General features: G+C 38.1%; 35 protein-coding genes and 1 tRNA gene (2 of these 36 running past the window's edge). 11 read left to right on the top strand and 25 right to left on the bottom strand.

Annotated elements, in window-relative coordinates:
• The 4 genes from G466_RS0105175 to G466_RS0105160 all read left to right on the top strand — a co-directional run.
• A protein-coding gene (locus tag G466_RS0105175; RefSeq protein ID WP_026812697.1) for a PKD domain-containing protein crosses the window boundary here: on the top strand, positions 1-7,046 show its 3' portion. It extends 175 nt beyond the left edge of the window; 7,046 of the gene's 7,221 nt are visible here — the last part of the coding sequence; the start codon falls outside the window, past its left edge; it ends in the stop codon at positions 7,044-7,046.
• 1,048 nt (positions 7,047-8,094) lie between these two features.
• Entirely contained in the window at positions 8,095-14,079 is a 5,985-nt protein-coding gene (locus G466_RS21490) for a malectin domain-containing carbohydrate-binding protein (RefSeq protein WP_229797172.1), read from the top strand.
• A 672-nt stretch (positions 14,080-14,751) separates the two neighbouring features.
• Positions 14,752-16,062 carry a phosphoribosylamine--glycine ligase gene (locus G466_RS0105165; protein ID WP_051315531.1) on the top strand — a complete coding sequence of 437 codons (1,311 nt, stop codon included), beginning with the start codon at positions 14,752-14,754 and terminating at the stop codon, positions 16,060-16,062.
• A gap of 95 nt (positions 16,063-16,157) precedes the next feature.
• Positions 16,158-16,640 (top strand): GNAT family N-acetyltransferase, encoded by a 483-nt coding sequence (locus tag G466_RS0105160; protein ID WP_169720735.1) that lies wholly within the window; start codon positions 16,158-16,160, stop codon positions 16,638-16,640.
• 45 nt (positions 16,641-16,685) lie between these two features.
• Here G466_RS0105160 and G466_RS0105155 read toward each other — a convergent pair whose 3' ends face one another.
• Together G466_RS0105155 and G466_RS0105150 are read right to left on the bottom strand one after the other, a co-directional pair.
• Positions 16,686-17,957: an MFS transporter gene (locus G466_RS0105155; RefSeq protein ID WP_026812694.1), complete on the bottom strand. Its 1,272-nt coding sequence runs from the start codon at positions 17,955-17,957 to the stop codon at positions 16,686-16,688.
• Positions 17,958-18,425: 468 nt separating this feature from the next.
• Positions 18,426-19,004, bottom strand: coding sequence for a PhnA domain-containing protein (locus G466_RS0105150; protein WP_026812693.1), 579 nt, complete (start codon positions 19,002-19,004; stop codon positions 18,426-18,428).
• A 289-nt stretch (positions 19,005-19,293) separates the two neighbouring features.
• Here G466_RS0105150 and G466_RS21485 point away from each other — a divergent pair, with 289 nt between their 5' ends.
• Positions 19,294-19,692: a pyruvate kinase gene (locus G466_RS21485; RefSeq protein WP_189356653.1), complete on the top strand. Its 399-nt coding sequence runs from the start codon at positions 19,294-19,296 to the stop codon at positions 19,690-19,692.
• A 159-nt stretch (positions 19,693-19,851) separates the two neighbouring features.
• Here G466_RS21485 and G466_RS0105140 read toward each other — a convergent pair whose 3' ends face one another.
• The 9 genes from G466_RS0105140 to G466_RS21470 form a co-directional block, all read right to left on the bottom strand.
• A complete protein-coding gene (locus G466_RS0105140) occupies positions 19,852-20,331 on the bottom strand; it encodes a GAF domain-containing protein (RefSeq protein WP_051315530.1) in 480 nt (159 codons plus the stop codon).
• 276 nt (positions 20,332-20,607) lie between these two features.
• Positions 20,608-21,018 carry a GNAT family N-acetyltransferase gene (locus tag G466_RS0105135; RefSeq protein WP_026812691.1) on the bottom strand — a complete coding sequence of 137 codons (411 nt, stop codon included), beginning with the start codon at positions 21,016-21,018 and terminating at the stop codon, positions 20,608-20,610.
• Positions 20,975-21,682: a lysoplasmalogenase gene (locus G466_RS21480; RefSeq protein WP_084418739.1), complete on the bottom strand. Its 708-nt coding sequence runs from the start codon at positions 21,680-21,682 to the stop codon at positions 20,975-20,977. The genes G466_RS0105135 and G466_RS21480 overlap by 44 nt, the downstream gene beginning before the upstream one ends.
• Before the next feature lie 18 nt (positions 21,683-21,700).
• Entirely contained in the window at positions 21,701-22,000 is a 300-nt protein-coding gene (locus tag G466_RS21475; RefSeq protein ID WP_034234705.1) for a hypothetical protein, read from the bottom strand.
• A gap of 303 nt (positions 22,001-22,303) precedes the next feature.
• Positions 22,304-22,963, bottom strand: a complete 660-nt coding sequence (locus G466_RS0105120) for a beta/alpha barrel domain-containing protein (RefSeq protein ID WP_026812690.1) — start codon at positions 22,961-22,963, stop codon at positions 22,304-22,306.
• Positions 22,964-23,159: 196 nt separating this feature from the next.
• Entirely contained in the window at positions 23,160-23,669 is a 510-nt protein-coding gene (locus G466_RS0105115) for a DUF3124 domain-containing protein (protein WP_026812689.1), read from the bottom strand.
• Positions 23,670-24,108: 439 nt separating this feature from the next.
• The gene (locus G466_RS0105110; protein WP_026812688.1) at positions 24,109-25,419 is read right to left on the bottom strand and encodes a cryptochrome/photolyase family protein; all 1,311 of its coding nucleotides are present in this window, start codon (positions 25,417-25,419) and stop codon (positions 24,109-24,111) included.
• A 1-nt stretch (position 25,420) separates the two neighbouring features.
• Positions 25,421-26,113 (bottom strand): SDR family NAD(P)-dependent oxidoreductase, encoded by a 693-nt coding sequence (locus G466_RS0105105; RefSeq protein WP_026812687.1) that lies wholly within the window; start codon positions 26,111-26,113, stop codon positions 25,421-25,423.
• Positions 26,114-26,172: 59 nt separating this feature from the next.
• The gene (locus G466_RS21470; protein WP_034234703.1) at positions 26,173-26,670 is read right to left on the bottom strand and encodes an SRPBCC family protein; all 498 of its coding nucleotides are present in this window, start codon (positions 26,668-26,670) and stop codon (positions 26,173-26,175) included.
• A 210-nt stretch (positions 26,671-26,880) separates the two neighbouring features.
• Here G466_RS21470 and G466_RS0105095 point away from each other — a divergent pair, with 210 nt between their 5' ends.
• Entirely contained in the window at positions 26,881-27,726 is an 846-nt protein-coding gene (locus G466_RS0105095; protein WP_026812686.1) for a DUF2911 domain-containing protein, read from the top strand.
• Between the two features lie 109 nt (positions 27,727-27,835).
• Here G466_RS0105095 and G466_RS21465 read toward each other — a convergent pair whose 3' ends face one another.
• The 11 genes from G466_RS21465 to G466_RS0105040 all read right to left on the bottom strand — a co-directional run bounded on the left by G466_RS21465 (position 27,836) and on the right by G466_RS0105040 (position 45,254).
• Positions 27,836-31,156 (bottom strand): VCBS repeat-containing protein, encoded by a 3,321-nt coding sequence (locus tag G466_RS21465; RefSeq protein ID WP_205622025.1) that lies wholly within the window; start codon positions 31,154-31,156, stop codon positions 27,836-27,838.
• A 231-nt stretch (positions 31,157-31,387) separates the two neighbouring features.
• Complete coding sequence (locus G466_RS0105085; protein ID WP_026812685.1) at positions 31,388-32,974, bottom strand: SusD/RagB family nutrient-binding outer membrane lipoprotein; 1,587 nt, start codon at positions 32,972-32,974, stop codon at positions 31,388-31,390.
• 10 nt (positions 32,975-32,984) lie between these two features.
• Entirely contained in the window at positions 32,985-36,002 is a 3,018-nt protein-coding gene (locus G466_RS0105080) for a SusC/RagA family TonB-linked outer membrane protein (protein WP_026812684.1), read from the bottom strand.
• 173 nt (positions 36,003-36,175) lie between these two features.
• On the bottom strand, positions 36,176-37,216 hold the full coding sequence (locus tag G466_RS0105075; RefSeq protein ID WP_026812683.1) for a LacI family DNA-binding transcriptional regulator: 1,041 nt from the start codon (positions 37,214-37,216) through the stop codon (positions 36,176-36,178).
• A gap of 206 nt (positions 37,217-37,422) precedes the next feature.
• On the bottom strand, positions 37,423-39,129 hold the full coding sequence (locus tag G466_RS0105070; RefSeq protein WP_026812682.1) for a sodium:solute symporter: 1,707 nt from the start codon (positions 39,127-39,129) through the stop codon (positions 37,423-37,425).
• Between the two features lie 113 nt (positions 39,130-39,242).
• Complete coding sequence (locus tag G466_RS0105065) at positions 39,243-41,759, bottom strand: PIG-L family deacetylase (protein ID WP_026812681.1); 2,517 nt, start codon at positions 41,757-41,759, stop codon at positions 39,243-39,245.
• 77 nt (positions 41,760-41,836) lie between these two features.
• Positions 41,837-42,385 carry a mechanosensitive ion channel domain-containing protein gene (locus G466_RS0105060; protein WP_026812680.1) on the bottom strand — a complete coding sequence of 183 codons (549 nt, stop codon included), beginning with the start codon at positions 42,383-42,385 and terminating at the stop codon, positions 41,837-41,839.
• Between the two features lie 8 nt (positions 42,386-42,393).
• Positions 42,394-43,350, bottom strand: a complete 957-nt coding sequence (locus tag G466_RS0105055) for a hypothetical protein (protein ID WP_026812679.1) — start codon at positions 43,348-43,350, stop codon at positions 42,394-42,396.
• A gap of 36 nt (positions 43,351-43,386) precedes the next feature.
• Positions 43,387-43,974 (bottom strand): Maf-like protein, encoded by a 588-nt coding sequence (locus G466_RS0105050; RefSeq protein ID WP_026812678.1) that lies wholly within the window; start codon positions 43,972-43,974, stop codon positions 43,387-43,389.
• A gap of 4 nt (positions 43,975-43,978) precedes the next feature.
• Positions 43,979-44,506, bottom strand: coding sequence for a KdsC family phosphatase (locus G466_RS0105045; protein WP_026812677.1), 528 nt, complete (start codon positions 44,504-44,506; stop codon positions 43,979-43,981).
• Positions 44,490-45,254, bottom strand: coding sequence for a Rossmann-like and DUF2520 domain-containing protein (locus tag G466_RS0105040; protein WP_026812676.1), 765 nt, complete (start codon positions 45,252-45,254; stop codon positions 44,490-44,492). Before G466_RS0105040 ends, G466_RS0105045 begins: the two co-directional genes overlap by 17 nt.
• Positions 45,255-45,677: 423 nt before the next feature.
• Here G466_RS0105040 and ccsA point away from each other — a divergent pair, with 423 nt between their 5' ends.
• The 3 genes from ccsA to bshB1 all read left to right on the top strand — a co-directional run bounded on the left by ccsA (position 45,678) and on the right by bshB1 (position 51,037).
• Positions 45,678-48,854 carry a cytochrome c biogenesis protein CcsA gene (ccsA, locus tag G466_RS0105035; RefSeq protein WP_026812675.1) on the top strand — a complete coding sequence of 1,059 codons (3,177 nt, stop codon included), beginning with the start codon at positions 45,678-45,680 and terminating at the stop codon, positions 48,852-48,854.
• Positions 48,855-49,052: 198 nt separating this feature from the next.
• On the top strand, positions 49,053-50,225 hold the full coding sequence (locus tag G466_RS0105030) for a trans-sulfuration enzyme family protein (protein WP_026812674.1): 1,173 nt from the start codon (positions 49,053-49,055) through the stop codon (positions 50,223-50,225).
• 89 nt (positions 50,226-50,314) lie between these two features.
• Complete coding sequence (gene bshB1, locus G466_RS0105025; RefSeq protein WP_026812673.1) at positions 50,315-51,037, top strand: bacillithiol biosynthesis deacetylase BshB1; 723 nt, start codon at positions 50,315-50,317, stop codon at positions 51,035-51,037.
• On the opposite strand, the gene G466_RS24685 is transcribed toward bshB1, so the two are convergent.
• Both G466_RS24685 and G466_RS21460 read right to left on the bottom strand, forming a co-directional pair.
• Positions 51,034-51,144, bottom strand: coding sequence for a hypothetical protein (locus tag G466_RS24685; RefSeq protein WP_169720734.1), 111 nt, complete (start codon positions 51,142-51,144; stop codon positions 51,034-51,036). The genes bshB1 and G466_RS24685 overlap by 4 nt on opposite strands.
• Positions 51,107-53,119 (bottom strand): ATP-binding protein, encoded by a 2,013-nt coding sequence (locus G466_RS21460; RefSeq protein ID WP_051315528.1) that lies wholly within the window; start codon positions 53,117-53,119, stop codon positions 51,107-51,109. The genes G466_RS24685 and G466_RS21460 overlap by 38 nt, the downstream gene beginning before the upstream one ends.
• A gap of 242 nt (positions 53,120-53,361) precedes the next feature.
• On the opposite strand from G466_RS21460, the gene G466_RS0105015 reads away from it, so the two are divergent.
• Positions 53,362-53,437, top strand: a tRNA-His gene (locus G466_RS0105015).
• Positions 53,438-54,131: 694 nt separating this feature from the next.
• Here the strand turns inward: G466_RS0105015 and recG are convergent.
• Positions 54,132-56,231, bottom strand: a complete 2,100-nt coding sequence (recG, locus tag G466_RS0105010) for an ATP-dependent DNA helicase RecG (RefSeq protein WP_026812672.1) — start codon at positions 56,229-56,231, stop codon at positions 54,132-54,134.
• A gap of 120 nt (positions 56,232-56,351) precedes the next feature.
• Between recG and G466_RS0105000 the strand changes: the two genes are divergently transcribed.
• Positions 56,352-57,671: the 5' portion of a M1 family metallopeptidase gene (locus tag G466_RS0105000; RefSeq protein WP_229797173.1), read on the top strand. Its footprint extends 789 nt past the window's final position; only the first 1,320 of its 2,109 coding nucleotides appear in the window; the start codon lies at positions 56,352-56,354; its stop codon lies beyond the right edge, outside the window.

Below are 57,671 nucleotides of genomic sequence, written 5' to 3'. Positions count from 1 at the left end.
TCTATAAACCTTTAACACAGTCAACCGTTTCGGCAGGTACTTTACCTGTGTTTCACGGTTTTGAGGATGGTTTTCTAGGTCTTGCATTTGACCCAAATTTTGCTTCCAATCAGAAGATATATATCTATTATTCCCTAATCTCCACTCCTGCTAACAGAATCTCTCAGTTTAGTATGAATGGGGATATTTTGGATTTGTCCTCTGAAGTCCCCATGATGGAATGGCCAGTTCAGCGAGTTAATTCGTATCATGCTGCGGGTGATATGGCATTCGATTCACAAGGGAACCTATATATTGCAATTGGCGATAATGCTAATCATGGTCTTTATGGGGCCATTGATGAGGGCAACTCAAATAATAGTGCAGAGAGGACCTCTGCAAATACGAATGATCTTCGTGGAAAGATAATACGAATTAAACCAAATGCTGGGAATGGTAGTTATACTATTCCTAATGGTAACCTATTCCCAGGAGGTGTTGGTGGATTGCCAGAGATTTATGTAATGGGAACACGTAATCCCTATCGGATATTTGTTGACAAAGATAATACAGATTGGCTATTTTGGGGAGAAGTGGGGCCAGATGCTAATGTAGCTAGTGCAATGGGTCCAGAAGGGCGGGATGAAATTAATTTAACCAAAGAGGCGGGGAATTATGGGTGGCCTTATTTTTCTGGGGCATTTAATGATCCGTACCAAGTTAATTATAGAACGCCTTCTCCTTACTACAATGATCCATCAGCACCAGAAAATACTTCTAAATGGAATACAGGTGCCACTTTATTGCCTGAAGCTAAACCAGCATGGATAGAATTTTTTCACAAAAGTTACTTTGCGGGCCCTAGATATTATTATGATGGGAACGCTACCGATCAGCAAAGGTTACCTATAGAATTTGACGGTCTATTTTTCTATTATGATTTTAATACGAGTCAAATATGGGCAGTAGAAATAGACGTTACAGGGAATGTTTTGAGCAATCAAAAGTGGGCTCCTACAGTATTCCCAAGTTCTGCCAAAGGCTTTATTGATATGAAGATAGGTCCGGATGGCCATCTGTATATTTTGGAGTATGGTACTGGATGCTGTCCCCAAAATTCAGGGACGGGTAAATTGGTTAGGGTCGATTATACGGGAATAAGCACCAATTCTCCACCTAGTGTGGTAATCAATGCAGACGTGACCAGTGGCTCCCTACCTTTGACAGTCAACTTTACTAGTACTGGAACCGTAGATCCAAATGGGGATTCGCCCTTATCCTATGCATGGGACTTTCAGACTAACGGAACCGTGGAAGCGACCACTGCGAACGCATCTTATACTTTTACCGTTGCCGGCACCTATAATGTTCAATTACGGGTAGACGATGGTAAGGGTGGTGTGGGTGTGCAAAACGTAACCATTCACGCCGGAAACAACGCGGCCACTTTTACATTTAACTCGCCATTGGATGGTGGATTTGTAGGTTGGGGCGATGATATTATATTAGATTTATTCGTCAGTGATTTGGAAGATGGTAGCACCGATTCGGGCATAGATTGTACCAATGTATCCGTGGTCCCCTCTTTGGGACATTTGAACCATTTTCATGACGGGGCTACTGTAAATGGGTGTCCCCAGACCTTGACACTACAATATGAAGGTCATGATATTGATGGGGGAGCGGATCTTTTTTATGTTATTGGAACACATTATACCGATCAAGGTGGCCTACAGGCTTTTGATCAGATCCAAATGCACCCAAGGCGAAAGGAGGCAGAATATTATGATACTCAAAGTGGGGTGGAAATCATTGCCAATACAGATCCGGATTTAGGTGGGGTAGAGGCTATCCGTGTAGACAACAATAGTTATATTTCATTTTTAGGACGTAATCTTTTTAATATAAATTCCGTTAAGTATCGAGTGGCTTCCACCATGGTTGGCGGCACTATTGAGTTAAGGACCGGTAGTACTAATGGTCCGCTGGTGTCTACTACTGTTGTTCCAACTACAGGAGGTCTAAACAATTGGACGTATATAGAATCTTCATTTACCGCCCCGGTGGGAAAGCATGATCTATTCTTCGTCTTTAAGAGTAATTCGAGCAGCCAAGATATTTTTGATGTAAATTTTGTGGAGTTTATCGGTGCCGGGGTGTCTATTGATAATTCTCCACCGCTGGTCAATAGTGTTAAATCCATCAACACTTCAAAAGTTAAGGTCGTTTTTTCTGAATATGTAACTCAAACTTCCGCCTCGCAAGTTTCCAATTATTTTATGGATAATGGAATTAGTATATCCTCCGCAGTTTTGCAACCAGATGATCGTTCCGTAGTACTAACCGTTTCCCCCTTAAACCCAGATACTACCTACAACCTTCAAATAAGTAATGTAGAAAATATCTCAGGTTTGGCAATTATAACAGGAAGCTACTCTTTTTCCACCATTGGTTCTATTAGGATTAATGTAGGTGGTCCTCAAGTGATCCTAGATTCCAATAATTTTGTTGCGGATCAATTTGTTACTGGAGGTAGTTTATATAGTTCATCGGCACCCATTGCAGGAACTAATGACGATGCCCTTTACCAAACCGAGCGTTACGGCGCTTTTACCTATGAGATACCGGTTCCCGAATCTGGGGATTATGATATAAGACTGCATTTTGCAGAGCTATATTACGGAGTAGGATCTCAATCTGGAGGTCCTGGATCTCGGGTATTCAATGTTAGCATAGAGGGGACTCAGGTCTTGGCGAATTTCGATATCCTGACAGAGGTGGCTCCAGCCACCGCCCTGCGAAAAGAATTCGATAACATTTCTGTTGTAGATGGATTTGTCACAATACAATTTTCGAAGGTTATTGAAAATGCAAAGCTATCGGGAATAGAAATCCTATCGCCCTCAACATTTGGTAATATTCCTAATATTAGTATTACATCCCCCTCTAACGGTGCGAATGTTAATGAAACGTTTGATGTGAATTTTTCGGTAGAGAATTGGACGATAGAGGAAGGTGGAACACATTTGCATTATTCCATAGACGGACAATTAGTGGGACCGCATTATAATAATGGTCCGATTACTATTGACGGTCTAAGTTTGGGAAGTCATACTATACTTTTGGAACTCTATGATGTTGGTCACGTTCCCACAGGGGTATTTGATGAAATATCAGTTAATGTTCAGGATCAGGTAGTATGTAATGCCACTTCCTTTCCTAATTCCTGGACCGTTCATCAATTGGGAACAAATCCTTATACAGCTGTATATACCATTCCAGACCATGATCTGGATGGTGATGGTCTAAAGGATATAGTTACTGGAGGATGGTGGTACAAAAACCCTGGATCCGCTTCGGGTAATTGGATTAAAAGCACCATCGGTGGGAACTTTGGAAATGTAGTGCATGTATACGACTTTGACGGAGACGGGCATATGGACTTACTAGGTACTGCCTTAGGATCTGGGGCAGGAAATGAATACAAAAGTAAGGTATTGTTATGGGCCAAAAATGACGGCTCAGGTAATTTTACGGTTTATAATAACATACCGGCAGGCAGCACTACGTATTACGAACCTTTTTTGGCAGGTATCGCTGGTGGCAATTTTGGTCTGGGAAGTCCGTACCAAATGGCAATCAATTGGAATGGAGCAGAATCTCCAAACTATGCCTCTCCAGTTCAATTGCTAACCCCATCAGCAGATCCAACCACGGGGATGTGGACTTTGGTAAATATCAGCAACGATTCCTCGGGTGAGGATATAAAGGCGGGAGATATAGATGGTGATGGAGACCTAGATCTTTTCCAAGGCATAAATTGGTTAAGAAATAATGGAAATGGAATATGGACAACTTTCTCTACAGGGATAACCTACGATACTACTCCAGATCGCATTCAATTGGCGGATTTTAATGGTGATGGGAGATTAGACGCGGTAGTAGGTCAACTAGGAGTTGGCGGTAGTGGTACTAACCGCTCTGAATTCGCTTGGTTCGAGGCCCCTGCAGACCCTACCCAGCCGTGGATAAGACATGTATTGAGCACCTCGGTGACTGGTAGTCTAAGTGTGTTTGCGATCGATATCGATTTTGATCAGGATATAGATATTGTGGTGGGGGAGTGGTTAGGTAGTAGACGTTTGATCGCTTTTGAAAATGATCTATGCAGTACCGGAGCCTGGATAACACATATTCTTGATGACGGAGCATTGAACTTGGAACATCATGATGGGGCTATGGTTACCGATATAGATAATGACGGGGATCTAGATGTGATCTCCAATGGATGGACTGTCCATAAGCAGCCACGTATTTATGAAAATACTACCATAACCAGCGGAAGTCAGAATCCGCTGGCAAATGCCGGTAACGACAAGATCATAACCTTGCCAGGTACTACTAGTGCAACCTTTAATGGAACGGGAACGGATCCCGATGGCGGGGTAATTGTCTCCTACGAATGGACACAACAGAGTGGTCCCAATATGGCAAGTTTAAGCGGGGAGAATACCACGAACCTTACCGTAACAGGATTGATTGCAGGGACCTATGTATTTAGACTCACAGTTACCGACGATGAGAACGAAACAGGTACAGATGACGTTAAGCTTATGGTGCAGACCAGTGGAAGTTCTGCACCTTTGGTTAGTGCTGGTACGGACCAGTCCATAACATTACCAACCAATAACATTATATTGAACGGAACCGGAAGTGATCCTGATGGAGGTGCCGTAAACTTTTTATGGACCAAGGTAAGCGGTCCCACTGCGGCGTTGAGCGGGACTACAACTGCTTCCTTGACCGCCAATAATCTGGTAGAGGGGAGCTATGTATTTAGGTTAACAGTTACAGATGATGAGAACGACACCTCCTTTGACGAGGTGGGGTTAACAGTGCTTCCACAACCTTCAAGCGGCTTTGCCCTAAGAATTAATGCCGGTGGACCACAGGTAACACTAGGGACGGATAATTTTGCTGCAGATCAATATGCTTCTGGGGGAAGTTTATATAGTGCTTCGGTTGCCATTGGTGGCACCCAGGATGATGAGCTTTACCAAACGGAACGCTATGGTGCCTTTACCTATGAAATACCAGTTCCCCAATCTGGAGAATATGATATTAAATTGCATTTTGCTGAACTTTATTTTGGTGTAGGTAGTAAGCCTGGAGGTCCTGGATCCCGAGTATTCAATGTAAGTATAGAAGGAAATCCAGTCCTTGTTGATTTCGACATCCTATCCGAGGTTTCACCTGCCACCATCCTACTAAAGACTTTTAATAAGGTGGTTATAACAGATGGATTTGCGACAATTCAATTTTCAAAAGTTATCGAAAATCCGAAGATATCCGGTATCGAGGTATTGGGTAGCGGTAGTTCCAGTAGTCCGCCCATTGCGAATGCGGGAGCCGACAAGACGATAACCTTGCCTACAAATAGTACGATTTTTAACGGAACGGGAACCGATCCCGATGGTGGTGCGATAAGTACGTACCAATGGACCCAGGTCAGTGGTCCTAATACGGCGAGTTTGAGCGGTGCGAATACGCCAGATCTTAGTGTGGGTGGATTGGTAGCAGGGAACTATGTTTTCAGGCTTACGGTCACGGACGATCAGAACGAAACAGGTACGGATGACTTTTCACTTGTGGTCCAGCCCGCTGGTGGCGCTGCGCCCATTGCGAATGCGGGAGCCAACAAGACGATAACCTTGCCTACAAATAGTACCACCTTTACTGGAACGGGAACCGATCCCGATGGTGGTGCGATAAGTACGTACCAATGGTCCCAGGTCAGTGGTCCCAATACGGCGAGTTTGAGCGGTGCGAATACGCCAGATCTTACTGTGGGTGGATTGGTAGCAGGGAACTATGTTTTCAGGCTTACGGTCACGGACGATCAGAACGAAACAGGTACGGATGACGTTTCACTTGTGGTCCAGCCCGCTGGTGGCGCTGCGCCCATTGCCAATGCTGGTGCCGACAAGACAATAACCTTGCCCACAAATAGTACCACCTTTATTGGAACGGGCAGTGACCCTGATGGAGGTACCGTAAGTTATTTTTGGACCAAGATTAGCGGTCCCACTGCTGTGTTGAGCGGGACTGCAACAGCTTCCTTGACCGCCGGTAGTCTGGTGGAGGGCAGCTATGTGTTTAGGTTGACGGTCACAGATGATGAGAACGATACGTCCTTTGACGAGGTTGGGCTAACAGTGCTTCCACCAACTACCAACAGCTTTGCCCTTAGGATCAATGCGGGTGGACCACAGACTACCTATAACGGGAATGTTTTTGAAGCGGACCAGTACTTTGATGTAGGTACTTCATTGGATCGTCCTCAAACGGGACTCTCCCAACCTTACCGTACCCTACGCTACAGTTCCAGTATGGTCATGGGATATAACCTTCCTGTACCCAATGGCCAGTACACGGTACTACTTCATTTTGCTGAGAATTGGTTCGGAGCCACTGGCGGAGGTGCAGGAGGGGTTGGCAGTCGTGTGTTCGATATTAGCATGGAAGGCCAATTGGTAGAGGATAACCTAGATGTGTACGCCGAAGCAGGGGCGCAGACCAAATTGGTGAAGTCCTACACGGTAACTGTAACGGGCGGGATCCTAGATCTTGATTTCTCCTCCCTTGCGGGGAATGGAGGTGTTAAACACCCTATCATCAATGCTATCGAGGTATTGGGTGATAGTGGTACTAATGGTCCACAGGGAGTCGCATCAAAAGGAGCTGACGCAATTTCCACGGTTTCCTCTAATATTCAAATTGAAAATAGTGAAGATGTCTCAAAATCGATGCATATTGTAAGCATTGCACCTAATCCTGCAAATTCAATCGTGGTTGTAACATTATGGGACAGTTCATTGGAAATAATAGCTTTCAGTCTCCACGATATAGGTGGTCGCCTGATAGGAAGGGTCAAAGCGTTGGAATCTAAATCGTTAGGCGGGGTAAGTAGTTATGACGTTTCGCATATTGAAAGCGGATTGTATATTATTAATATTACTACCAACAATGGTATTAGTTCTAGACATAAATTAATAATCAATAGGTAGGGAATACGTGTACTGTTAATTTTAAAAAAATATAAAGATACTTTTTGGTCACTTTCCTAAAACAATAGGAAAATCAAGAGCTGAAGGTTTTGTTCTGTACCCGTACTTGTATACATGTTTTTTCAATGATAGCCTATGATAAGACTGAAAACCAATTATTTTATTCCTGCTTTAGAGGGAATAATTGGTTTGTAACACAAATCCAGTTTTTTTGGTTTCTAATCCCATTCTAAATAAGCTGAAATAGCTGCTTCTAATTGCATTAAAATTTATAGATTATAGTAAGCGTATTGCACAATTAAGACATAGGCCTTTGGTCAATTGAGTTTTAGAACGGCGCTAGTGTTTGTTTTAAGAAATTAGGATGTACATATATTTGTTATCTTAATATGGTTTATTCTATTTATTCCTCCATTACCAACTGCAGTACCAATCACAAATAAACAATTCAACTGTTCTCTTTTAAAACGAATAAAAAAAGAATAGATCCAAAATTATAGCTGATTATTTTTATGAAATGTCTAAGGATGTAGTCTAAAATTACATCCGTGTAGATGATGTAGTATTAGGATAGATAACAACATTTATCACCTTATAAAAATGTAATATACTTCTAGATTTAAAGGGAATTTTACTACTTTAAAATAGGCCTAAGATGCTATAATCCATTTAAAATATGTAGTAAATAATTTTTGGTTTTTTATTATAAAAAAGGAAGTAGTTAAAATATTGTTTTTATCCACTTTCCGCCAAATTAGTTTTATAACCTACTTGGTTGTAATTGTACGCTTAGGTCAATTTGTGCAGGAATTTGAGTGTTGGTCGTATAGGTTTTAAAAAGAACAATTTCAGCATTTAATCGTCTAATTGAATCAACTTACCTGATTTACAATTCTATTTGAAAATTGATTTTTATTTCTTCTTAACTTTAATAGTATTCCTCCAGGATTACACTCTCCTCATTTTTTCATTAGGGTTAAATCGAACATAAGTTATGGTGAATCTCTACTTTTTTATTAGATTTCGATTATTTTTCATTCTTATATTTTTGGCAGCCTTTCATATACCAGAGATACGAGCTCAAGTCAATTTTCAACAAAGTACTTTAAATTTTAATGGGAAAGGATCTGTTCTTAACGGCACTTCGTTAATGTTCGGTCCTGATGGAAGACTTTATGTTGCCGAATATCAAGGACTAATCAAAATTTATACAATTCAAAGAAATGGACCTGGTAACTACGTAGTACTGAATACTGAGGTGCTGAATGGTATTCAGGATATAACGAACCATAATGATAATGGTACTATATTTTCCAGTAATTTACGTGAGACTGTTGGTCTAACGGTTGGGGGTACGGCGACCCATCCCGTAATTTATGTGTCTTCAAGCGACTACCGCATTGGTGGCGGCACCGGGGGAGGTAATGGCGATATTGGTTTGGACACAAACTCCGGGGTTATTACCCGTTTTAGCTGGAGCGGGACTTCTTGGACAGTAGTAGACTTAGTCCGTGGTCTACCGCGCTCGGAAGAGAACCATGCCACTAATGGCCTGGAATTGGTAACGGTTAACGGCAAGGAGTACTTATTAGTAGCGCAAGGAGGGCACACTAACGCAGGTGCTCCATCGGCCGGTTTTGCTTATACGGCGGAGTATGCCCTATCGGCCGCTATTCTATCTATAAACCTTAGTATGATAAATACCTTGCCAATATTGAGCGATAATGGCAGAAATTATATTTATGATATCCCTACACTTGACGACCCTACCCGGGCTAATGCCAATGGGATAACCGATCCTGGTATAGGAGGTTATAATGGGGTGGATGTGAACGACCCATGGGGAGGCAATGATGGACTTAATCAGGCAATGGTAATTCCCGGAGGGCCAGTGCAGATATTTTCCCCAGGTTACCGTAATGCCTATGACCTTGTTGTGACCAATGGGGGTGCGGTATATGTAACGGATAATGGTGCCAACGGTGGCTGGGGCGGTTTTCCTATGAATGAGGGAATGTCCGGCGCAGTAAATAATAATTATGATCCTTTGGAGCCAGGGAGCAGCACTGCGTCTGGTGGTGAAATGGTAAACAATGAGGACCATCTGAGCCTGGTGACTACCAATATACAAAATTATAGTTTTGGAGGCTTTTATGGTGGACATCCCAATCCTACAAGGGCTAATCCATTAGGGGCGGGACTTTATACCAACCCATCGTTGAACGGTACTGCAGGTGCTGTGTTTCGTACGCTAAAGTATGATCCTAGTAATCCAGGTCCAGGATACACCAGTAATCCAAATGTCGCATTACCTGCAAACTGGCCTCCGGTACCTGTGGGCAGTGCAAATATAGCGGAAGGTGATTGGAGGGGACCCGGTATTGCCAACCCGGACGGCCCGGTAGACGCATTGGTAACTATATGGGCAACCAATACTAACGGAATAGATGAGTACACTGCTTCCAATTTTAACAATGCCATGAAAGGCAATTTAATAGCGGGTAAAAATGGAGGCGTACTGAGAAGGGTACAATTGAAGCCTGACGGAAGTTTACAAACCTTAACTTCTTCTTTTGCCTCAGGATTAGGGGGAAATGTTTTAGGAGTTACCTGTAATAGTGATTTAGACAAGTTTCCGGGTACCATATGGCTTGCAACATTCAATTCTGCAATAGTGGTATTAGAGCCACAAGACTTTATAGCTTGCCTAAAGCCTGGAAATCCTGGTTATAATTCCAACGCAGATTACGATAGCGATGGCTATAGCAATCAAGATGAGGAAGATAATGGGACCGATGCCTGTAATGGGGGTTCCCAACCAAATGATTTTGACAAAGTGGCCGGAGGAATTCTGGTTTCCGATCTGAATGACACGGACGATGATAATGATGGAATCCTAGACGCCAATGACCCTTTCCAATTAGGAAATCCCTCCTTAGGGGGTAGCGACGCTTTCTTATTGCCAATCAACAACGAGCTTTTCTCGGATACATCCCTGGGGGGCTATCTAGGTCTAGGGTTAACCGGATTAATGAACAATGGGGAGGCAAACCCCAATTGGCTTAATTGGCTTGATGATAGGAATAACGGTCCAAACCCTAACGATATTCTTGGGGGCGCAATTGGTGCTATGACTATGCAGATGACCTCGGGCACTGCTTTAGGGAATACCAATAGCCAGAAAAAGGGATTTCAATATGGGGTTCAGGTAGATCAAGGGACGGGGACCTTTACGGTATCTGGGAGCTTGATGAATTTTAAAGCACCATTGCAGCTTTACGGAAACGCCTTATCACCCAACGGAGAGCTAGGAATTTTTATTGGCGACGGCACCCAAGCAAACTACATTAAATTTGTGATTACCAAGGCTGGGCTTACAGTACAACAAGAGATCAACAACCTTCCAAAGGCACCAATAAACCTCGCAGTGGCCCCTAATGCAAGGCCCAATAGCGGAGCGACCTTATATTTCGTAGTCAACCCTTCCAACGGACAGATCGCATTGGAATATTCCTTTGATGGTGGTGCTAGAAAACCTTTTGGGACCATTACTGCCCAAGGATCAGTATTGACGGCCATACAACAGGCGGGTAAAGATCTTGCTGTGGGCCTTATTGGCACTTCTAATGCCAATAATGTGGAGCTGGAAGGTACATGGGATTTTTTGAGAGTAGATGCCGGACAGGAAAATTTTGCTTTAAGAATCAATGGGGGAGGAGCGCAAATCAATTCAAACGGTAAGTTGTTTTTATCAGATCAATACTTTGTGGGAGGACAGTCTTATACGAATTCTGCTGCTCTAGTTCCAGTTATGTATCAAACAGAACGATCTTCCTCAACTAAAACATTTTCATATAATATCCCACTTGCTAATGGTAAGTATACTGTAGTTCTGCATTTTGCGGAGATTTATTGGAATGCTATTGGGAAAAGAATCTTTGATGTAAATATGGAAGGAGTATTGGTAATGGATAACTATGATATATATGCCAATGTAGGCGCTGAAACCGTGGTAACCAAGTCCTTCCCGGTAACACTGACAGATGGAATTTTAAATATAAACTTCTCTGCATTAAGTAATGTTGGGGGCGTAGACCAACCCAAAATAGCAGCTATTGAAATTTTAGGTTCTAATTCGCAATTTCTCCCTATTTATATAATTCCTATAGCAGATCAGACCACCGTAACCAATAATCAAATTAGCTTGGGAACTTCTGCTACAGGTGGAGATCCGAATGCTAATTTTTCTTTTAGTATTTCTGGTCAACCTTCTGGTCTTGAAATAGAACCTACTAATGGATTGATCTATGGAACTATTAATGCATCGGCAGTTAATGGTGGCCCAAATGGGAATGGAGTACATTCTGTAATTGTTACTGCTTCTAAGCCAGGTTCCAGCCCTGATAATAGAATGTTTAAATGGACCATTACGAACAGTGCGTTATCTTGGATAGACAAAAATGAGAACGAGAACTATACGGCCCGGCATGAGTGTTCTTTTGTACAGGCGGGAAATAAGTTCTATTTAATGGGGGGCAGGGAAAATGCTAAAACTTTGGATATTTACGACTATTCTAGTAATAGTTGGACGACACTTTTCAATTCTGCTCCAGTAGAGTTTAATCATTATCAAGCCACTGAGTACCAGGGTCTAATATGGGTGATAGGAGCCTTTAAGACCAATATTTTCCCGAATGAGGACCCGGCGGACTTCATTTGGGCCTTTGATCCCGCAGCAAAAAAGTGGATACAGGGCCCTGAAATCCCCATTGCTAGAAGGCGAGGGTCTTCTGGACTGGTGGTGTATAACGACAAGTTTTACATTGTGGGTGGGAACACAATAGGACATAATGGGGGCTATGTTCCCTGGTTTGATGTATATGACCCTGCTACGGGAATCTGGACCCCGTTAGCAAATGCGCCCCGTGCACGTGATCATTTTCATGCTGCGGTAATTGGGAACAAGCTATATGCGGTGGGAGGCCGATTATCTGGAGGAACTGGCGGCACCTTTAAGCCATTAATACCTCAGGTGGACGTGTATAATTTTGCCACTTCTAGTTGGAGTACGCTACCATCTGGCCAAAATATACCCACACCAAGGGCGGCGGCAGCCGTGGCAGTTTTCAACGGTAAACTGATGGTAGTAGGCGGAGAAGTACAGGACGAACAGGTCTATGGAGTGCTCACGACCGATGCAGTCAAGATTACGGAAGAATATAACCCCACCACAGGAAATTGGACGCGATTGGGAAACCTTAATTATGAACGTCATGGCACTCAGGCTATAGTCTCTGGTTCCGGTATATATGTTGTAGGTGGATCTAACAATCTTGGAGGAGGTAACCAAAAGAATATGGAAGTCTACGGTTCGGATACACCTATAGGAAATCCTAGTGTTGCAAGTATCTTATCGGCACCGAGCTCCGTTGTGGTCCAGCATGGTACCAATGCGAGCATATCACTGACAACTTCAGGGGGGAATGTAGGGATAATAGTAAAATCTATGCAGCTCTCTGGTCCCAATGCCAACGAATTTTCCATTGTATCCGGAGGCATCGTAAACGGATTGTTGAAACCAAATAACTCCCATAATATAGCCATAGCGTATACGGGGACATTGTCAAATAGAAATGCAACGCTTACTATAAACCATGGTTCGGCAAACCAACTTCAAGTAGTATTACAGGGTAATAAAGGAAGTTCAGCAACGGGCGTAGTGAGCCTTACCATGGTAAACGCGGATATGGACGTAGATATGTTTAATCTGACTAACGGACAGCAGATCAATGTGGCTACAACGCAAGGAAAAGGACTCAATATAAGGGCCAATACCAACCCAGCCACAGTAGGCAGTGTATTTTTATCTATTACCGGGCCAGTAAACTTTGCTCAGACCGAAGGAGTGGCACCTTATGCGCTATTCGGTGATAATGCAGGGGATTATTTTGGCAAATTATTTCCTTTAGGAAACTACACCATAAGCGCAACAGCCTATAGCGGTTCTGGTGGTAGTGGTAACAATTTAGGTACACTTTCCATTTCATTCTCAATTATTGGCCAGGGAGGGGGAAACCAACCTCCCGTAGCGGTAGCTAGTGCAACACCCTTAAGTGGAAACGCTCCGTTGACCGTAAACTTTACAGGTAGTAATTCTACGGATGACAATGGGGTCACTAGTTACTCATGGAATTTTGGTGATGGTACCGTTCTAGTGTCTACCGCCAACCCCTCCCATACCTATACCACGGGAGGGAGTTATAACGCGGTATTGACCGTGACGGATTCTGGGGGTCTTCAAAATACTAAAACGGTGGCCATAAACGTAGGTGCTGTTTCCCAAAATGGGGTTACAAGTCTCACCTTGGTAAACGCGGATTTGGACGTAGATATGTTTAATCTGACTAACGGACAGCAGATCAATGTGACCACAACGCAGGGAAAAGGACTCAATATAAGGGCCAATACCAACCCAGCCACAGTAGGCAGTGTATTTTTATCTATTACCGGGCCAGTAAACTTTACTCAGACCGAAGGAGTGGCACCTTATGCGCTATTCGGTGATAATGCAGGGGACTATTTTGGTAAATTATTTCCAGTTGGCAATTATACAGTGAACGCCACTCCTTATTCAGGTTCCAATAAAAGTGGTACTACTGGAACCACCATGTCCCTTCAGTTTTCTATCGTATCTCAAATTGCAGCAAAGGGAAGCTCTCCCAGTCGTACTTTTGAAGATTTCTCTTTACAGGAGCAAATGAAAATGGATGAGACTCAAAGAATAAGGTTTTTCCCTAATCCTTCCTCTACGGTATCCAATGTAGAGATATTAGATCCGTTGATAAGGTTAGAATCTATAGTAATTCATGACATAGGTGGACGGATAGTTCAAGAATTTATAGCATCTGACATTAAAATTGATGAATTCTTCTATCAGTTTAGTGTGCAAGATCTCGATAATGGGGTTTATTTGGTCAATTTAATTAACGGTACTACCACGGTTTTCAACTATAAATTGGTAGTGAAAAGATGATAATTTTCCATTTCCTGTGAAGTTGGCACCTTTTATTTTTCTATGACCAGAAGAATTGGTTTTGATTTGTTTACTACCCTTGTTTTTGATTAGCATTCTTACCAAATTTAAATATTACGGAATTGAAGACTTTTAATGTATCAGGGGATCTTCTAACTTCAAATTTAAGAGGCATAAAACGATGTCTTTTTTTAATGTACAAGGCTGTGAAAAAGCCCTTAAAAACTATTTCTTGATTTATTTGATTAACTTTCAGTTAGCATATAAAATGTTTTTATACCCGCAAATAACTGCAGCTTTATGCGTCTAAAAATCAAGAGAATTGTACATTCATGTTTAGTGAAAATCATATGATAAATTATAATGTGACCACCTGTTTATTTATAATAATCGCATTAAATTTTCATATATCTTTGTTTTAACTATACGCAAATAGGTATAGGGTTATGCTATTGAAACTATCATTAAATTTAAGGCTTAAAGTCTATGTGCATTGCACAATAAATACATGGGACTCCAATATTTTGAGTCTTTTACCTAATCGATTATTTTGTTTTAAAAAGGGTGAGGAGTATATCCCAAATACCTTACATAGGCAAAATATATAGTTCTCCTAGGTTAAATTCAGAGTATCAATCACTATCATTTTAATTTAAAAAAATAGCTCCTATCTTGAAAAAGGATAAACAAAAAAATAATACCGAAATAAAACGTAATTTCTTAATCGTCTCCCGATGGGGTGAAACTCTCGATATTGCAGTGGCCATATTAAATGAGGGGCATGATGTAAAGATGTATATTGAAGATAAGCCATCCAGAGAAATAGGGTATGGTTTTGTAAAAAAGGCCAAGGATTGGAAAAGTCATGTAGATTGGGCAGATGTACTGATCTTTGACTATACCGGTTATGGGAAAACATGCTCGGAATTAAGGGCCCAAGGAAAATTGGTAATAGGAGGTACGGAATATTCCGATATGTTGGAGTTGGATCGTAATTTTGGGCAGGATGAATTGAAGAAGCTGGGAATTAAAATTCTACCTTCCAAAGAGTTTTTTAATTTTCAGGATGCCATCGACTATGTAAAAAGCAATCCAAACTCATATGTTATTAAACCATCTGGTGAAACCCAAGAATACAAGCAACTATTGTTCGTTGGTAGCGATGATGAGGGGCTAGATGTAATCCGGGTGCTAAAAGCTTACGAAAAATCATGGGGTAACGACTTTGGTAATTTCCAATTGCAGCGCAAAGTGAAAGGGGTAGAGGTATCGGTCTCTGCCTATTTTAACGGAAAGGAATTTATTTATCCGATAAATGTCACGTTTGAGCATAAAAAATTGTTCCCTAAGGAATTGGGAGTCTCTACTGGGGAAATGGGTTCTAGTATGTTCTGGACCAAAGACTCACCAATTTTTGATGCTACTTTAAAAAAGTTTGAAAAATCACTAGCTAAAGGGGGGTTCGTGGGGCAGTTGGATATCAACTGTATTGTAAATGGGAATGGTATATTTCCGTTAGAATTTACTTCTAGGTTTGGCTACCCTCAAATATTTATACAACGTGCTGGTATCACTGAACCTATTGGTAATATGTTCTATAAATTGGCGGTAGGCGAGAGCTTTAAAATCAATGTTAGAAAGGGGTTTCAGGTAGGTGCTTATATGGTAGTCCCTCCCTTTCCTTTTGAGGACAAAAAGTCTTTTGAACTGTTTTCCAAAGATTCTGTAATTGTATTTAAAAAGGAATTAAAAGAGGGCATACACCCTATGCACCTTAAAAAAATAAATGACGAATGGTTAATTACAGGAAATACTGGAATTGCATTGATGGTGACCGGTACTGGACTAACTATGAAGGATGCCCAACGGATGATGAAGAACAGGATAAATAACATTATAATCAATAATGTGTATTATCGTACTGATATTGGAGACCGGTGGTCCGATGATTTTGACCGATTGTGGTCCTGGGGTTTGTTGTAACAATCATTCTTGCGTTTAACATTGCAAATGGGATGTCGTACAATTGATTTCAAAAAGGAGTATTTTATTTTTTATGTCAGTAAATGATTGGCGCTATGGAATTCCTAGATATAACGGATAATTACTTAAAGTTTTTTGATATTCTTCCTGAGGATTGGCAAGAGGTAATTGGCCCTATATGGCTAGAATATAGTAAAACTGCTAGCATTTATGCCTTAATGGATGGCGGAGTAATTGTTGCAGGAGGAATCTTATTTAGGAGTTCCCCCCCAAATAGAACGAATTTTGAAATTGAGAAAGGAGCGCTGTACGTCTCCAAAGGCTATCATTATATCGGTTTTTTATTTGTTCACCCCGAACATAGAAATAAAGCTTTAGGTTCTCGTTGGTTGAAGATTTTAAAGACCGAATTCCCTAATCAAGGATTTTGGCTGACCATTGAAGAGGATGCATTGAAAACCTTTTACCTAAAGAACGAATTTGTATGTGTATCGGAAAGTACAGATACGGAAAATCCTGAATGGATGTTTGTATATGAACCAGTTAAGCCCATATCTAAAGACTTTATAAATTTATAAGTAAAAGAAAATACTCAAACAGGTTTTCTGGAAGTTAAGATGTACTTACTGATCACTATTCTCATGGTCTTCCAGATCTTTACGCAAGTCTAATTTTCTAAATGTGGGGGATATGGCACCGGTAAATAATACCGTCGTTAATGTCATGCAACCTCCAAATACCACCGAAGTAACAGTTCCCATAAGTTTGGCGGTAAGTCCGCTTTCAAAAGCACCCAGTTCGTTAGAAGAGCCAACAAACATGGAGTTTACAGAGGCCACCCGCCCGCGCATATGATCTGGAGTTCTTAATTGAAGGATGGTTTGCCGTATTACCATGGAAATACCATCTGTTGCCCCACTTAAAAACAAGGCCACTACTGAGACCCAGAACCAGGTGGATATACCAAAAATCATAATACAGATTCCAAATCCAAAAATCGCTCCCAATAGTTTCATTCCGGCGTTTTTATTTAAGGGGAAATGTGCGGAGGTAAACATAATTAAAAGGGCACCTACGGCCGGGGCTGCTCTTAAAATACCGAAACCTTCGGGCCCTACTTTTAATATATCCTGCGCATAGATGGGTAGTAGGGCTACGGCACCGCCAAAGAGAACCGCTATCATATCTAAGCTTAAAGCACCAAGAATAATCTTTGTCCCAAATACAAACTTCAGTCCTTCTTTAAGACTTTGGAGCACTGGTTCTCCAATTTTGGGATTTAAAATGGGCTTTTTCTTTATTTGCGTAAGCGTAATTATTGCCATTAAGGAGAAAAAAAAGATGAGGCACATAGACCAATGTACCCCAATCCAGTGAATACTGAATCCAGCTAAAGCAGGTCCCAATACAGCACCCATTTGCCATACCGAACTACTCCATGTAGCAGCATTGGGATACACTTTTTTTGGAACGATTAAAGCAAAGAGAGAGAAAATTGTGGGACCTAAAAAAGCCCTTACAATTCCTCCAAGAAAAACTAAGAAATAGATGGAATATAAAATTTCATTCTGTGACCAGTTGCCAACAATTATTGGCCATGTTAATAAAAAAAGTCCCAAGCTAATTACAGAAAATCCTAAGATACATTTTAATAGTAAACCTTTTTTTTCCTTTTGATCGACAATATGTCCTGCAAAAAGTGCCATAGATACCGCTGGGATGACTTCCATTAGTCCTATTATCCCCAAGGATAATGGGTTTTTGGTCAAAGAATAGACTTCCCACTCAATAACAATAAATTGCATGGACCAAGCAAAAACCATAGCAAACCGTACCAACAGGAAAATATTGAATTCCCTATATCTCAATGCAGCATAAGCATCGTTTTTGACCATTGGTTTCTAATATCTTATTTTTTATCTTTCACCTATTGCCCATTTCTAGTAGTCTAGATAAGTGTCATAGGATAGTATTTTAAAACATTTACAGAATTATAAAATCCTAAATCCTAAATATTATTACCAGAATATTTAATAGGTGGATTGTGAGTGTGTTATGGTTGAATTATAGAATAATAGCCTCACCTGTAACTCATTAAAAACCTATAAAATTATTATAATTATCCCTTCCGGTTATCATTCTAGCATAAATTGCCTTTCACATTGATCTAGAAATCGCATCCTAAAGACCAGGAGTTTAACCATTTATGCGTGTTCTCCTTACTATTGTTCATCTGAACCAGCTTTAGGATGCAAATTCTTCAATTTATATTATATTCTAATGTATATAAGATAAAGACGGTGTCTTCAGGGTTTATCCGTAAAAAAAACAATCAACTAATATGATCTACATAGTATACACCGTTATATTTTCTTTACATACTTAGTTAGAATAACGATTTGCTGTCCGTCTACTCTTCCTTCTATAAATTCAGCATTTTCACGGTCTAAGGAGACACGTCTTACCGCGGTCCCTCTTTTGGCTATCATGCTAGATCCTTTTACAGGTAGATCTTTTATAAGGACCACACTATCTCCTGCTTCAATTATTACGCCGTTACTATCTCGATGTATAATTTGGTTTTCAGCTGGGGCACCTTCCCCTGTGGCTTTTGCCCATTCCAATTCCTCTTCCTCTAAGTACATCATATCCAAGAGATCTTGTGGCCATCCTTCTGCCCTCAACCTACTCAACATCCTCCATGCAATAACTTTTACGGGACTGTGCTCACTCCACATACTATCATTTAAACATCTCCAGTGATTTGGTTCTGTTTTATCAGGATTTTCAATTTGTTCTTTACAAACGGAACAAACTAAAAGACTACCATCTAAGCCATTTTCTTTTGAAGGCTGAACTTCCAGTACTTCCAATTTTTCTGTACTGGTGCAGAGCTCACATTTATGATTACTCCTTTTTTCCAATTCTCGCTCAATATTCATTGCAATAAGTTTTAGCAGACAAAATTACACGAATTGTATTAATGGTTGCCATATATGCCTAAAAAATAGAGTCTTGAAGCTATTTTAAATATTACTATTCCAAGTTTAATGTTAGTATTTGATTGTCAACAGCTTATTCGTAATCCTTTCCTAGGCTACCAAATTTGGAGCGGTTAAACCCCTTTTTCTGGATTTGACTTAATAGCCCCAATGTTTATAAGTTCTGATTTTAAAGGAAGCTAAAATAGTTTTGGAACGGTATTTTTGTTCGCGGATTAAAATAATGGAAATGTTAAAAGTAGGAGATAAGCTATACAATGTTAGCCAAAATGGATTTAGTGATTTTATGAGGTATACGTTTTCTGAGGTGGTAAGATTAACCAAAACTTTGGCCATTTTGGAAAATGGGGAGAGATTAAGAAATATAAAAACCACCTCGGCTTTAAATAAGGAGGTCTGCTATGCCCAAGCCAATAATAGGTGGGTTTACTGGTATATAACAACTGATGAAATTTTGCAGAAGGCAGAGGAGGAGGAGGAGAAAATAGTAGCAAATGATTGGTTTTCCCAGCGATCCTTCAATTTGGAGGAAAAAAGAATGATTTATGGGTTGTTCAAGGAAAAGGGGTTGTTGCAAAAGTCTGAAACAGATAGCGATAGCATTAAGGAAATAATATGGGATCACTAGGGGCATTACTAATGATCCCATGTCTCTTTAAGATTGATAATTCTATATCGAAAGGGTATTTATCCTTAAGGTCAATTTTAAATTGAAGAATTATTTTATTTTTATGCAGTTGCATTTTATAAGCTACTCATAATTGAGAAGCAAATCCTTATTTTATAATTACGAGTTTTTTATATAATCACAAATTTCTTCTCCAATTCTCATAAGGGAATTGATTTCTTTATCAGTAAAATCGTAGGGGACAGGCTTTGCAATGCCCAAGGTGCCATATAATAAATGATCCTTTAATAGCGGTAGGGCTATGGATCCCTCTACTTTTGTTTCTTTCGCGGCAGGCCGAGCTACCCCGGAATCATCGGTTTGAAGATTGCACATTTCTACTGGTTCACGACGCTCGGCCGCAATACCTGCCATTCCTTTTCCAATTGGGATCTTTGAAAGTTTTGGTATTAAAAAGGGTGGAATGCCTTGCTCTACTTTAAGATGGAGTAAGGACGAGCTTTCATCCAGGAAATGTATGGTTCCGGTGGTACAACCGTAATCGGCAATAATAGTGGATAATACTTTCTGCCAATCAATAGGATCTGCTGATAGAAGAGGCGTAATAATAGTATTGGGTACAGCGCTTTGTTGTTTCATATTTCAGTAAAAAAAAGGTCAATATCCAAATTTACTAATTTCAATTTAATACCAACCATTAGACTACTACTTGTTGGTTCATAAACAGGAGTATTTGTTATAAAATACCTCTATTCCCATTATGTCATGGTAATTTATGAGGTATACTAGGTGGAAAATGTTGGATTGACTATTGGACTGTAAACTAATTAGGGTAAAATAGAGAGTTATTTATATGATGTTAAGTTATCATTAAAAGATTGAATTGTCTATTGGCTTGAATCTTAGCAAAGGATCCTAGAATCTTCTTTTCATCACTATATAGTCAATTCCAGCCTTGCTAAACTGGTTACTGGTTGGTAAAATTCCAAACCGCATATAGAATTCTTGTTTATTGGCTCTGGCATTACACCATAATTCAGTTAATTTCTTTTGTTCTGTAAGTAGAATAAGGTGAGACACAAGGAGGGATCCATACCCCTTGCGCTGTTCTTTCTCTAGGGTGGCCAATTTTCGGAACTGTGCTTTGCTATCTTCAATAAATAGGGATACTACTGATACTAGCGCTTCATCAACAAATAACCCAAAATGAATTCCTTCGGCATCATTGGGAAGCATAATAAAAGAGATAGGTTTATTGGGCCACATTACCTTATGCCTTAATTCATAAGTTTCCGCTACCGTTATTTGCTTTATAATTTTTTTCATTGCTGGTCAATAAACCATTAATTATTAAGTATTGTGACGTTGCGTAGGTGCCCATTATCCAAAAATGTGCCATAGGAACAGGAAAGCTAAATTTATTGATAGCCAGAGTACTATCGGAAATAATAAAGAAAAATACCCCTAAAAACACCAAAGCATAACTCTTTCTGCTAACCGTGCCCATTCGGTTTAAAGCAGTAATTGCCATAATCAATATTACAATGATATAGACGATTACTGGAATCATAAATTCCCCCAAGTTTTTTCTTACTACAAGAAATAAGCCAATGCCGCAGCTAACTAGTGCTGTTATCATAACCCAATATTCGTTGGTGAATTTTATTTTCCTTTGTCTTATAAAAACGATACTATAACTTATATGTGCTAATAAGAATGAAAGTAAGCCTAATAGAAAAATTGAAGGCGTACGCCCCTCAAAAAGCAAAAGAAAATCTCCAATTAATGAGAAAAATAAAGCTAGGATGGTAAATAGAAATATTTTTTTTTGAAGCCTCTTTCCTTTTAATACGAAGTAGATCATTAAGGAAATAACGATCAATGGTTTAGTTAGCAGTCTGTATTCTTGGAAATTCAGATTGCCGAACAGAAGATCAAGGGAAACGATACAAATATAACCGAGTAAGAATATATAAGATTTAAAATTCATACGGTATCTAGTTTGGTTTTATGGATTGGACTGGTAAGCCTTTCGTTTTTTAATTACAATAAAACATAATGTTAACTGTAATAAAACGGCAATAGCATTGGTAAGCCATAGGGCTATTGCATTGAACCTAATCCCGTAAAAACACCAAAATAGATATATTAGCACCCAGCCAAAAATAAAACCGTCAGAAAGACTACTTGGGCCTTTGAACCTATATTCTTTATAAACCTGAATTGCAATTACCAAACAAGCACTTAGGCCTGCTACGATCCCAATACTTTCAAAAACATCTTCAGGGATACTATTAATAATATTCATACTACAATGTATTAAGATATAAACCGAAAAATCTTGTACTTAAACATTTTAATCCGTTATATGGAAAAGGGTCTTCTATAAATATAATTGTCGCTCCCAGATGTCCATTGAATAAAACGGATTTAGTGGGAAATAGCTTAACCTTTGGATCAGACTCTTGGTAATTCTAATAATTATGAAATTGCTCTAGCAGTGAAAAACACTTATCTAAATTAGAACCGTTCCTTTCTCTAAAGATTGTTTTAAAATAGGGTTAACCTACATTACTGCAGAATAACCATATAAATATAAATATTTAAATGGTTATTCTTCCCTGTATTTAATCATAATGTCTTTAAAAAGCTCACTTGTAGAGGGTGGGGTATAGGATATGGCATTGGCACCTGCTTCTATGGCCATTAAAATATCATCTTCATTTCTTCCACCGGTTGCCAAAATAGCAATATCCTGATCTAAATCACGGATTTTCTTTATGATATCTGTGGTTTTTTTAGCGCCTGAAACATTAAAAATATCCACTCCCGAGGTTATTCTTCCCTTAATATCGTCCTTTTCGGAAACCACTGTTATGGTGATTGGAATATCTATTTTTTCTTTAAGTAATTTTATCAAATCATTGGGGGTAGGTTTATTAAGGACCACCCCAAGAGCGCCTTGAAATTCTGCATGTAAAGCTAGTTCCACACATCTAACACCCGTGGTTATCCCCCCTCCAACGCCACAGAAAATCGGTTTATCCGAAGCCAGTATTAAGGAATGTGTGATCAAAGGCTGAGGGGTAAAAGGGTATACAGCGATGATGGCATTTGCATTGGTATTCCTAATAATAGCAACATCAGTACTGAATAAGAACGACTTTAATAACTGTCCAAAGACGCGAATCCCGGAACAGGTATCAATAACTTCAGGTACGATTACAATATTGTTCCTAAGTCTACTACCAAAAGATGGAATTTTTTTCATGATGTTATATTAAAAAATTGAGGAAAGATAGTAATAGTTCACTTTTCAAAATGGTTTTAAGTGTTATAGACCCAATCACTAAGTGAGACTAGAATGCTCTGACGCTACTGCCCGTTCCGTTTAGGCGGGCTTTCATTTGTATTCGGTGATCTACCTCCGATGCATCATGCGCTTACCGTGATGTCATTGCCTATTTCTATAATTTTACTCCCCGTGTAGTAAATGAAATTCCCTGTTGCCCTGTTGTTGAAATCATCACTGCTTCAAAAATTGGCTCGTGCAGATCTGAATTTACCGCCCATTCGAAAACGAAATTTGCCCCCGTCCCACCAAATTTATCGTCTTGATCAATTACAATTTCTATAGTTTCGAGTGGTTTTAGAAAAATAGGTTGGTCAAAATAGGTGCGAATAAGATTTCCTCCAGTATCATAATAAGATGCCTTCATAATATAAATAGAATCAGAAACACTTACATTGCGCATGCTTGCAGTGGCTGTTAAGTGGTGGAGCGTTTTCTCTGTACCGTCATAGATAGAGGAATAAATGGAAAGATAAGAGCTACCCTTTATCAAAGTGTCATTTTTCGGTAGCGTGGTATATCTTTTGCTCCAGTTGTTTGAGTCTATATGGCTTATTTTCTCTTGGTTGTTACAACCTAAACTTAGTATAAGTGCAATTAGTAGCAGGCATAATCTTCTCCCCATAGTATTTGTTTTAAACTTTGTTAGTTCACGTATTTAAACATGGCTCAAGAAGTTAATTTTTAGGTCCTTTAATACTTAAAGGTTAGCCTATTCCACTTTTATCCATGTCATATGTTGGAAGATAGATTAAAGGTAAAGTTTTAATTAATATCCCGAAATGGATAATGCTTTTAACATTGACAACTATACTAACCTATTCAAACTATATTTCGTTTTTAGTGTTTTATTTTGCTTTACCCTAGTAGAAAAAACTAAATATAATCAATTAATCGCTACCCTACCAAAACGCTAGCTTTCCAAATGTTAATGGGATAGTTTAAAGCGGATGTTTGTTCTTATATGAATTGATTTTAAGCGGATTAATAGTTCGGTTTATAGGAGTTGTAAAAGTAGTAAGTTAATTGGACTACTGAGGAATATTATTATATGAGAAATAGCGTTATCTTAACGCTTCCTTGTAGACTTTTAAACAACGTTCACGGGCTTCCTTATGGTTCACCATTTTATCTGGATAAGTGGATTCATCAATGTTGGGAATCCATTTATTAATATATTTTCTCTCTTTGTCAAATTTATCCGCTTGCGTATTGGGATTGAAAATTCTAAAATAAGGTGCTGCATCTACTCCACTTCCTGCCGCCCATTGCCAATTTCCAATATTGGAACTCATTTCATAGTCCAACAACTTTTCTGCAAAATAGGCTTCTCCCCAACGCCAATCAATAAGGAGGTGCTTACAAAGAAAACTCGCTACTAGCATTCGCACACGATTGTGCATAAACCCTGTGGCGTTTAGTTCGCGCATTCCAGCATCTACCAATTCGTAACCTGTCTCACCCTTCTTCCATTTGTCAAATTCTTTTTCATTATTGCGCCATACAATCCGGTCGTAATTGGGCTTAAACGTATCCGTAACAGTATGGGGAAAGTGATAGAGTATTTGCATAAAGAATTCGCGCCATATTAATTCGCTCCAAAAAACATGGTTTTCCTCCGCAATTGCTTTTTTCATAACAGTCCGTATAGATATGGTTCCAAAGCGTAAGTGCGGTCCTAGTTTAGACGTTCCTTCCTCTATGTAAGGGTAATCTCTAGTTTCCTCATAGTTCTGAATGAGATGTGGGTCTAGCGTGTAATCTGGTACTTCAATATTTGAAGCGGTAAAACCCATATCAGAAAGCGATATATGGGACAGATTATGGTCTCGCACTAGATTTTTCAAATACTTCTCTGAGCTACTTTCTAATAAGTTCTCTTTGTCTTTAAACTGTGCCTGCCATTTGTTTTTATATGGCGTATATACCAAATATGGATTTCCATCAGATTTTACAATCTCGTTCTCCTCAAAAATCACTTGGTCCTTATAAGTATTGAAGGCTACATTTTGACTTTTCAAATAACTGCCTATTTCTTTATCCCTATGTATGGCATAAGGTTCATAATCTCGATTGGTTATAACCTGATGTACTTTAAATTCGTGTATCAGCTGCTTAAATATTTCTTTGGGTTTACCATGATAAATAGCCAGAGTCGAACTATACTCTTCTGTTAATTGGGTACGCATTTGCTGTACTCTATTATAAATAAAGGTTACTCGAGGATCATTAGTGGGCAAGGTATCCAGAATCTCCTCATCAAAAATAAAGAGGGGTAAAACTGGATGGGCGTCTTCTAAAGCAGCATATAGACCAATGTTATCTTCGAATCTTAAATCCCTTCTGAACCAGAATATGGTTATTTTTTCACTCATTTTAGTTGGTCTTTAAGGTTGATATCCCACCGTCCACTGCAATTACCTGTCCTGTTATCCATGAACTTTTATCACTTAATAGAAAAAGCGCAGTGTTCCCAATATCCTGTGGATTTCCAATTCTTTTGAGCGGGTGTCTGTTAGACATATTTTCTTGCTTTTTATCATTGTTCAATAGTTTTGAAGCTAGGGGAGTATCCACTATGGAGGGGGCAATTACATTGACTCGAATTTTGGGTGCGTATTCTGCGGCCAGAGATCTAGTAAAACCTTCAATAGCACCTTTGGAGGCAGCAATGCTCGTGTGAAAAGGCATTCCGCTGCCTGCGGCCACGCTACTAAAGAATACCATACTAGAATTATCAGCCATTCTCGAGATAATATCTTTTACCACTTTTACCAAATTGAAAAAATTGATTTCCATATCTGCTTTAAAAGTTTCCAAGCCAATTCTTTTGAATGGTTTCAACTCAATACTCCCTGGCATGTAAACAAATCCGTGTATTTGTTCGGGCAGAAGGTTAAGGTTGAGGTTGTCAGTAGCTGCATCAAATAGAATATGAGTGACATTTAATCTATTCAGTTCTCCTTTTGTTCTGGAGGCGACATAAATATGAAAATCTTTTTCGAGACTTTGCACTATGAATAAACCGATCCCGTAAGAACCACCTATAATTAAGATATTTTTTTTCATTTTATTTGATTTTAGGTGTTAAACGGTAATCGGCATCGAGATCTCATGAATTCAATAGTTTAAAATGATTTAAATTCTAAGAAGGGTATATGGTTCTTGCACTCCCCAAATAGGGAATTTAATTTTTCTCTTCTATAATCAAATATCTTTTGTAATGGCCTCTTTACTAATATTGGATGAGCCATTTGGCCGAGAAATCGTAATGGAAGCTTGTAATCTATGATGTCCTCCATTTCTACACCTCCAGGTACTTCGGTTAGGAAATGTTTATGATGCCATAGGGCATAAGGTCCAAAACGTTGCTCATCCACAAAATATTCACCCTCCTTTATATGGGTAATTTCGGTTACCCACTTAGTAGTATAACCTGGAAATGGTGAAACCGTATACTGAATAATTTGACCAGGAAACAGGGGTACTTCCCCTCCAGATAAGATATTAAATCCCATGGCTTTTGGAGTTATAACTTTAAGGTTTTTAGGGTCAATTAAAAATTCCCATGCTCTTTCTTTAGAAATGGGGAGGGTTTGTTTTGAGTGTAATTGGTATAACCTCATTAGATTTATTTGTGTAAAGATAAAACAATAATGTTTAACTAAATTAAAATAACATTCAACAAAACAAAATATTTAAAATACGGATAGGTTCTAGATAGATCTTAGACTTATGTGAATAAGAATTGAAAACATTATTATATAGAGAGGATTGTATTGTGAATTATGGTTTAAAAGCGTTAAATTCGCATAAATTCAATAAAAATTTTTACGATGAAAAAGAATACACTTTTAGCAGCGATATTTGCCATTACCATGGGGGTACAGGCACAAATTGAGACACCGCAGCCAAGCCCTTCTGCCACTCTAATACAAAAAGTAGGACTTACCGATGTTTCAGTGGAATATTCTAGACCTTCTATGCGAGGTAGAACCATTTTTGGGGATTTGGTGCCCTATGATAAATTATGGAGAACTGGAGCCAATGCAAGGACTAAAATAAGTTTTAGTAATAATGTAATGGTTGGGGGCAAAGAGCTTAAAGCTGGTTCTTATGCTATTTTAACGAAACCAGGTGTTTCTAATTGGGATGTTATCTTCTATACGGAGGCTGATGGCAGTGGGGCGCCTGCAACCTTGGATGAAAGTAAAGTTGCCGCTACAGTAAAGGCTCAAGTACATCCAATGGCTATGCCTATAGAGACTTTCACTTTTAGTTTTGATGATCTTACCAATAATTCGGCTACTTTAGGTCTATTATGGGAAAATACCTATGTAGGGGTAAAATTTGAAGTGCCTACCGATAAAGCTGTGATGAAAAATATTGAAAGGGTAATGAACGGTCCTGGAGCAGAAGATTACTATGCAGCAGCAGTATATTACTTAGATTCGGGCAATGACATCAATAAAGCCAAGGAATGGATGGAAAAGGCAATGGCTATGAACGAAAAGCCTGCATTTTGGCAACTAAGGCAACAATCCCTTATCTACGCTAAAGCTGGTGATAAGAAACAAGCGATTGCAGCTGCAAAGAAATCTTTAGCAGGAGCAGAAGCGGCAGGTAACGCCGATTATGTTAAAATGAATAAAGATTCCCTAAAGGAATGGGGGGCTAAATAAAGTCTGCCCATTATTAAACTTGTAAATGCCCGCTACTAAGCGGGCTTTTACTTTATATGGGATTAAGAAAGGTACATGCAGTTTAGTGATGTAATTTTAATCCATATAATTAGGGCAAACTTGACTGTATTTTGAAAAGTTTTGTCGCATCATTATTTCTGGCGAATAATAGGATTTCGCTTCCATCATTACGTGTGATTTTTGAAACACTTCTTACTTCACCGCTTATATTTATCCCAGTCTTTAATACATTAACAGGATTAAAGTTTCCTAATCCGTCACCAACAAGAACATCTCCTTTATTAGCATCATATCTTCCGTATTTTACACGTGTTCCAAAAAAATTGCCTGCTAAAATTAAATCTAAATGACCATCGCCATTAAAATCATCTGCCAGCATTCCATGTATAGGTGCAAACTGGGTGGTTGCTGGTAGTGGAGATAATTTAAAATTTCCTTCCCCTAGATTCTCCATATAACTGCTTGCAAAATTATTAGCTTTATAAAGGGTAGCTTCTTCCAACTCTTTATTAGTGAAAATATCAGTGATCTTGGCGGAAGCATAATCGGAATAATTCACATACTTTGTCTTTAACATATTTAATTGACCAACGAGATCATCTTTTGAAAAAACAGGATAATTTTCCCCGTCTACATAGGAGCACAAAATTGGATCTATAGACCCATTGTTATCAAAATCTTTAGCATATAGAGTAACGGGCTCTGCAACAGATGCCTTCAATTGCGAATTAAGCCCGAAATTGCCTATTACATAATCCAAATCTCCGTCATTGTCAAAATCCCCTTCAATAATGGCGTTCCACCAACCCTTGGAATCTTTAAGTCCGTTAGTCTCAGTTGTTTCAATTAATTTCCCATTTTGGCTCTCAAAAACTTTTATAGCCATCCATTCTCCAACCACAATTAGGTCTGGTTTTCCGTCTCCATTAGTATCTGTCCATAACGCATCGGTAACCATGCCGGGAAATTCCAAGCTTGGGTTTATAGAGGCTGTAATATCTTTAAATATCCCCATTCCATCATTCTCTAGAATATAACTTCTAGGACTGCTAGGATATCTTCCTGGTACTAGCCTACCTCCAACAAATAAATCCAGATCTCCGTCCCCATCTATATCCACAGCTTTTGCGACGGAGCCACTAGTTATCATTATAGGTAAAGCCTGCTTATTTCTTTTAAAATTCCCCTTTCCGTCATTAAAGTATATCCTGTCTTGAAGTTCTTCGGAATCTGCTTCATATTCATTTCCCCCACTCACTACGTAAAGGTCTATATGACCATCATTGTTGGCATCAAAGAATAGCACTCCAATATCCTCAGCGTCTTTCTCCTTCTCAAATATATTTTGATTGGTTGGTACAAATCTCCCCGCATTGGTCTGTAAAAATAGTTGGCCAGCCCTTCCTTTAGCGCCCCCAATAAACATATCCTCCAAACCATCTTTATTTACATCGGCTACTCCAATTTTTGGCCCTTGTGTGGAAAGTTTATGGGGTAAGAGTTGTTCTCTCTTAAAATCGTTAAAATTGTTTTCTTTATGGGTGTGCTTTAAAAGACTATCGCTGGTAACTTCATTAAACAAAGGATTTAAATTATTCTGAACATTGGTATCATAATTTTTCGCATTCTTTTGAAATACGGTTATTGTTTTATCTGATACTATATTGTTAAGAATTTCGGTTTTCCCATCGGGCCACTTTACGATTATTTCTTTTATTGTTTTATCTTCTCCAAGTCCAAATATTAAATTGTAATCTACCGATGATTGAAAACCTCTAGTAGGCATCATTTCCTGCACCATCTCCAAGGTCTTGGTCTTTACGATAACTTTGGAGCCAATACCGAAGGTATTCATACCTTCTCCTTTTAAATTAATTTTTACCGTTGCGTTATTGGTATGGATATTACTATTGTTCCGATAAATAAATGGATGTTCGTCAATATTATTCACTACTAGATCTAAATCGCCATCATTGTCCAAATCTGCATAAGCTGCGCCGTTAGATAATGATTTTCTGTTTAATCCCCAATCCTTATTTACTTTTGAAAATGTAAGATTACCGTTATTTTTATAGGTATAATTTTCCTCTAAGGTAGCTGGCATATTTTCCAGTAGGTCTGTGATAGCTATTTCTACCCCAGTCTTATTTTTATCAATTTTTTTCTGAACGGCATAGTTTAAAAAATCCATATTGGTATAATCCCGTTTTACTCCATTAGTAATATATAAGTCCTTATACCCATCATTGTCTAGGTCTGCAAAAAGGGCAGCCCAACTCCAATCGGTATTAGAAACCCCGGCAAATTGACCTATTTCGGAGAATGATTTCCCTTTGTTGTTTAGATGTAGCATGTTACGCATACTTTGATGGTAAAATCCGGAATTTATTAAAAAGCTGTTTTTATCATAATTGTCGGGGCCAGAAACCATTTTTAATCGATGATTACCTTCTGGGAGCATATCTAGGGTGATAATATCAGTATACCCATCATTATTTATATCGGCAATGTCCGATCCCATTGAAAAATGAGAGGTGTGTCCAATATACTCCTCCAAACTCTCATTAAATGTGCCGTCCTGATTATTGACGTACAAATAGTCCTGTTCATTAAAATCGTTAGATATATAAATATCTGGCCAGTCGTCATTATTTATATCTGAGATTGCAATTCCTAATCCAAAACCCAATACATTAGAGGTTAATCCTGCTTCTTCGCTTACATCAACAAACTTTCCATTATCATTTCTATATAATCTATCTTCATAATCTGGGTTTCTCTTCTGTTTAAGTGTATTAGAGAGCTTACTAAAGCTAGCGTATTCCTGTACAGAATGGTTTACTAAATACAGATCCAGATCTCCGTCTCGGTCATAATCAAAGAAGGCCCCTTGTGTTGAGTAACCTGAATCGTCTATACCATAGGCTGATGCCTCTTCTGTAAATGTTAAATCGCCATTATTGATAAATAATAAATTTTTACGTTTATGAGCGTCTTTGGCGGCGGATCTGCAAACATAAATATCTAAAAATCCATCTCCATTAATGTCCACCATAGTAACCCCAGTATTCCATAGACCTTCTGCGAACACCCCAGCTTTTTCTGCGATTTCTTCAAATTCCCAATCCCCTTTATTAATATATAGTCTACTTCCTACCATACTCCCCGTGAAATAGATGTCTTGGAGCCCATCATTGTTAAGATCCCCTATTGCTACACCACCACCATTGTAGATATACCCGTAGGTTAGAATATTAAATTCTTCGGTCTCTTTTAGTATAGGCTTAAATGTAATTCCAGTTTTACTGCCGGGTAATAAGGAAAACATGTTACTTTTATCTACTTGTTGGCAAGAAATTATTAGCGCCATAAAAGAAAATAAGCTGATTCTAAATATTAAGTTTTTCATGGGATTTGGTTAAAAGGGAAAGTTTATTGGTTGATAGGCACTTTGTTGAAATGGTTTCTTAAGCCTAGGAATAAATCTACAACTGTAAGTTAAACTATAAACACAAAACTCTAAGAGAGTATACTAATTATCGGTAATAAAAATAACGGCTGTGGTTTTATTATTATGCAAAAGACCTGTGGATTAAAATCCACAGGTCTTTATAATTAAAATTAGTTAATATTGATCTTATTAAAAATTAGGTGCGCCTGTATCCCACCATAGTCTCGTATTTATTTCGTCAGGTCCACCAAGTTTTTGAGTAGCATCGGCAACACCAGTGGCATTTCCTTCTCTTTCCGTTTGCACAAAGGGCATTCTTTTAATTGATTCGCCTGCTGGTACTACCCCCCAATCCGAATTACTACTGTTCTGATAAACTGGAGGAAGTTTAGGATAGCCTGTTCTTCTGTAATCTACCCATGCTTCCATTTCATTGGTATAGGCAGCAATCCATTTCTGGGTAATAATTTTTTCTAATTTTACTTCATTACTTGCAGATTCATCCCAAGCAACGGTATTTGTGATTTGATTTGTAAAATCGTTCACCGTACCAGGAGCCACAGGGTCATTATAATCTATAGGTAAGCTTGTGTTATCTGCCAAATAATCATCTACACCTCCAGCACCCCATAAGGCAAAGGAAGCGCGAACTCCGGCTTCATAATGAGTTTGAGCCATAGCTGCACCACCAGATCCTGCCCATTCGCGCAAGGCAGCTTCTGCTTTTAGAAAGTGGACTTCATCTGCACTCATAACTTTACGTTTGGTAACTTTCGCAGGCTCATTAAACTCTGGGTTAAGAGTAGAGAAGCTTAAACGGTCATCCTTAGCTACTATTTCAGCGCCGTTTCGAATACCTTTATAAGGCCAATCTGGATGATCACTTACCAATGACATATCTTCAACTGGTGAAAAGAATTTTTCAATTCTGTTGTCTTTATAGCCAATTAGGATAGACTCCATAGTAGCGCTCATCCTAGTATCACCCCATTCAAAGGCAATTTGGGCTGGATGGAATTTTGCACCATATAATGAAATATTAAAGTTATCATCATTGGATTCAATCAATCCTGCAGAATCTGCCAAGGCTTTTTCTCCTTCTGCTTTTGCCATTGCGGGCGCTACCTTAGAAATACGCATTGCCAATTGTAATCGCAAGGAATTGGCATATCTGGCCCATTTACTAACATCCCCATCAAAACTAGCATCAAAATTCTTTAAGCCAGGATAATCGGAATTGGCCTTGAATTCTGCAATAATCCTATCTAAGTCTACAAAAAAGGCAGTGTAAAGAGTTTCTTCATCATCGTATAAAGCATTCTCAGTTGATCCATAATTGGTATAAATAATAGGGCCATAATAAGTAGTAACACGGGACATGGAAATAATCTTTATCAAATTCGCCCACTCCACAAATACAGTATAACCACCCTCTTGTGCAATTTCTATAACTTGTTCTGCCGGTGCCATAACATTGTCATATTCTCTAGCCCAATACCCGTTCCAACGGATGTAGAACGTAGTGTTGTTTACACCTCCCACAAACGGGGTAGGGGTAGCCAAATGTTGAGAGAAGGTAACATTGGTTAAGTTATGGTCTATTTGATTACCGAAAATCTGACTTAACATGGAAGGATAAAACGCCCCAACATGATTAAAATCTTCCTGTAAAGATTTACCCGAAAGTTGATACGGATTGGTGTTGGTTTCTTCAAAATCCGTGGTACATGCACTTATGGCAAATACCATTGTAATTAGATATATTAACTTTTTCATTTGTTATAAATTAAAATGTTACTTTAAGATTAAAACCATAAGTACCTGTTGAGGGTAGGTTGAAATTATCCAACCCCTGTGAATTTCGAGTTGTGCTCATTGCCAATTCTGGATCAAAAGGAGCTTCCTTACTGATAAAGAATAGGTTGTTTCCAATAAAGGATAAAGTAGCTGCTTTGATAGGAAGTCCCAGTTTGTCAACATCTATATTATAACCTAGAGATAACTGGCTCAATCTAATATTAGTACGGTCATATACATAAGCCTCTCCAACCCCGTTACGATCTCCAATGGCCCTATACCAAGTTTCAGCCCCTACAGTTGTAATAGCACTTCCCGAGGTCTTGTCCACACCGTTAACAGTAACGCCACCAGCATCACGCGCATCCGCAGATCTTTGCGATACCCCAGCGCCATCTAACATGGACTCTGTTTGACTAAATACCTTACCTCCGAACTTACCATTAATTTGAACACCTAAATTGATCCTTTTATAACTAAAGTTGTTATTCCAACCTAATGACCATTCTGGGTCTAAATTCCCAATAAATTCGGCTAAAGGAGTCCTAGTAGGTTTACCGGCATCAAAAACAATACGTCCTTGTTCATCTCTTACGTATTTACGAACGTAAATATCATTAAAAGAACCGCCTTTTTTTAATTTTGAGGTATACCCTTCAGAGGAACCTAGGTTAATTTCCTTATCATCATCTGGACCTAAATCCACGATTTCATTAACGTTTTTTGTGAAATTGAAGGCCGTTACCCATTCTACATCATCTGTTCGTATAGGAGTTGCACTTAAGGTTATTTCCACCCCTTTATTGGTAACCTCTCCAGCGTTGATAAATTTAGTGGTATATCCACCTTCAGACTCGGATTGTAACAAGGGGATTTCGATAAACTGATCATTACTAATTATATTGTAGTACGTAAAATCAAAAGCTAAACGGTTTTGGAAAAATCGCCAATCGGTACCAAACTCCAAACTAGTAATGATTTCAGGTTTTGCATCAAAAAATGGTTTAACCGTATTTCTATTCACACCGCCATTTACGGAAATAGAATTTTGAGGATTTATTCTATTAAATGGCACTTCGTTACCTACTTGGGTATACGATGCCCTTAACTTCCCAAAACTAATATTCTCTGGTAGGTTAAACATATCACTTACAACAGCGGTAACTCCAATTGAAGGATAAAAATAAGAGTCATTTCCTGTAAGCGCCAAAGTGGACGCCCAGTCATTTCTTCCTGCAAGATCTAAAAATAGCATTTCTTTATATCCTAACTGAACGTTGGCAAAAACTCCTTGTTTAATAACGGAACCACCATATGTTGACTGTACCTGCACATTGTTGGGTAAGTTTTGAAATAAATACTGATTGGGATATAATAAACCATCGGTTCCCGTATTAACGCTTACTCCGTCCCCATAAATTGTTTTCTGATAACTTCCACCAAGTACTCCATTAAAGCTTATAGTTTCAGATAAATCGGTGTTGTAAGTAAGGATGACATCGGTATAGGCTAACTTATCATCATATTTTTTATAGTCCCAAGCTCCTTTAGGATGAACGTTGGTGCTATTGGATGTTGCTGCATGTTGCTGTTCATATTCTTTTACAGCATAGTCATAGTTCCCTCTAACTTGTAATGCAAGTTCTTCCGTGATGTCATAAGCAATATTTAAACTACCAATGATCCTTTTACTCTCGTCCGTTCTAGGTTCCTTATTAATTATCCAATATGGATTTGACTGATGATGATCGCTAACAAACCAGTTTTGTGCATATAAATTTCTATCTTCATTAAAAACTTGATAGTTATTCTTAAAATCATAAAAATTACGATTTCTGGGGAACATATAAAGTCCAGTAAGCGGATTTAAGTAATATCCAGAAGGCAACCTGTTCTTAGTTTCTTCTAAGGCCATAATTACATTGGAAGTAACAGTAACCTTATCGTTAAACATTTTTGTAGATTGCTTAAAGGTAAAGTTGTTCTTTTGATACTTGTTTTCCGGGGTAATACCAGAAGCAGTTGTGTTTCCATAAGAGAAATAGGCTGAAGTCTTATCATTACCACCACTAACAGTTAAGGTGTTATTGAAATTATGACCTGTTTGAAAAAACTCTTCTACATAATTATTTTGATAATCCCCTGGTGTTGTAGACCAACTTTCCTTTGCGTTTCCAATAGCTCCATATTTAAACTGAAGATCTGGAAGTTCTAGGAAATGCTCAAAGGTATAACCAGAATTTAATGTCACGGTAGTTTTTCCAGAAACACCTTGTTTCGTGGTTATAAGAACAACTCCGTTTGCACCTTGGCTCCCATAAAGTACGGCAGCGTTAGATCCTTTAAGGATACTGATACTGGCAATATCATCTGGATTAATTGCCGATAGACCATCTCCACCGTCAGTGCCACCCCACATACCTGGTTGTGATCCCTTATTATTTGCCATAGGAATACCATCTATTACAAACAACGGAGAGCTATCTCCGCTTAAAGACTTATTTCCTCTTAGTACTATTTGGGTAGAACCACCTGCTCCAGAAGTACTCTTCTTAATTTCAACACCTGCGGCCTTACCAGCAATACTATTCATGAAATTAGGGTCCCTAGTTTTTGTTAACTCGTCAGATTGTACGGATTGTTGGGAATAGGTAAGCGCCTTTGCCTGTCTTTTGATCCCTAATGCCGTAACGACTACTTCGCCCAATTGTTCAGCGTCACCTTCCATGGAAACGTTTATGGTGTTTGAAGTACCAACGGAAATAGATTGGGATCTCATCCCTATAAATGAAAAGACTAAAACATCACCGCTAGAAGCTTCAATGGTATAATTTCCATCAAAATCGGTCTGTGTACCAACAGGGCTTCCCTGTACAAGAATATTTACACCAGGTAAAGGAGAACCATCGGTAGCATCAGTGACCACTCCGGTCAAAGTTTTATTTTGAGCCAGCAGGGGCTGAATCCCAAAAGCAAGTATTAAAAAGAATATCAGTTTTTTGAACATAATTAATCATTTTGAGTTAGAAATTGGTTGACTGTTAAAATTAAGTTAATAGCGAAAGTATGTTAAATATTTCACTTGACAAACAGATTTTATGTAAATGTGCTCGAGCACAAATTTGAAAAAGTCAGTATAACTCAAAATTTCGTATAATTCATCAATCCAGGATCTATTGGTTAGAGGTGGTACTTTGCGTTTTCTGAAGTAATAATATCGATGGGAAGATATTCATGTGTGGGCAGGCTTTTTGCAAAGAGGTAATGTTCTGCAGCGTATGCTATGCTTAAATAGGCTTGTCTATAAGGTTTTTGATGAATTAGGAAATCTATACATCCTTCTTGAAGGTACTTGGTGTTTTCTCTTAAAACATCATAACCAATAATTTTAAGGTCTTTATTGGTCTTGTTTTTAAAAACTTTTAGAAATTTATAGGCTTTAGCATTGGTAATAAAGAAAGCTGTTACTTCCGGATTTTCCTTTAAAAATAAGGATACATTTTCATTAAATCCAGTATCATCTACAGCGCTAAATGTTTTGGAAATAATATCGTGATCATTGGGATTATGCACTTTAAAATATTCCTTGAAACCATCTTCCTTTAACTCCATATGTGGCTCCTTATCGATATGGATGATGGCTATTTTGTCGTTTTTATTGATAATTCTTTCTATTAAACCCGCCGCAACCTTACCACTTTGATGAAGGTCTTGTCCGATATAAACGTAATCTATTACCGTATTAATTGGATTATTGAACGTGATAACCTTAATATTGGCATTCTTGCATGTTTTTAAAATCGTTTCGGATTCCTTTAAAAAATTAGGAACCATAATTAGGGCATCTGGATTGGATTTTAACAGGTTTTGCGATTGTTCCCAAAAAGAATCCTTACTACTAGGGTCATATAAAAATTCCTTTACTAGAATACCAAAGGGGTTGAATTCTTTTGATGCATCTATAATCCCTTTCTTGGCTGAAATCCAAAAGGATTCTAATTTGGGATCTGGAAGTAGAACACCAATTAAATAGGTTTTGTTTTTTTTTAAATTACTGGCAAGGAGATTTGGCTTAAAATCTATTTTTTTTAGTATTCTATCTACTTTTTCGTAGGCCTCCTTGGAAACATTCCCTCTCTTATGTAAAACCCTATCTACGGTACCCTTAGAAACACCGGCCATTTTAGCAATGTCCTTAATAGTATGTTTTTTATTATTCATTGGTAAAGATTAAGGAGAGGGCAAGGAATACGTTAGTAATGAATAGGTAAAAGAAATTATAAATATAGTAATATTCTTACGAAAGTAAATAAATTTCTTATTCCTATGATATCCTGAAGTTTCAGGATCCACACTACATCCATTCTAGTAGAGGCTACAGCTAATTTTTAAATTAGGGTGCTTTATAAAGTAGTTACAGGTTTAGATTACCCTCTCACCGGTGGCACTTTTAGCAAGCGATCAAAGCTTTCTAGGATAAAACTCAGTAAAATAACCAGCCCACATCCAAAAGCATTCAGCCATAAATAGGACATCCATTCATATTTATACCCTATAATAACAATGATCTGGGTAATTAGCGCAGCTACAAAAACAGCATTACCCTTAATATACTTAAAGAAGAAGGCAATTAAAAAGATGCCTAACACATTACCGTAAAATATTGATCCGATAATATTTACCAATTGTATTAAATTTTCAAATAGATTGGCATAGTTTGCAATTATAATTGCGATAACGCCCCATAATAATGTAAATAACTTAGAAGCTTTTACATAATGTAGTGGGGATGATTCTTCCCGTTTATTTCGCTTGTAAAGATCTAAGGCTGTAATGGTGCCCAATGCATTTAATTCCGAGGCGGTAGAGGACATGGCAGCCGATAGGATTACGGCAAGCAGAAGTCCAATTAGTCCCTTTGGGAGGTAGGTAAGAATAAAATGGATAAACACATAGTCCTTATCATTGGTTTCTATTTTTTGATCTGCCTTGGAGATAAGGGCCTTAGCCGCTTCCCGGTTCATCTTTTCCTTTTCGTTGATGCTAATAATCTGCTGTTTGGCATTTTGCGTAGCATCATATTCTTGGAGGTCTAACGCAGCTGAAAATTTATTTTGTGCAATTCTCTTTTCTACCTCCAAACTAAGATGCTCTTGCTCCAAGAGTTTGTAATCAGAAGCGTAGGAAGAGTTCATTACGGCTTTGGTAGCAGAGGGATTAAAGTTTAAAGGCGAGTGGTTGTACTGGAAAAACACGAAAACCATCACCCCAACCAAAAGAATAAAGAATTGCATGGGGATCTTCAAAATTCCGTTAAATATGAGCCCTAGCTGACTTTCTCGGACAGACCTTCCAGAAAGATAGCGTTGTACCTGACTTTGATCTGTTCCAAAATAAGCAAGGGAAAGGAATAGTCCTCCTGTTATACCACTCCAAAAAGTGTATCTGCTAGTTGTGTTAAAATCAAAATCCAATATATTTAACTTATCACTGGCCCCCGCTATCTTTAAAGCTTTGTTAAATGTGATGTTTTCTGGTAAAAAGCCCAAAATAAAGAAGAATGCTATAAACATTCCCGTCATTATAATGAACATTTGTTGTTTTTGAGTAACACTTACAGCTTTAGTTCCTCCCGTTACCGTGTAAATAATTACCAATATACCTATAATGATATTAAGTGTGTGCAAATTCCAACCCAGTACAGCAGATAAGATAATAGAGGGGGCGTAGATGGTAATCCCTGCTGAAAGACCCCGTTGAATAAGAAACAGTAATGCCGTTAGAGATCTTGTTTTTAAATCGAATCGATTTTCTAAAAATTCGTAGGCCGTGTAGACTTTAAGGCGATGATAAAGGGGTATAAATACAATACAGATAATAATCATAGCCAAGGGGAGTCCAAAATAGAACTGAACAAATCCCATTCCATCATGATACGCTTGGCCTGGTGTGGATAAAAAAGTGATTGCACTTGCCTGTGTCGCCATTACAGATAGTCCTATGGTCCACCATTGTGCTGACTTGCCACCAAGTACATAATCGTTTACATCTTTGCTGCCTTTTGTTTTCCAGACGCCAAAAGCGACAATAAAAAGCAGTGTACCCCCAAGTATAATCCAATCAATAGTTGCCATATTATTGGTTTGCGGTCATTATTAAGTAAAAGATGATGATATACAGTGCATTCAAGACAATGACTAAGGTGTACTCTTTCTTCCAAATGAATTTATCTTGCATAGTTATCCTTTTATTTATTCTCTGAATCTTTTTGACTTAGGGAAAGCATATTGGCAAATAGTCTATAAGCACCTATAACTCCAACAGGGAGTTCCCTAAAGAAACTCAATCCAGTATAAACATAATATCCCTCTCCATAAGGTGCAACAAGCAGACTACCTTTTATAGGGTCTTCACCATTATCTTGCATAGATAATATGGGAGTGAACTCTTTTGCCCATTGATTGGGGAAATATAAGCCGCGCTCCTGTACCCATCCATTAAAATCGTCTAGGGTTATTTTGTTAGGGTAATTTACAATTGGATGGTTGTTTGCCAGTATCTTCACTTCAGAATTTTCATCGGTTACCCGATCTCTAGATATGTTTAGGGGGTAGGGGGCAAGATTTTCCATGCTGGTCACCTTATTGTCGGTGGTATTATATTGAAGAATTAAGTTGCCACCATTCTTAACGTAATCCAATAAGTAACGTTGTTTAAACTTCAATTCGTCTATTACATTATAGGCTCTTATCCCTACCACAATAGCGTCATATTTTTTTAAAGATCCGGAATTTATCAATTCTGGTTCAATGAAGGAAACATCATACCCAATTTGCTTTAAACTAATGGGGATTTCATCGCCAGCACCTTTGATATATCCTATCTTATTACCTGATTTTTTAATGTCCAAACGTACTACCTTCGCTTCGGCGGGTAATAATATTGTTTGTTTGGGAATATGGTCGTAATCAATTTCAATCAATTCTTTAGAAATTTCCATGCCATCTACCCATATAATTGGGGAGATATAGTTTTCGTTCTCTGTTATTGGGGGAGTCAATAAAAAGCGAATAGTCTGTTTATCCCCTTTATTGGAAATTTTAAATGGTTTTGTCTCCTGATCTACCTTCCAACCTTCTCCAACGCGAAGCTGAATTTTGCCTTCTATATTATCTTTATGGGCTTGTATGGTTACGGGTATTTCTTTTGGTTGATCATCAGCAAAGATGATTACTTTATCCTTAAAACTGGCCGTAGCTTTTGGCAATATACTAAACGGCTGGTATATTTCTCCTTTATCCGGTTTGGAATACCTGTAGACCACGGGCTTGGTTATAGTAATCGGATATCCATTAAACTCAACTTCAAACATCACATGGAATGCAGCTGGAGTTTCAGGTTTACCAATTAGGCTTTGGTCGTGGACTTGGTACATTCCAATATCCCACTTTTCATTTAACCAATAGGGGTTAGATAGAGGGGTGTTGTTGGGTATTTGAAGCTCTAATTGAAACAATTCTCTCTTATTTTCCAGGAGGGGGATCAATTTTGTCGTTCTTGGCGTGTTCGTCAAAGCGACACTCTTAAGCACAATTTTAGAATTACTTCTGTTGACGGCTTCAATATTTACAGTTGTTTTTCCGCCTTGGTACATCGTTGGCTCAGCAACAGTAGCCTCTAGAAATAATCCGCTTACGGAAAGGATAATATGCTCAAGTTCTTTTAGTTTAATATTGCGCCAATGATCATCTTTCACCTTTTTTAACTCCTTATATCCCGCCAATAGCTCTGGTAAATGGATAGAAGGGTCCTTGAAATTAAAATTATTCTCCAAATCATATAGAATCTCCCCTACAGCTTCTCCACCCTCTATTCTGGACCAACTGGTGTTAATCCCTTCAAAAATATTGGACCCGTTACTTGGAAGGTCTCCTTTAAGGAGCTCTAGATATTCCATTTCACTGCCACGGTTGCTCATTCTCCCAAAACCTTGACATAAATGTTGGCTACTGGCAAGGGCCGCAATTTCATTGTTAGATAATCCACTTAAAGGATAATAGGTTCCAACGTCGAAATTTAGCATATTGGATTTATCGGAATTTTTAAAATTTTCTTCGCTACCATAGAACCACCACGAGGTATTAAAAAATAATCGTTTGGGCTGCCATATAGAGGTAGAGTTTAGATGTTCGGGATAAAGTGTTGGATCCGCAGCCATATCAAAAGCCTCAACGCTTAGCATTGCGGACGAAGTATGATGTCCGTGAGTGGAACCTGGAGTGCGATGATCAAACCGGTTAATAATTACATCTGGTTTTAGATTACGGATAATCCAAATCATATCGCGCAATACTTCATCCTTTTTCCAAACTTTGAGCGTCTCTTTTGGATGTTTGGAATAACCAAAATCATTGGCTCTAGTAAAGAATTGACTACCTCCATCTATGCGTCTCGCCGCTAGCAGTTCTTGTGTTCGTAGTACGCCCAATAGCTCTCGAAGTTCTGGTCCAATTAGATTTTGGCCACCATCGCCACGTGTAAGGGAGAGGTACGCGGTTTTAGCTTTTACTTCATTGGAAAGATAAGAAATGAGTTTGGTGTTTTCATCATCTGGATGCGCTGCCACGTACAATGCCGTACCCAAAAAGTTCAGTTTTTGTAGTGAATGGTAAATATCCGATGAACTACTATATTTGGGTGATTGCGATAGAATAAGGTTGCACGATATTAATATTCCAAAAAAGAATACCCAAAAAGAGCGCATATAATGTTGTTTTAGTTGGTTTTCAAATATAAAAATATATGTGAGCTAGAGTTGAATTTTACGAGTTCTTTAACAGTCTACAAATCACTGGAATTATCCATAGATTGTTCGTAAGTGGCTGCTAAACCTATTGCTTTCTGGAGCATTAAATTGTTGGGATAGGTAAAGAGTTCCCCATTTTTCCTCCTGAGATGAATGTGAAAAGCCCTTATATCTTCAATTATATAAATTTCATTTGGCAATTCTATCTCTTTGTCCATTATTTTAATCCTATCCCCAATTTTAAAAGGGAAGGAGAAAAACAAGATAATTCCGGCTGTAATATTACTTAAAATGGACCATTGTGCAAACAATGCGACCCCTATTACTGCAAAAACTGAGGAGAATACCAGCCCAATTTCCTTGAAATCTACTCCCCAAATTAGGATTAGAGCAAGAATGCCAAAACCAGTTAGACCAATAGTAGAGTATTTTACGATCAAGCGAGTTCTAACTTCATTAATGTCGCTAAGTTTACCAACTTTTCTGATGGTTTTCGCACCGAAATATTTTAATATCATCAGTGTTAGTAAGCATAGAACAGTACCTACCAGTTCGTTCTTATATTCAAGGTAAAATGATTCCATATAATAATCTATAATCCTAAACTATCACGCAAAAATACATCACTATTTTTGTTTTCTTGCCAATATGCGCGCTTTAATGTTTTTATTTTTAAAGCTTTAGAAGTGAGTATAATGCCGTCTTTTTTACCGCCGCTTTTATAGCTTTCCGTCCAACTTTCTATGCTATAGGGGAATGAGTTTGAAAAGTTAATGGATAATGTCCTTTCCAAGGTAGGGTAATTAATTGTATATGCACTTTTATCATCTGTGACCTCTAAATTCGCGTTTGCCTCATAGGCCATTACCTTTTTATGTGCCATGCGTAGATATTCCAAAGAGGGGATAATTTTAATTTTTCCAATAGGCAGGTTACTGGGATTTATGCGAATCTTATTCCATAGCTCATTTTCCAAGTGCGCTTTTTCCAACTCTTGGTATTGGTCTCCTTCCGATTCAAAATAGGAATAAGAATTCACTTCAAACTGTGATCTATTATTTAATTGTGTAAATACCTGTCCACACCATTCCTGAACGGATGAGGTTAGTTTAGTAGCATGTTGGTTGTCATAAACAGGGTAAAAGCTGCTACTCATAATGGAATAGGGGTAAATTCCGGTCAAAAAGTTTTTGGTGCTGTTTAGTTTTAATACGGATATATGGTCTGCATTGGGTCTATCCGGTTTTACCTGCTTATCTGCCATAAATGGTTCGGTGACAAATATTAAAACGGCTTTACCTTCCCTTATTTCGCCATATTGTGCCTGCTCTAGTTTGTATGAGGTGATTTCTGCCTTTCCACTATACCAATAGTCCTTAAATTCTTTAGATAAGGTTCTCTTTTCGGTTTCAGCTTTGGAGGGAGTGGTTTTTGTATTGCCCACAAAGCCATCTTTTGCTGATTCGTTTTCTTTTTTACAAGAACCCAGTGCAGTAATAGTTAGGAGCAAGACAACTAAGTGAACGGTTCGTATACGTTTGAATTTCATATAGAAAGGATTTTCTATAAAAATATTCAAAATAACCTAAGCTACCATGGTCATTAACATTTTATAGACTAAATGGGTAGGTAGGCCTACCACATTGGAATAGGAACCTTGGATATCTTCTATTCCTATAAGACCAATCCATTCCTGAATCCCGTAACCCCCAGCTTTGTCAAAAGGTTTAAAATGATCTACGTAATGATTGATTTCTTCTTCCGATAGTTCTCTAAATTTCACTTTGGTCTTATGGGCAAATGTTTCCTGCGTTATTGGTGTGGTAAAGCATACCGATGTAATTACTTCATGCCAATCGTTGGAAAGTGTTTGTAGCATCTGCACGGCATCTGCTTTGTCTTTTGGTTTTGCCAAGGATATTCCCTTATGCCAAACCACGGTGTCGGAAGTAATGAGAATGTCTGTTTCTTTAAGCTTGCCCTTAAATTGAGCAGCCTTTAAGGCTGCCAAATAACTAGAAATTTGATCTCCTTGTAAGTGAGGGGGGTACACCTCATCTACAGGAATGGTCTGAACCGTAAATGGGATGCCCATTTCTTTAAAATACTGCTGCCTTCTAGGAGAGGCGGATGCTAAAATAATAGTGTGTTTGTGAAATTTATCCTCTAACATTGATTTAATCGTTTTTTGCGCTAAAGTTATCGGCCCAATGCCCCCTAACTTTTAAAACTTGTTCTATAACATCCCTAACGCAGCCATCGCCCCCATTTTTATGGGAGATATACTTAGAAACTTCCTTTACCTCAGGAACCGCGTTCTGAGGGCAACAGGGTAATCCAGCTAGTTTTAAGGGTGGAATATCGGGAATGTCATCACCCATATACAATACATTTTTTGGGTTAATATTGTATATGTCCAGATATTCGTCAAAGGGGTCTATTTTATGATGTGCGCCCATATGAATATCCGTAACGCCTAGATCCCTTAGTCGTACACGAACTCCTTCATTGGTACCTCCAGAAATAATGCAGACATTGTAACCTTGCTGTATGGCAACTTTTAAGGCATAGCCATCCTTAACATTCATGGTTCTTAACAATTCCCCTTCCGAGGTAATCATAACCTTACCATCGGTAAAGACACCGTCCACATCAAAAATAAAAGTAGTAATGTCTTGTAACAGCTCCTTATAGCTCTTTTCCATATTTTTCACTAATCGATTTGCTTATCAAGGTGTAAATATCCTTATTATTTTTAGTTTTAAGTTGCTTTAAATGATTTTCAATAGTACTAAAATCATTTCTCCGTGCAGGACCTGTTTGTGCATCGTAGGGAGTTATGTAATCCAACTTGTTTACGGTCTCCTTTATTAATGGAATAAGAATCTGGAAAGGTATGTCATTGCCTTTGCATATCTCATGGCCAATATGGAATAGGTGGTTGGTGAAATTATTGACAAAGACGGCCGCCAAATGCAGGGACTTCCTTTGCTCCGAAGAAACTTCTTGAACATTGTTAGAAATTATGTTCCCCAATTGTTCCAGCAATTTAAGGTCGTTCTTGTTTTCTGCCTCAATACAAATGGAAACCGACTTAAAATCAATTTTTTTTCCAGCGCTAAAACTTTGTAGTGGGTAAAAGACACCTCTTCTGTTTTTAGGGTCCAATGCATTTAAGGGCACGCTTCCTGAACTATGGGCTACAATCCCTTTTTTATTTATTAAGGATTTGGCCACTTCTGGGATGGCATCGTCACTAACTGCAATCAGGTATAGATCCGCATCCAAAATATTTGCAAAATCTGTACTAATTTCCGCCATTTTATTAAAGTAGGAAAGTTGGTCCTTGTTTCGCCCAATTACTTGGAGGATTTTTATTTCATTTTGGTCTAAAAATGTATCGAACAAATGTTTGGCCACGTTGCCCGATCCCAGAATTATTATCGATATCATATTCAAAAGTAATTAATCCATCAAAACTACATCGCTTTACAACAAAAGAAAAATAAGGTTTTCCTGATTTTTTTTGATAATAGGTAAGAACTTAACCCTATAAAACTGAGAACGAAATAACGTATACTAGAATTAATGTTTTAAACCACATTTTGTAACTTACGGGATAGGAGTTTATTCAATTATTTTATGGAATCTTAGTTTGTGATCTATTAAATTAATCAAATAAATCTTAGACCAAAGTGTGAAAGGTGATAAATCGTGCTAGGAGAGATAAAATGTTGAAAACTTATTAGCAAATCAAAGTAATTTCACATGGATTTTGAGAATATGATAATGGGTGTCAATTAACAAAAAATTCACTTATTAAACCTATTAATATATGTATTTTTGGGCTTTTATATTAAACCATATCTCTCCAGGATGACCGAATTTTTAAAGAAATTTTTCTTTTCCACTCGATTAATGTCTGTTTTATTTATTGTTTTTGCCACAGCCATGGCTTTCGGAACCTTTATCGAGAGTTGGTATAGTACCGATACCGCTCGAATTTGGATCTATAATGCTACTTGGTTTGAAGCAATTATGGTATTTTTTGTAATCAATTTTATTGGAAATATTTCGCGGTATAGATTGTTGCGAAAAGAAAAATGGGCCGTTTTATTGTTACATCTTTCTTGGATATTGATTATAGTAGGGGCATTTGTTACCAGATACATCAGTTTTGAAGGGATGATGCCAATAAGAGAGGGAGCGACCGAAAATGTTTTCTATTCCGATAAAACATATTTAACAGTCTATGTAGATGGAGAAATTAATCAAGAGCGCAAAAGAAAGATATTGGAAGATGGGATTTTAGTGACCGCTCAGGCGCTTAAGTCAAACTTACCATGGAACTCCGATTTTAACGGTCAGCCCTTCACTATTTCCTATGTAGATTTTATAGAGGGTGCCAAGGAAGGATTGGTTGAAGATCCTAACGGAAAAGAATTCCTAAAAATTGTAGAATCTGGAGAAGGGGAAAGGCATGATCACTATTTGGAGAATGGAGAAGTAGCTAGTATCCATAATGTGCTTTTCGCACTGAACAAACCTACACCTGGAGCAATTAATATTACAACGGTTGATGGTGAATATATGTTAGAATCGCCTTTTGAAGGTCAGTTTATGCGAATGGCCGATCAGATGGAGGGAGAGGTTGTTAAAGACAGCTTGCAGAAATTCCAGCTCAGATCTCTTTATAATATGGCGGGAATGCAATTTGTAATACCAGAACCATTGGTCAAAGGAGAGTATGGGATTGTAGAAATACCTAAAGAAGATAGAACAGAGAACGACTTGGACGCTTTGGTTCTAGACATTACAAGTAATGGGGAAACTGTCCGTAAAAAGCTATTGGGAAGCAAAGGAATGTCGAGCTTCTCAGGTGGATTTAACGTAGGCGGATTGGAGTTCAACATGAGTTATGGTTCCAAAGTTTATACCTTGCCATTTGCCATAAAGTTGAACGATTTTATAGCCGAAAGATATCCCGGGACCGAAAATAGTTACTCTTCTTTTATGAGTAAAGTAACGGTACAGGACGAGCGACCATTTGATTACGATATTTATATGAACCATATTTTGGACCATAAGGGATACCGCTTTTTTCAAGCGAGTTTTCATCCCGATGAAAAAGGAACGGTATTATCGGTCAACCACGATTTTTGGGGAACATGGATTACATATATTGGTTACTTTTTATTGTACACAGGGCTAATGGGGATAATGTTTTTTGGAAAGACTAGGTTTAAAGATCTAGGGGCTTCCTTAGAAAAATTAAAAAAGAAACAGGCGAAAATGACGACCTTGCTTTTGTTGGGAGCCGGATTTACCATGACGGCACAAAATCCAGCAGCTGCAACAGATCACGCTCATAGGAATACGCCAACAGCAGAACAGATAGATTCCCTGTTACATGCCATAACCCCTTCCAAGGAACATGCTGCAAAATTTGCGGAATTGGTTATACAGGATGCGGGTGGTCGTATGAAGCCTATTAACACCTTCTCATCGGAACTATTGCGAAAACTAAGCCTTAGGGATAAGTATACCGACTTTAACTCGGATCAAGTATTCCTTTCCATGATGTTAAACGCACCAGCATGGTATAATGCGGAGTTTATTGCATTGGACAAAAAAGGACAGAATGATAGTCTTAGAAATATTATAGGGGTACCGCACGATAAAAAATATGTTAAGGCAACCGATTTTTTTGATGCACAGGGTCAGTATAAATTATCTCCCTATCTAAAAGATGCATATAGTACAAATACTCCAAACCAGTTTCAGAAAGACTTTAAGAGTATTGATGAGCGATTAATTCTATTAAATAGAGCTCTAGGAGGTGAAATTGTAAAGATTTTTCCCCTGTTGAACGATGAAAATAACAAATGGATTTCCGCTGTGGAGTTTAGGGGCGGACAATATCAAGTTTCTGATTCCCTATATGCAAACTTCATAAAAAATGCAGTACCATTTTATTTAATGAGCTTGGAGAAAGCTGTAAATACTGGAGACTATTCAGAAGCCGATAAGTTATTGGCAGCATTTAAAAAGAATCAAGAAAATCACGGTAGCGAAGTGTTACCTAGCAAGAATAAAGTTAAAGCTGAAATTTTCTACAATAAAGCTGATATCTATAATAGGCTATATAAATATTATGCGTTGACAGGATTGTTAATGTTTACCCTTTTAGTCTTTCAGATTATTAGAGATAGAAAGGCGCTTCGCTTTGGTATTTCAGCTATAAAGATAATGATTTACCTCTTCTTCATTGCTCATACCCTTGGTTTGGGTCTCCGTTGGTATATATCTGGACATGCCCCTTGGAGTGACGCCTATGAGAGTATTCTTTATGTTTCTTGGGCAACCTTAGGAATGGGATTATTGTTCGCTAAAAAGAGCGATATGACAGTTGCCGCCTCTACATTTGTAACGTCTATGTTATTATTTGTGGCGCACCAAAGTTGGGTAGATCCATCAATTTCTAATTTGGTGCCAGTTCTGGATAGCTATTGGTTAATGGTACACGTGTCTATTATTGTTGGTAGCTATGGACCATTAACAGTGGGAATGATATTAGGAGTGGTCTGTCTTATCTTAATAACACTGACCAATGAAAAGAACAAAGAAAAAATGAAATTGAATATTCAGGAACTTACCATAATCAACGAACTCTCCCTTACTGTAGGATTGGCAATGTTGACCATAGGAAATTTCCTTGGTGGACAGTGGGCCAATGAGAGTTGGGGGCGTTATTGGGGTTGGGATCCAAAAGAAACTTGGGCATTGATTTCAATTATGGTATATGCCTTTGTTCTTCACGTTAGACTAGTTCCTGGATTGAGGGGCAATTGGACCTTTAACTTTTTAAGTGTTATTGCTTTTGCAAGTATCATGATGACCTATTTTGGGGTGAATTTCTATTTAGTAGGTCTGCATAGCTACGCGAGTGGGGCACAGGTAATTACCCCAACCTTTATCTATTATACGGTCTTTGGCGTATTTGTATTAGGAGCTGTAAGTTATTGGCGATATAAGAAGCATTATGCCAAATAACATCAACTTAGGGATTAGAAATTAGGCTTTATTGATTTTGTTTAGCCAAACGGATATTTTTACTGCCGATATATATTGAGTTTTGCTGTGCGATACTTTAAATTTATTTTTTGCTGCAATAGGTAACTTGAGTAAATTGGTGTACAAGCATTTTTTGTAACTTTAGCGACTATAGTCTCTTTAACATAAGTCGGTAATATGGATCAAGATAAAAAAGGTTTGAACACGGTTTGCACCCATACAGGGCAATTAGAAGATAAAACATATAAAGGGGCTGTTTCTCCTCTGTATATGGGTACGTCCTATGCATTTGAAGACGTAGATGTAAAACGGTATCCTAGATATTTTAATACCCCTAATCAAATAGGGTTGGCAAAAAAGATTGCGGCCTTGGAAAAAGCGGAAGCTGCCCTGATTTTCGGTAGTGGAATGGCTGCAATTAGTACTTCCCTTCTTGCATTTCTTAGGGCCGGTGATCATATTGTTCTACAAAAAACCTTATACGGTGGTACTTATAACCTGGTTACGGAAGAATTTGAAAAATTTGGTATTTCATATTCTTTTACAGAAGGGTTGAAAGCAGCTCATTTTGAGGAGAAAATACAGGATAACACGAAAGTTATTTACATAGAGACTCCGTCCAATCCCTTATTGACGATAACGGACCTGAAAATCGTATCCAATATTTGCAAAAAGCACGGAATTGTATCTATGATAGACAATACATTTGCTAGTCCGGTAAATCAGAATCCGTTGGATTTTGGAATTGATATCACGATTCACAGTGCCACTAAATATATGGGAGGGCATTCGGATATCTGTGCAGGGGCGGTTGCCTCTTCGGAAAAGAATATGCAACGTATTTTCCATTTGGCTAAAAATTTAGGAGGTAGTCTAAGTGATTATACAGTTTGGTTATTAGAAAGAAGTATTAAAACTATGGGTATTAGGGTAAAAGCTCAGAATGAGAATGCGTTGCGGATGGCTCAATATTTGTTGGATCATAAGGATATTGAAACCGTTTACTATCCAGGACTGCCTTCTCATCCAGACCATGAAATTGCTAAATCGCAAATGAAAGGGTATGGAGGTATGCTGTCCTTTGAACTTAAACCCGAACTAAGTGCTTCCAGATTCCAAAAATCCTTAAGATTGATAAAACCCTCTATGAGCCTTGCCGGTGTAGAAAGCACTACGCTTACCCCAGCACTGACCTCACATTCCTTATTGAGTGCGGAGGAACGAAAAAGACAAGGAATTGCAGATGGTTTAATTCGTTTTTCGGTAGGTATTGAAGAAACTGAGGATCTTATACAAGATATAGAGCAAGCCTTGAAAAAGGTGAAAGAGGAACGTGAACAGTCGGTTTAAAAATTATGATAGCTAATAAGTACTAGAACTTATAATTTAAAGACAGATACAATCTGGTTTTTCTAGATATAAAACTATAATATTCATTGATGAAATTAGATATATTAGTGTTCGGAGCACATCCGGATGATGCAGAGTTAGGTGCAGGTGCTACGATTGCAAAAGAAGTAGCAAATGGTAAAAAAGTAGGAATTGTAGATTTAACGCGTGGTGAACTTGGTACGCGTGGGTCTGCGGAAATTAGGGATCAAGAAGCTGCAGAGGCAGCAAAAATTCTGGGGGTAGCCGTGCGAGAAAACCTTGGTTTTGCAGATGGTTTCTTTGTTAACGATAGGGAACATCAATTAGAGATAATTAAGATGATTCGTAAATATCAGCCAAATATTGTTTTATGTAACGCAATTGATGATCGTCATATAGACCATGCGAAAGGAAGTAAATTGGTGAGTGATGCTTGTTTTTTAAGTGGATTAATAAAAGTGGTGACTAAATTGGAAGGTGAAAGCCAAGTGCAATCCGCATGGAGGCCTAAATTGGTGTATCATTATATACAATGGAAAAATCTGAAACCTGATTTTATCGTAGATGTATCCGATTTTATTGAAGTGAAGACACAAGCAATTATGGCCTATGGCTCCCAATTTTACGATCCGAAAAGCAACGAGCCTGAAACACCTATAAGTAGTAAAACCTTTACTGATAGTATTAACTATAGAGCCCGTGATCTAGGACGACTAGTTGGTGTGGAGTATGGAGAAGGTTTTACGGTAGAAAGATGTATAGCAGTAAAAGATTTGGAAAGCCTTATTTAAGCCGATTTTCTAGATTGTACTTTCCCGTTGGGAAGGGTAATGTAAAAAGTGGAGCCCTTGTCAACTTCACTATGTACCCATAAGGTGCCTCCGTTCTTGGCCACCATTTCTTTGCATAGGGATAGACCAAGACCAGTACCTTTTTTCATTGTTGGTACCATAGGTAGTATAATTAGCATTCTCATTTAGAATTATCTCCTGAATATCGGGAGAAATACCTTTGCCGGTGTCCTTTATAAAGACCTCTACACAATCTTTCTTTTCAGAGGCGCCAAAGGTGATGTGGCCATTGTTAGGAGTGAATTTTATTGCATTGCTCAATAGATTACGAAACACTATAGATAGCTGATTCTTATCTGCCCTTATACAAGTACCATCGGGTATTAAATTTTCTACTGTGATCATTTTAGAACTAGCAAGCTCGTTCAGAAGATCTATATTGGTCTGTACTAGGTTTGCTAATAGCACATTGGAAGGGTTTGTTGTAGATGCATTCATTTGTGATTTACCCCAGGTAAGTAAGTTGTTTAGGGTAAAGGAAATATTATTCACATCCTTTTTTAATTTTGGGACAAACGAAATAAACTCCTCCCTATTCAGGTCTCCGCTATTAAACATTCTCAATACGTTTTCTAATGCTCCTATAGGACCACGCAGGTCGTGGGCAATAATCGAGAAAAGTTTGTTTTTGGTTTCATTGGACGCTTGTAGTTCCAATTTCCTTTGCTCTAGATCTTCCTTTTGCTTTTTTAATTCTTGGATCAATCTTTTTTGGGTTTTTTCTGCCCTAATAACAATAAACGCAACAATGGCCATTATTAGAATTATAGCTAAGGAAAAGTAGATATAGATTTTCTGCTTGGCCAAGGCTTTTTCATTCTCTTCTATAAGTGCCTCTTGTTGAATCTTATGATCAATTTTCGTTTTTAATAAATTTAGGCTATTTCTATTCTCATCTCTAGATAAGTTGTCCGATATTTCTTGATAAATCTCATGATATTTTAGGGCCGTGGCATAATCTTGTCTTTTTTTATAAATCTTATAAAGGGTATGTGAACCATCCATTGATCCTTGCATAGATTTTATTTTCTTGGCAGTGCCATAGGACTTTAAAGCTAGGTCTAATGCCAAACTGTCGTTTTTAAGGGCAAAATGTGCTTCAGCCATACCATTGTATAAGTCAATAATGCCTCTTTCATCTTGAAAATCCTTATGCAGTAAATTGCTTTCACCATACCAATAAAGTGCCAATGAATATTTTTTCTGCATTAAATATATTTTACCTTTTACCATATAGGAATGTGCAAGCCAGTCCCAAACTTCATTTTTTTTGAATATGGCAATACTCTTGTCAATATATATAATAGCATCTTTAAAATTATGCATTTCCGTATAGGTGTACGCTAAATTGCTCAGGGTTTGGGCAGAGGTGATGTTATTGCCGATACTTTCGTTAATATGTTTAACTTTTTCGAAAAAATATATGGCCTGGCTATAGTCCTTTTGTGAGGTGTATAAATTTGCGATGTTTTCATTAAGGATAGACTCCATTGTTTTATCGCCCTTTAGCTCTGCCAGTTCTAAATTTTCTAAATATCCTTTTAAAGCTAAAGAATAATCTCCGTTATACATATGTTCGGAGGCCAAGTTGTTCCCAATGCTAATGATTAATTCAGCGTCATCAATATTTTTTGCCAAAACTATGGCCTGTTCATATGTATTAATCGCATTTGCATGTTCACCTCTATCAGAATAGTAGTCCCCAATATTAATTAATGCCCAACTTTCTTCTTTTTTGTCTCCTATTTTCTTACTTAATGAAAGCGCTTCTTTGGACACTATTAATAGGCTATCGGGATTAACAAATCGCAAGGCGCTTCCTAAATCGTTTAAAAGGGAAGCATAATACGTTTCCTTGTTGATAATACTTGCTCCATTTCTAACTTCATTTATCTGATTAATTAATTCTTTTGCAAGGCTCTCTTGGCCCAATAGAGAATGTCCATGAAAAAATAAAATTAGGGCTATGGCAATTACTTTTAATTTCCGCCACCAATAAATGATATCTCCTAGGCTATGCATAAATAAGAATTCACTACATTTTATGATAAATATATTATCCTACTAAAGGAAAAAATAAGAATTGTTGTGAAAGTAAGTTTTATAGTTGTTTTAACATTAAAAAGGAGTTATTTATCGATGATTGACATGATATTTGATTGAGGAAAGCGATAAACGTTTAATTAGTCACTATTATAAAAAATAAAAGTGATTTTATTTTGCCCGATGAAACAAAAAAATTATCTTTGCCATCGCTTACAAATGGTGGTTGTAGCTCAGCTGGTTAGAGCGCTGGATTGTGGTTCCAGAGGTCGCCGGTTCGAACCCGGTCTTCCACCCAAAAATACAAGCCTTATCCTTAACGGATGAGGCTTTTTTTGTGGATATAAGTGTCTGGTACTTTTGTTAATAATCTGGTAATCAGGTTTAAAGGGATCATGACCAATTGTTGTGTTTATGCAAAAAGGATCATGACCAATTGTTGTGTTTATGCAAAAATTGTAGTTAATCTGTAAAGGAAGTCTTCCATTTACGTTTAACTGAGACTTACCCAAATATATTCTTTCATTTTCTTTGCTTGTCCAATGAAACCGACGAAGGAGATTCATGAATACCTTAGCAAAAAATAATAGACAATGAATAAAACGAACAGGGCTTGAAAGCGAAGGTACTGTGTGCCTTTGATTTAAGGAGCCGGCTGTAGTGATGGCCAACGCGCCAACTGGCCTTTGTCTACAAATGCAAATCGTTGCATTTTCCGATCGGTCCTGACGAATTTTTTATATCAAATCAAAAAGCTGAATCTCGGTCCCGATGCGTCGGGATTAAGTCCTATTCTGCGGATCAGGAAGACAATACAAGAGGCTTCCTACAAAGGGTTTTCGGCCTACTTTCTCTTTTAGTAGTAAATCAAGGGGTTTCTACGTTGGCCAAAGGAAGGTTTACCTACCAGAGGTAGGTGTTCATAGCGCATTTCACCTTAGTGAAAGCGGCCTGGATGCTGCGGCAGTAGAAAATCCGTAGTGATCAATCTTTAACTAATGTAATTCCAAATATTTTTATGCTTTACAATCTGGGCATAAGTATGTCTAATTGCTGGGTGATGCTCTAGTAGACTATCTTCCTTTAGTAGTGTAAGGGCATAATATCGCGCAGTTTTTAGTATCTCGTTGTCCTTTATTAAATCTGCTATTTTTAGGTTTAACACCCCGCTTTGTTGTGTTCCCATTAAATCTCCCGGTCCACGTAACTTTAGGTCAACCTCGGCAATCTCAAAACCATCCGTAGTCCGCACCATAGTTTCTAATCGTGTTTTGGAATCGGAAGATAGTTTGTGGCTGGTCATTAAAATACAAAAACTCTGATCGGCACCTCGGCCAACTCGTCCTCTTAACTGATGGAGCTGGGAAAGTCCAAATCTTTCCGCACTCTCTATAATCATAACTGATGCATTGGGAACGTTTACGCCCACTTCTATAACGGTGGTTGCAACCATTATTTGTGTTTCCCCCCTTACAAAACGATCCATTTCATAATCTTTGTCTGCGGGTTTCATTTTCCCATGAACAATAGAAATTTGATATTCTGGCATAGGGAAATCCCTCACAATACTTTCATATCCATCCATTAAATCTTTGTAATCTAAGGCTTCAGATTCCTGGATCAATGGATATACTACATAAATTTGACGCCCTTTTTTAATCTCATCCCTTATAAACTTAAATACTTTTAATCTATTGGAATCGTACCGGTGTACCGTTTTTATTGGTTTCCTACCTGGGGGAAGTTCATCAATAGTAGAGATATCCAAATCACCATATAAACTCATGGCAAGAGTTCTGGGAATAGGGGTAGCGGTCATGACTAAAATATGAGGGGGAATATCGTTCTTGTGCCATAACTTGGCCCTTTGGGCTACCCCAAATCGATGCTGTTCATCTATGATTGCCAAACCTAGATTTTTATATTGTACTTTATCTTCTAAAAGTGCGTGCGTGCCAATTAAAATATGAAGTTCTCCACTTTCCAACTGGTCATGTATTATTTTACGATCTCTTTTTTTGACCGATCCGGTAAGTAGTGCAATATTTACCCCAATATCATTTAAAAGTTCCTTTATTCCAGTATAATGTTGATTTGCCAATATTTCTGTAGGGGCCATCAAACAAGCCTGAAAGCCATTATCTATAGCTAGTAGCATAGTCATTAATGCTACTATAGTTTTTCCGGAACCTACATCGCCCTGCAATAATCTATTCATTTGCGCATTACTGCCAAGATCTGCACGTATTTCTTTTATCACCCTTTTTTGAGCATTTGTAAGATCGAATGGAAGGTGATTTTTGTAAAATTCATTAAATAATAATCCAACTTTGTTAAAAGAATAGCCCTTTATACGCTGTTTATGTAGCATATTTTTAACAATAAGCTGTAATTGTATATAGAACAGCTCTTCAAACTTTAGCCGAAACTGCGCCTTCGCTAATAATTCTTGGTTTTTAGGGAAATGAATATTAAAAAGTGCTTCATTTTTTGGAAGCAGATTTAACTCGGTCAAAATCTTTGGGGATAGGGTTTCCGAGAATCTACCCTTGGTCTCTATGAATAATTGCTGTATAAGTTTCCCTACCACTCTATTTGTAATTCCCTTGTTGGATAACTTTTCAGTGGAGGGATATACTGGCTGCATTCCTATCTTAAGTCCTTTTTTATGATCTTCCAATAATTCCATATCTGGATGTGGCATAGAAAAGGTGCCATTAAACCAATTTGTCTTGCCAAATATTACGTAGGGGACATTTATTATCAGATTCTCACGGATCCACTTTTGCCCGCGGAACCATACCAATTCCATTTCCCCTTGTCCATCGGTAAATTTAGCCACTAAACGTTTGCCTTTTTTTTGTTCTACGGTCCTAATATTTATTATTTTTCCTATTATTTGAACATCGGCACTGGACCTTTGTAGTTGCGTAATTTTATAATATTGAGTTTTGTCTATATACCTATTAGGGAACAGGTGTAGTAAGTCCTGACAAGTTTCTATTCCAAGTTCCGACTTAAGTGTTTCCGCTCTATTGGGTCCCACACCTTTTAAATAGGCGATTGGCGATTGGAGTATATTGGGGTTCATTTATTTATAATAATTAATATGCCGGAAATTGGGAATGATTTTTGGGAATAATCCCAACCTTGTTTAATTATTGTACTAAAATAGGACTTACTATAATTAACTGCAATAAACATGTTAAATTTGAAAAGATCTTTGTCCGCATCTATGAGACTTACCATAATTACTATCCTCCTACTACATATTCTAGGGCTTGCAGCACAGCATCAGGACAAGGTGAATTTTACCCATGCAAAGGTGGCACTTTTTGTAGATGCGCCAAAAAAACTGATATCTGGAAAGGTGAATTACCATATGAATATCCTTCAGCATTTGGATACTGTTTTTCTAGATGCCCAAAATCTGGATATAAGTTCCGTACTTCTTGATAACAAAAAGGCAAAATATCAGAACAGCGGAAAAACTATTACTATTTACCATCGTTTCAGAAAAAATAGAAATTACACTTTGGAAATTGCCTATACTGCCAAGCCAAAACAAACGGTATATTTTATAGGATGGGATAGCTTGTCTACAACTAATCAGGTATGGACACAAGGACAGGGTAAATATACCAGTCATTGGCTCCCTAGTTTTGATGATATGCGCCAAAAGGTAGAATTTGACCTAAGTATTAGTTTCGATAAGGAATATCAGGTAATCGCTAATGGAGCGTTGCTTGGCACCAAAGAATTTGGGGAACTTAAAAAATGGGAGTTCAATATGGACCAGCCAATGAGTAGCTACCTCTTAGCCTTTGCAATTGGAAAGTATTATAAAAAGCAACTCTTTTCGAAAAGCGGAATTCCTATACATTTATATTATTACCCAGAAGACTCCCTTTTAAGTGAACCTACTTATAGATATACGAAACGGATTTTTGAATTTTTAGAGCAAGAGATCGGGGTAGCTTACCCATGGTTGAAATACGATCAAGTACCGGTGCGCGATTTCCTTTATGCAGGAATGGAAAATACGGCAACAACGATATTTTCAGACAGTTTCTTTTTGGATTCTATTGCTTTTAAGGATAGGAACTATGTAAACGTAAATGCACATGAAATGGCTCACCAATGGTTTGGCAACTTGGTAACCCAAACAGATAGTCGCTCTCATTGGTTACATGAAGGGTTCGCCACTTATTACGCTCTTTTAGCAGAAAAGGAAATTTTTGGTGAGGAATATTATTACTGGAAACTTTATGAGTCGGCTCAAAAGCTAAATGAATCCTCCAAAAATAAAATGGGAGAGGCCTTAACAGACCCTAAATCTAGTAGTCTCACATTTTATGAAAAAGGTGCGTGGGCTTTGCATGTTTTACGAAGACAACTAGGAGATAAAACTTATAAAGTTGGAACTGCACAATACTTAATGCGATATAAATATGGAAATGTAGACATAGATGATTATTTAAGGGAAATGAAACTAGCCAGTGGGACTAATCTTGATTGGTTTAAGGAAAAA

Origin of the sequence: Arenibacter certesii DSM 19833, assembly GCF_000429545.1 — a bacterium.
In the GTDB taxonomy this organism is placed as follows: domain Bacteria; phylum Bacteroidota; class Bacteroidia; order Flavobacteriales; family Flavobacteriaceae; genus Arenibacter; species Arenibacter certesii.
The sequence above is the reverse complement of the archived record's forward strand: the minus strand, read 5'-3'. Positions and strand labels throughout refer to the sequence as shown.

What these genes read in the sequence shown, in the direction of transcription:
- G466_RS24685 (WP_169720734.1), bottom strand. Translation starts at nt 51,144, where the DNA reads ATGGTGGCCAAGAACGGAGGCACCTTATGGGTACATAGTGAAGTTGAC.
- G466_RS0105085 (WP_026812685.1), bottom strand. Translation starts at nt 32,974, where the DNA reads ATGAAAAAGTTAATATATCTAATTACAATGGTATTTGCCATAAGTGCA.
- G466_RS21460 (WP_051315528.1), bottom strand. Translation starts at nt 53,119, where the DNA reads ATGCATAGCCTAGGAGATATCATTTATTGGTGGCGGAAATTAAAAGTA.
- G466_RS0105110 (WP_026812688.1), bottom strand. Translation starts at nt 25,419, where the DNA reads ATGAGTGAAAAAATAACCATATTCTGGTTCAGAAGGGATTTAAGATTC.
- G466_RS0105030 (WP_026812674.1), top strand. Translation starts at nt 49,053, where the DNA reads ATGGATCAAGATAAAAAAGGTTTGAACACGGTTTGCACCCATACAGGG.
- G466_RS0105155 (WP_026812694.1), bottom strand. Translation starts at nt 17,957, where the DNA reads ATGGTCAAAAACGATGCTTATGCTGCATTGAGATATAGGGAATTCAAT.
- recG (WP_026812672.1), bottom strand. Translation starts at nt 56,231, where the DNA reads ATGAACCCCAATATACTCCAATCGCCAATCGCCTATTTAAAAGGTGTG.
- G466_RS0105095 (WP_026812686.1), top strand. Translation starts at nt 26,881, where the DNA reads ATGAAAAAGAATACACTTTTAGCAGCGATATTTGCCATTACCATGGGG.
- G466_RS21485 (WP_189356653.1), top strand. Translation starts at nt 19,294, where the DNA reads ATGTTAAAAGTAGGAGATAAGCTATACAATGTTAGCCAAAATGGATTT.
- G466_RS21470 (WP_034234703.1), bottom strand. Translation starts at nt 26,670, where the DNA reads ATGAGGTTATACCAATTACACTCAAAACAAACCCTCCCCATTTCTAAA.
- G466_RS0105120 (WP_026812690.1), bottom strand. Translation starts at nt 22,963, where the DNA reads ATGAAAAAAATTCCATCTTTTGGTAGTAGACTTAGGAACAATATTGTA.
- bshB1 (WP_026812673.1), top strand. Translation starts at nt 50,315, where the DNA reads ATGAAATTAGATATATTAGTGTTCGGAGCACATCCGGATGATGCAGAG.
- G466_RS0105150 (WP_026812693.1), bottom strand. Translation starts at nt 19,004, where the DNA reads ATGAATATTGAGCGAGAATTGGAAAAAAGGAGTAATCATAAATGTGAG.
- G466_RS21465 (WP_205622025.1), bottom strand. Translation starts at nt 31,156, where the DNA reads ATGAAAAACTTAATATTTAGAATCAGCTTATTTTCTTTTATGGCGCTA.
- G466_RS0105140 (WP_051315530.1), bottom strand. Translation starts at nt 20,331, where the DNA reads ATGAAACAACAAAGCGCTGTACCCAATACTATTATTACGCCTCTTCTA.
- G466_RS0105045 (WP_026812677.1), bottom strand. Translation starts at nt 44,506, where the DNA reads ATGGAAAAGAGCTATAAGGAGCTGTTACAAGACATTACTACTTTTATT.
- G466_RS0105040 (WP_026812676.1), bottom strand. Translation starts at nt 45,254, where the DNA reads ATGATATCGATAATAATTCTGGGATCGGGCAACGTGGCCAAACATTTG.
- G466_RS0105060 (WP_026812680.1), bottom strand. Translation starts at nt 42,385, where the DNA reads ATGGAATCATTTTACCTTGAATATAAGAACGAACTGGTAGGTACTGTT.
- G466_RS0105070 (WP_026812682.1), bottom strand. Translation starts at nt 39,129, where the DNA reads ATGGCAACTATTGATTGGATTATACTTGGGGGTACACTGCTTTTTATT.
- G466_RS0105065 (WP_026812681.1), bottom strand. Translation starts at nt 41,759, where the DNA reads ATGCGCTCTTTTTGGGTATTCTTTTTTGGAATATTAATATCGTGCAAC.
- G466_RS0105080 (WP_026812684.1), bottom strand. Translation starts at nt 36,002, where the DNA reads ATGTTCAAAAAACTGATATTCTTTTTAATACTTGCTTTTGGGATTCAG.
- G466_RS0105135 (WP_026812691.1), bottom strand. Translation starts at nt 21,018, where the DNA reads ATGAAAAAAATTATAAAGCAAATAACGGTAGCGGAAACTTATGAATTA.
- G466_RS0105160 (WP_169720735.1), top strand. Translation starts at nt 16,158, where the DNA reads ATGGAATTCCTAGATATAACGGATAATTACTTAAAGTTTTTTGATATT.
- G466_RS0105075 (WP_026812683.1), bottom strand. Translation starts at nt 37,216, where the DNA reads ATGAATAATAAAAAACATACTATTAAGGACATTGCTAAAATGGCCGGT.
- G466_RS0105055 (WP_026812679.1), bottom strand. Translation starts at nt 43,350, where the DNA reads ATGAAATTCAAACGTATACGAACCGTTCACTTAGTTGTCTTGCTCCTA.
- G466_RS21475 (WP_034234705.1), bottom strand. Translation starts at nt 22,000, where the DNA reads ATGAATATTATTAATAGTATCCCTGAAGATGTTTTTGAAAGTATTGGG.
- G466_RS0105105 (WP_026812687.1), bottom strand. Translation starts at nt 26,113, where the DNA reads ATGAAAAAAAATATCTTAATTATAGGTGGTTCTTACGGGATCGGTTTA.
- G466_RS0105115 (WP_026812689.1), bottom strand. Translation starts at nt 23,669, where the DNA reads ATGGGGAGAAGATTATGCCTGCTACTAATTGCACTTATACTAAGTTTA.
- ccsA (WP_026812675.1), top strand. Translation starts at nt 45,678, where the DNA reads ATGACCGAATTTTTAAAGAAATTTTTCTTTTCCACTCGATTAATGTCT.
- G466_RS0105050 (WP_026812678.1), bottom strand. Translation starts at nt 43,974, where the DNA reads ATGTTAGAGGATAAATTTCACAAACACACTATTATTTTAGCATCCGCC.
- G466_RS21480 (WP_084418739.1), bottom strand. Translation starts at nt 21,682, where the DNA reads ATGAATTTTAAATCTTATATATTCTTACTCGGTTATATTTGTATCGTT.